Source organism: Noviherbaspirillum pedocola (genome assembly GCF_016632335.1).
Taxonomy (GTDB): domain Bacteria; phylum Pseudomonadota; class Gammaproteobacteria; order Burkholderiales; family Burkholderiaceae_D; genus Noviherbaspirillum_A; species Noviherbaspirillum_A pedocola.
Map to the genome: position 1 here is coordinate 164,034 of NZ_JAEPBG010000006.1, position 57,197 is coordinate 221,230.

Here is a 57,197-nt window from a genome sequence, read left to right on the forward strand (position 1 = left end):
AATCGGCACCTCGGCGGATACGGTCGGGCATGCGGTGGCGCTGTCTCTGAACCAGCATGCTGAACTGAATCTTTCGTTCATGGCCACGGCCATGGGTATCACGGAAGAAGAGGTACAGGCACAGCTATTCGAGGCGGATCTGGCCTATCTCGATCCGGCGAAGCAGCAGCTCGTCTGCAAGGACGAATACCTGAGCGGCAACGTTCGGGTGAAGCTGGCACAAGCGCGCATGCAGGCGGAAGCCAACGGCGCGTATGAGCGCAACGTGAAGGCGCTGGAGACCGTTCTGCCGGTGGATCTGCAACCGGACCAGATCGAAATTCAGGTCGGCGCCTCCTGGCTTGCACCATCGATCATCGAGGATTTCATCGAGTCGGTGACTGGCAAGCGTAGGTCGGTCAGCTATGCGGCAGTTTCAGCAACCTGGACCGTGGATGTCAGCCGGGTCTATGACGATGCAGCGGCAACGAAGCTGTACGGCACGGACGAACTCAATTTTTATGAACTGATGGAGCGCATGCTCAATGCGCAGGATTTGACCATCATCGATCTCGTCGTGGAGGACGGAAAAGAAAAGCGCATCGTGAACAACGTTGCGACCGCCGGCGTGCGCGAAAAGGCCGAGGCGGTAACGGAGCGCTTCAAGAAGTGGCTCTGGGAGGACGCGGACCGCGCCAACTACCTGACCAATCTGTACAACGAGCTATACAACTCGGTGGTCAACCGCAAGTACGACGGCAGCCACCTGGTGATCCCGGGCCTGTCTGCGGCAATCGAATTGCGCGACGCACAGAAAGATTCGGTATGGCGCATTCTCACCAGCGGCAACACGCTGCTGGCGCTGGCAGTCGGTGGCGGTAAGACCTTAATCCAGATCGTCGCCGCCATGGAAGCAAAGCGTCTCGGCCTCGCCGCGAAACCGGTGCTGGCCGTGCCCAACCACATGCTCGAGCAATTCAGCGCAGAGTTCATGAGGGCATATCCGGGCGCGACGCTCTTGGCCGCCTCGAAAGAGGATCTGGTCAAGGACCGCCGGCGCCTGATGCTGGCGCGAATCGCAACGGGCAACTGGGACGCCATTGTCATCACCCACAGCTCGTTCGAAAAGCTGCCGTTGGGCGAGGAACGGGTCAAGGGCTTCATTGCGCAGAACCTGCGTGAAATCGACGATGCAATTCTCGAAGTCGACGACACGCGCCTGGTGAAGCAGTTGGAAAGCCAGAAGAAGCGTATTGAAAAGCGTCTGGAGTCGCTGCTTAACCGCTCGGCAAAGGATAACCATCTTGCATTCGAGGACCTCGGTATTGACCTTCTCATGGTCGACGAAGCCCACTTGTTCAAGAATCTGTACTTCGCAACGAAGCGGGCCCGCGTCTCGGGAATTTCGCAGGCGGCCTCCATGCGCGCTTTCGACATGTACCTGAAGACCAAGATCGTGCAGGAATCGCGCGGCAACGATGGGCACGGTATCGTGATGGCGACTGCCACCCCGATCGCCAACGCTATCGGCGAGATGTACACGATGCAGCGCTATGTGCAGGAAGACACCCTGCATGCCATGAAGGTCGGCACGTTCGATGCGTGGGCCAACAATTTCGCAAGGGAGGTCACGTCGATTGAAGTCGCACCTGACGGCAGCGGCTACCGGATGCATACCCGGTTCGCCAAATACGTCAACGTGCCTGACCTGATGCGGATTTTTAAAGAGGTGGCAGAAATTCGCACCAAGCGGATGCTCGCGCTGCCGGAACCTAAACTCAACGGAGGTAAGCACACAATCGTCAGTTTGAAACCTTCGGCGCAGCTGAAGGATTACGTCGCAGGCTTGGTAGCGCGCGCGGAGAAGATCCGTAATCGTGAGGTCGAGCCGCATGAGGACAATATGCTGTGCGTCACCAATGATGGCCGGAAGGCGGCATTGGATTTGCGACTGGTGGGCTGCTTCGACACGCTCGATGTGCCAACCAAGATCGACGCCTGCGTGGATAACATTTTCCGCATCTGGGAATCTACCCACGAAACGCGTGCAACGCAGATCGCTTTCTGCGACCTGTCGACGCCGTCCGACGTAAAGTTCTCCTGCTACAACCAGTTGCGCGAAGACCTGGTGTATCGAGGCATTCCGCTCGAACAGATCGCATTCATCCATGACTACAACACCGATCTGCAGAAGGCAGCGCTGTTCCGGCAAGTCCGTTCTGGCAAGATACGCGTTCTTCTGGGCAGCACACAGAAGATGGGGGTCGGCACGAATATTCAGGATTTGCTAATTGCAGAGCACCATCTGGATGCGCCGTGGCGTCCTGCCGATGTCGAGCAGCGCGACGGCCGCATTCTGCGCCAGGGAAATAAAAACGAGTACATCTGGATCTTCCGGTATGTCACCGAAGGGTCGTTCGATGCGTACATATGGCAGACGCTGGAGACGAAAGCCTCTTTCATTGCGCAAGTGATGGAGGGGAAGACCGATCTGCGCGTCGTCGAAGATGTGGACGTGGCGGCGCTGTCGTATGCGGAAGTCAAGGCGCTTGCGTCGGGAAATCCGATCGTTATCGAAAAGGCGGGCGTGGACAACGAAGTGGCGAAGCTGTCACTGCTGCGTCGCTCGTTCAAGGACCGGGTCTACGAACTGCGTTCGGACATTCGCCGTTCCGAAGCCGATATTGAGCGCGGTCTGGATTTCATCAGCCGCGCCGAGAAGGACATTGCAACCGTCGAACAGACAACCGCAGCATTCGTCGTCAACGGCATCTCGTATTCCGATCCGAAGGTCGGGGGGCTCGCGATGTATGACACCTTCCTCAACCTGCCGCGTAAGTGCGACTCGATTGTCGGGCAGTACCGTGGCATACCTGTCGTCGTGCGCAAGGAAGACTGGGGCGATAAGCTGGAAGCGAAGGTGAATGTTTACCTGCGGGGCGCGGCATCGTTCGAACTGACTCCGTTCACTACCGGAAGCGGCGTCGAGATGAAGCTGCGTCATGCGGTGGAAAACATCCCGGAGCATATCGCCCGCAAGCACAAGATGATCGAAAACGCGCGGGCCCAGCTGGTCATTTACCGTGAAGAGCTGGATAAGCCGTGGGAGCACGAAGAAAAGCTGCAAACGCTGCTGAAACGCCAGGCCGAGATCGATGATGCACTCGGCCTGATGGAAAATGCAGTTGGCGCAGAGAGTTTGGGCGAGTCGCCCGCGGACGAATCCACTCCTGTGGAAGAAGTCGCGGAGGCTTGATCGACTTATAGGAGGGCGGCAGTATCGCCCTCCTGCTCCTTACAGGGCGCGGCTATGCCGCGTCCTTTTTCTTTTCCTGCGCGGCGAACCGCAGTATAGTTACCAGGCCGCTACGCGGCAGATCGACTCTCATCCTGTTGCGAAAGGCGACTCCTTTCCCAACACGACTTTCAAGCGCGTCTACGACGCACCTACCCAACCCGGCCGGGACTCTTCCCGACCGGGGAGCGTTCCGGCCTCTGATTTTGAGAGGTCGATCATGCAAACCCTTCACCCCCGCTTTGGCATCAACCAGCATAACAAGCCGGTCGACGCCGTCATGCGGCATCCGCAAATCACCTGCGGCTGCATCGTGTGCACCGAAGTCGAACTGCTCGGCAATGCCGTGTCGGTTCCCAAGGGAACCCGCTGCAAGGTTCTGTCCCGCACCACGTTCCTGGCTGAAGTCGAAATCGAAGGCCAGATGCAGTGCGGTCCGGTGCAAGTGCCGTTGTGTGCGGTGCATAACGAAACGCAAATGTCCTGAACCAGTGGAAGGAGAATGCCATGTTCCATTCCTTTCACTACCGCGGCGGCACTATCCACATCAGCATCCTGGACCGCTGCGAACGTATCCGCGTGCAGTATTACGCACCGGGCAGTTCACGATTTAGCCTGCGTGATGCCAAGAGCGTCCATGCCGCAAAGTGCTTCCTTACCCGGCACGCCGGGATATGCCAGCAGCACAACGGAGTTGCGGAATGAACGCGGTCGTCGACCTCGGGGCGCTCCTTACGGAAGCTGCCCGCGAGGAACAGACAATCGACCTGCACAGCTACGACCACTACTACGTGGCCGTCAGCGGCGGCAAGGATTCCTTGGCTCTCGTGCTCTACCTGCTGGACCATGGCGTGCCGACGGAAAAAATCGAGATCCACCACCACAGCATCGACGGTGAGAACGAAGGCAGCTTCATGGACTGGCCGGTGACGAACTCGTACGTCGAGGCGTTTGCCCGTCACTTTGGCCTGAAGTTCTTCAAGTCGTACCGCATGGGCGGATTCGAGCGCGAAATGCTGCGCGAGAATTCGCTGACCGCGCCGGTGGCCTTCGACAGCGAAGCCGGTACGGTGAAGGTACGCGGGGGCAAGCGCGGCGAGCTTTCAACGCGGCGCAAGTATCCGCAGGTGACGTCGGATTTGCAAAAGCGCTATTGCTCGCCTGCGCTGAAGATCGACGTTGCGAAGATCATGCTCTGCAACGAGCCGCGGTTTCGCAATAGCCGCACGCTGGTGCTGACCGGCGAGCGCGCCGAGGAGAGCGCTTCGCGTGCAACCTATCGCAAGTTCGAACGCCATCGCGCCGACAAGCGCGACAGCCCAAAGTTGCGGCGCCACGTCGACGTGCTGCGCGCGGTACATGACTGGCCCGAGGCAATGGTGTGGGACATCATGCGCCGTTACCGCATCCGGCCGCATCCGGCTTACCAGCTTGGCTGGAGCCGGTGCAGCTGCAGGACGTGCATCTTCGGCGACAAGGACCAATGGGCGACCGTTCGGGAATACTTTCCCCTCGCCTTCAACAAAGTGGCGGGATACGAACGCGAGTTCGGCGTCACGATCCACCGCAAGCTCACAGTCAACCAGCAGGCCGATCTCGGCACGCCGTACGACTGCGACCCGGAAATCGTGGCGCTGGCGAACTCAACCGTCTACACGCCTTCAATCATCTGGGAAGACTGGCAGCTGCCGGCGGGAGCATTCAGGAATGGCTGCGGGCCGACCTGACCCGCCGCCGAAGAACCTGAAACGCTTCACCACCCCTTCAAGCAAACCGCCGCCATGCCACGTTCGAGCGGCCTGGCGGCATTTACCCAACAAGGAAGACACTATGCCCAGCAAGGACGAAATCATCCGTTTCGCCGAACAGCACTACATCGAGCACGGTTACCTAAACCAGGGATTCATCACGCCGGCGTGCGTCGCACGCGAATTCCAGATCCGCATGGCCGAGGCCGTGACGCTGTTCCTCGCACTGGAGGCTGATGGCCTCCTGAAGCGACGCAACTGCAACATGGACTGGACTTTCGAGCTGCCGGTGGCGCGTCGCCGCTGCCTTATCGATGAGAACGACCTCGCGCAGCTGTGGGACACCAATGGCGGCCGATGCTTCTACCCGAGCGATCCGCAGTATGGCGAAATCACGAAGGTCATGGCCGCTACCGCGCCGACGCAACCGGCCGCCGACAAGGCGGTGGTCATCTACGGTTTCGGCGAAGCGCCACGGGCGAAAGCGCTTGGCTACACGATGAAAGAAGTCATCCACGGCACACCCGAGGACATACGCCGAAAGTTTCATGGCGAGGATGTGATCGCGGTAACAGGCGCGGCCTTACACGGTAAGCCGCATCAGCACGAATACGCCATCTTCAGGCCCGGCGCGTAACGCCGCGGCATCCAATTCAGCAATCAAGGAGAAGCACATGTCGCAGAACGGAAATTTTGTGGAGGATGACTCGGACATCGTCACGCTCGAGGCCGCAAGCGGCAACAGCGAGCGAACCGGCTGGGTCAACGTCGGCGTCCACGCGGTATGTCTGAAGCTAACCGCGTGCGGCAGCCTCTTCATCGAGGTAGAGCCTCGCGGAAACGAAGGTACGAAGGTTCTCGGCCGTCTCGTCGTCCACAAGCAGGATGCGGTCAACGCCGGCGGCAGCGACCCCGACGCCTGACACCACACTCATTCTCCCCGAAGGGCGTTTCTGTCCTTCGGGGCCGGCGTGCCCTTTTTTCCATCAAAGGTCATTCCATGCAAGACTTTTTCTTCGAGCTCACGCCGTACTCTCCCGAAGACTGCGAGGAGCCTCCAGTTATCCCTGTGACGCTGCGCCTCACACAGCGCCAATTCGAAAACAAGCAACTCCTCGACCGGCTCCTCGAACGGGAAGCCGCAACGCTGGGCATCTCTCCGCTGGCGTGGTGGCACGAACGCCCGCCCGTGGCAGATGAACTCGTCGCGAGAATACGCGCTGCGATTGGCTGTCCGAAGGAAGCAACGGTCATCTTCTACTACCCCGCGCGCATCACAAGCCGACATTTCAGCAGCGTGATCGTCGACGGAGCGACCTACTGCTACAGCAATTTTCCCGGCAGCCTGGTTATCAAGGTCGTACCGGCCCTACCAGTAACCGCCCGTCCGGTGCCGACGCCACAATCTGGCGCCGTCGCTTTACCGGCATAACCTCCCGTTTCACCGATGCTATGCATCCCTGCCCTCCTGCCGATCGCAGGGGGGCATTTTTTTTGTCCGCACGAAAACCCACATCGATGCTTTCGAGATGGAAACAATCAGCGCGAATTCTTCGGTGGTTTCGGCGTCGCGCGTGTATGTCGGCTCGCCATAATCGCCTTTGGTAAAACTTCCGAAGGGCGGGATATGAAACCGAGCATGGCCAGCGTACTCAGGTGGGTATGCAAGCCGCTGGCAGGGCAGCGCGATGAGTGAGTCCGGCACGTACAAGGCCGCGGTACTGATGCTCGCCTTGGGAGAGGAACAGGCGGCCGAAGTGCTCAAGCACCTGGGACCGAGGGAAGTTCAGAAGCTCGGCGGCACGATGTCCACCATGAAACCGCTGCAATCTACCGAACTCAATACCGTCCTGCATGAATTTAACCGGAAATCCGGCGAAACCACGTCATTCGGCATCGACAACGACGAATACATCCGCAGCGTCATGACGGCCGCTCTGGGCGACGACAAGGCGTCGACGCTGCTGAACCGCATCATCGGCCAGCGTGATGCCTCCGGCATCGAGCAGCTGAAATGGATGGACTCGCAGTCGGTGGCCGACCTGATCTACAACGAGCATCCGCAGATCATCGCAACCATCCTGGTGCACCTGGAACGCGTGCATGCATGCGAGGTGTTGAACTGCTTCGTCGAGCGCTTGCGCCACGATGTGATGCTGCGCATTGCCACGCTGGACGGCGTACAGCCGGCCGCGCTGCGCGAACTGAACGAGGTGCTTACTCGCCTCTTGTCCGGCAACGAGAGCGTCAACAAGAAGCCCATGGGCGGCATACGGACCGCGGCCGAGATTATGAACTTTTTCACCGGGGACACGGAAATGGCTGTCGTATCCCATCTGCGCGCTTACGATGAAACGATGGCGCAGGAGATCCTCGATGAGATGTTCGTGTTCGAGAACATCTTCGATATCGATGACCGCGGCATCCAGACCATCCTGAAGGAAGTGCAGTCCGAATCCCTGATCATTGCGCTGAAGGGAACGTCGGACCAGATGCGCGAGAAGATTTTCAAGAACATGTCGCAGCGCGCGGCGCAGATGATGCGCGAAGACCTCGAAGCCAAAGGCCCGGTCCGTCTATCCGAAGTCGAGGAAAAGCAGAAGGAAATCCTGCAGATCGTGCGACGCTTGGCGGACGAAAAGCAGATCCAGCTCGGCTCGAAAGGCGAAGACGCTTACGTCTGACCCGCTCTATCCCCGACGGCGCGCTTACCGAACAGTGATCCCCAGCAGACGGTGCCCGACGTTCGATATAATTGTCGTTCAGAAACATTATGCGTTTCTCCCGCGTGATTCGCTGTCCATCGACTCAACCGGTCTCAACGGCGGCGCACTACGCGTCGAGCGCACCTGCGCGATGTCGAGCACTTTCAAGGTTCCATTCGGTAGAAAAGACGGACGATTAGTCGAACCGGGCGATCTGCCGTCGGGCCTGGATCGACATTGTGTATGCCCCGGCTGCGGAGACGCGCTGGTTGTACGCCGCGGCAGTAAGCAACCGCACTTCGCCCACTACCGGTACGCGCCCACCGACAGTTGCGTCGAGACCGCCCTTCACCAAGCTGCCAAGCAGGCGCTGCTCGATGAGCGCTACATTGTTCTGCCTGGCGTTGCGGCCGAGGCCATCGTCACCTACAACCACAAGCCGCGCCGGCGCAGAAAAGTGCTCGTCGAAGCCAATACCCGCCTTGCATTCACCGAATGCCACGCCGAAGTGGGAATGGACGCGGTGCGGCCTGATGTCGTCGCCCATTTCGCTGAAGGCCATGACCTGCCGGGCAGCGCGATCGCCATTGAGATTCGCGTTACGCACAAGGCCGACTCGAAAAAGCGGGAGAAGCTACGGGCCATGGAGCTGATGGCCATCGAAGTGGATATGCGCGGCGCCCGCGGCCATACCGATCTTGCGGTCATCCGTGCGCTTGTGCTGGAAGAAGTGAAAAACAAGACATGGCTTCACTTCCCCAAGCTTGAGGAGATCCGCGCGCAGATGCAGGCCGAAATGGATGCGATCGTAGAAGCGCACCTTGAACGCGAAGCCAACGATAAGGCCCGGTATGCGGAAGCCGAGCGCATATTGCGTGAGAAGCTTGCTGCACAGGCGGGGGAAAATAAGGCCAAGCAACACGCCGAGGAAATGCGGCGGGACGATTTCCGGCGCTTGTCCGTTGAAGGCAAGGAACGACGACTGCGCAAATGGCTCGCGATTGACGGCGACTGGCCTGCACTTTTGAATTTTCCCCACAGGGCGAACAGTGCAATTCCAGTCCCCGCTTATCTTTGGCAAGCGGGATTCTTCCGGCGCTACTACCGGCTGGACAAGGCACAGATGCAGTCCATGGAGCAGGTCATGGAATGGCTCGACGCGCTTTTCGGACCCATCTCCGATCAGCGCCGGGCGGGCGAAGCTGTCACTGCATTTATTGCTCATCTGAGCGAGGCTGGCCACTATTGCAGGCGGCTCGTGGATGGTTCGGTCATATTTCTTGCTGCGACAGGACTACGGTAGCCATAGCTGCGCCGCTTCAGGTGCGCGGACGTTCGATGATCGATTCCGACACAATGCGCCACTGGTTGTCCTCAACGGTCCAGTACTGGCGCCGGCGAACGGTTTGCTTCGTCTTCCCAGACGTGAGCGTCTGAAGGAACGATATTGCGACCAGGTTGCTCTGGCCGGGATAGTCGAACGCCTCCAATTCGGACACACCGATCTGGACTTTTCCCGGCCCGCTGAGCGTGGCCTGCGTCTTCTTCAGCCAATCGTCGGCACTCTCGCCATCGGCAGACTTGAACGCCTTGGCATAGCGGCTGCGCAGGCGTTGTAGCGGCATAATCTCTGCATCCTGCCGCCACTGCTCCACCAGCATGAGCGCCCGGGTGCGTTCGGCCGCCCACTTTTCCTTGGTGATGAATTCCTCGCGGTCGCTGATGATCACCGGCGTATTGTTCACGTCGACCGTATCCACCAGCTGCGACATGTCCCGGTTCGTCATCACCACGCAACCGTCCGAAGATCGCGGCGCGCGGCTGAACGTGTCCGATGGCGTGCCATGCAACCATATCCCGTGCCCGGTGCGGCCCTGCAGCCTGTCCCAATCGTTCGGGTAGCTGATCGGCAGCGCGCCGGAGCCGTAGAAATCGGACAGGTTCTTGGGTTCGATGCGGGTGACTACGTGATAGACGCCTAGCGGCGTCTTCTTGTCGCCCTCACGCTCCTTCTTCACACCGAGCTTGCCCTGGCTGATGTAGAAATCCTTCACCAGTTCGAGCCGGCTATCGGTGTTCTTGTACAGGTACATCCGCGAACGGCTGGCGTCGACCAGCAGCGCGAATTTCTGATCGTTGGCGAGGTTCAGTATGGATCGTGGCAGCAGGTCCGGGTTCGGCCGCTCGGTCAACGCGGCGAGCCGTTTCGCCGCTTCGTCGCGCAGATCCTTGGTTCCGGCTGCCGTGGCGACGTTCGACAGGGTCGAGTTCATCCCCGCAAGGCTGTTGACTGGATCATGATGCATCAGCAGCAGGTCGCCGCGCAGCATCTGGCCGAGCGCGAAGTTGGGATAGGCGGCCACCAGCGCGTTAGCTTGTGCCTCGGCGTCGGCGAGCCTGCCGATGCGCAGTGTCTTGTAGATGTAGAGCAGGAGCACTTCCGGATCGACAGGCGATGCCGGTACCGGCTTGGGCTTTGACATGGCCATGCGCAGCATGTGCGGCCGCTTCTTCGGATGCCGGTGCTTGCGGGCCGCTTGCGCCGGCGCGGAAACGATCAGACCGCAGAGGCACCATGCCAGCACCCGCGCAAGGCGGCGTGTACGGCCATTTTCGAAATTCATCAGCTGCTCGATACCTCGGAGATGATGCGCCATGCACCGCCGACCTTTTTGAACGTCAGCGTCTTCATGCCATCGGAATGGACACTGTCGCCGTCGTAGATCTGCCTGAATTCAGCCTTGGCAGTATCGCCCTGCACCGTCACCGACGGCTTTTCAACGATCAGGCGAATCGAACGCTTGCCGACGATACGGCTGCGCCGTTCGGATAGCCATCCCGAATGGGACTTCGCCGCGCCCTTGAAGTTCGGCTCATAGGTAGCGGCGTAAGCGAGCAGATCCTTTCCTTCCCACGCATGCGACCAGTCGTCGATTACAGCCAACACCTGCTGGGATTCGGACATGGCGGGCGCTGCAGCGGGAGCCACAGCAGCCGCCTTCGCAGGCGCAGCGGAGGCCACCTGCGGGGACGCTGTAGCCGGGCTTGCTGCGGGCGCGGGTGCGGGTGCCGGCGCCGGGGCCGGCGCAGCAGGTCCGCCGGTCGCGCCGCGCGCCGCGGCGATCGCTGCCGCAACCTGCGCGTTGCTGGCGCTGCTGGCCGGCGCTCCGGGGCGCGCTGCGGCTGCGGCTGCGTTTGCCTGCGCGGCGCCGTTCGCTGCAGCGATGACGCCGTGGGGCACTCCGGTCCCGGCCGCCGCCACGCTGTTCGCCCTGGCCGGCATCGGCGCGATGCCGAGCGTGCGCAGTATCGTCAGCTTCGATTTGACGGCGCTGTCCGAATTAAGGTTGAGCGCTTTGTCGTAAGCTTGTGCCGCCATGCGCGCATGGACGTCGCCCAGGTTTTCATAGGCAGTGGCGTATGACGAATTCGTTTTGATTGCCATGTTGAGCGCAGCTCTGGCCTTTTCATACTGCCCCTCCTGTGAGTACAGCACTGCAAGGTTGTTGTATGGCTCGGGCAGATTCGGGAACTCCTCGCTGAGCTTCAGGAAGATCGCGATCGCTTCCTGGGAGCGCTTCTGCTCGGTATAGATGACACCCTGCGCAAAGCGCAGCTGCGGATCGTGCGGATCAGCCTTCAGGCCCGCCTCGAGCATAGCCATCGCTTCTGTCTGCTTACCGCTTTTCATCAGCGCGGTGACATCGGAGATATTGACCGTCGCGGCGAAAGCGCCCGACGCGAACAGCGCAAAAGCCAGCGCCGACAGCATGCCGGTACGTCTGGCGTGCCGAACAGGGGCCTGGGAAACCGCACAAGCGGGGATTCGTTCTATTCGCATGATCATCCGTCTTCAGAAAGTGAGGGCCGCGGCACAGCGGTGAGGCATCGGAAATCGGGAAGGCGTACCCGACGCAAGCACATCGGAAATAAAGGTGGGTCTGGAGGTCGAAGCCGTAGGCATCATCAAGGCGTCCGCTCAGGTCACCGCCGGGGGCTCGCTGGGCACGGGCGTCGGCGGCGGGACGGGAGCGGCTTCGTACATCTGCACGCGGTTTCTGCCGCCGCGCTTGGCCTGGTAGAGCGCGTCATCGGCACGCTTCAGCATGCGCTCAACGGTATCCTGCACTGCGATTTTTTCCGTGACACCCACGGAGATCGTGAAGCGCGGAACATCCTTCTCCGCGGTCTCCTCGATGCGTTTGCGCAGGCTCTCCGCGACGATCGTGGCGCCGCGCCCGTCGGAGTTCGGCAGCGCGATGACGAATTCCTCGCCGCCCATGCGCGCCACGATATCGCTCTCGCGCAGGTTTTCGTTCAGGATGCGGGCCAGCAGCCGCAACGCATCGTCGCCCTTGTCGTGGCCGAACGTGTCGTTGATTTTCTTGAAATGATCGATGTCGAGCATGATCACGGAGAAGGCATGGTTGTAGCGGCGCGAAGCCGACTGCACCCGGGTCGCAAAATCGAAGAAGGCGCGACGGTTCAACAGGCCCGTGAGCGGATCGCGCGTGGCATGCTCGTACAGGCGGGTGGCGTACAGGACGATGCGTCGCACCAGAGGTCGGAAGATGAACACGCCTTCGAGCGCCAGCGTCAGCAGCAGGATGACGACAACGCATTTCTGGATGGCGCGCAGGCGCTCGATGCGGGCGTTGGCCTCCATTGCGATATCCCGCGCCACGGTCTCGGCAAGATTGAGCATGTTCTTGCGCGCCTCGGTGCGCAGGTACAGCAACGCTTCCGGGTCCTTGGTGCTGGCGACCTTCTCGGCCGCGGCGATGAACTGGCGGGTTCGGCGGTCGAAGTCCTGGCTCGTGCCGTAGTAGACGTCGCGCACACTCGTAGACAGCTCGAAGAACGTGTCAGAGTTGAAGCCGCCGGTCATCAGGAACGTATGGTTCCTTCGGAAACTCTTGATGGCGTCTTCCAGGCGCTCGCGTGCTTCCGGATCACCGCCCTCGACATACTCCATGGCCGAGTAGGTAATGCGCTGGGGGTACATCGACTGCTGGCCGGCCACGTGCAGGACATTGGCGGAATTGAGCTGCTCGTTGATGACGCTGTCGAGCACCAGGTGCGCGGCCACGGAAAGAAAGGCAACCAGCGTCAGGGCAAGAAGATACGCGGAGGTCATCCGCGTGCCGAGCCGGACATCCGGCAAGTCCTCTGTCAGATCTTCTGAAAACGACCGCAGCAGTGATCCCAGTCTCAACATACATCCTCGATATTGCTACGTCATCACGCTGATGTCCTCTGCAGCAGGGCCATTGCGGCCGGACACCGGCTTGAACTTGACTTGCTGATCCCGGTTCAAGCGCATTGCGCCCCCCTGGATCTGCGAGCCCCTGAAATGCCTCTCGATGCCGTCAGCGCACCGGATGAAACCAAACCGCTTGGCTTCGTCGTAGAACTTGATCCAGCCAACTTCCATGCCGTCTTCCGCTGCAACGCCGAACGAATCTTCGTCGGCGTGGACTGCTGCGGCGTGCATCAGCGGCCGCATCATGTCTTCAGCTGCCTGGTAGCGTCCCATGGACCGGCTTACCCCGGTCAAGGCGCGCACCTTGTCCAAATCACGCGATGACGTCGGCGCGGTGACCATGCTTTGGCTTCCGGCGAAGCCCTTCAGGTTTTCCGCCATCGCCCGCACCACGCCATCCACCGGCGCCATCGCCATCACGAAGCGCTCGGAATCCTTACCGAAAGCCACGCTGACAATATCCGCGCCCCACACCCGCAGCGTCGCATCCTCGATTCGCACCACCGTCGAGCGCGACCGCGCATTGCCGGTGATCTGGTTGCCGATATCAATTTCCGACGACTGGTAGGTGCCACTGACTTCCACCCAGATCAGGCGCGACTTGAAGTACATGCGCGACCACAGAACATGCCCGATCCGGAAGGCCAGAAGCGTCGAGGTTTGCAGAGCGATCAGCGTCAGTAGCGAACGCGAGATTTCAAACCGGCTCATTGCCGCGAAATTCCGCGTCCAGTACCACGCCAGAATTGCAGCACCTGCCGCCATCGCGCATGCCCACATGCCGAGCAAAGCCAGATACCGCGATTGCTTCGTGCGCAGCGCCTCCTGGACACTACCGAGCTCGATAATATGCGTCGGTGTCGGCTATGTTTCCTCAAGAACACTTCCATTAAAAGAACCTTTTGACGCCGCGGCGTCCGGCAACACTTTGGAGTAGGAGCGGTTCGGGATACCGCGCTCCCACGTGGTCTGGAAATCGCGGTCGATGGCCGCCCACAGTTGGGCCGGTTGGCAGTGCATGCTGATCGTGGTCTGCTCGCAGGACACGGCGGTCTGCGGAGCGCTATCGATGCGTGAGAGCACGGCAGCGAAGAACAATCCCGACGCGCCAATCGATCCCAGCAGCAGGCACACCGGTGCAATCCACATCGGCGGGATCGCCAGCGCCGGTACGAATCGGGGCAGCATTGCCGGCCCCATGACTGCGAAGACAGCAAGGGCGGCCATGCGCATCATGATCAGGCGTGAGTCTTTCGGCGGCTCGTTCTCGTCGGCGCGCATGAAAGGCTTGATCAGCGTGAGGCCGGTCAGCGGCAGGTATGCCCATGAAACGATGCCCTCGTGCGGTTGGCCGGAAAACAGCACATAGGACACCGCCAGGGACAGCAACACGCTCACCATGCCAATGAGCGACTCGAAATGACGCTGAGCTGCGTACTGGATCGTCGGCGGCGCACCGATCAATGGCTTCATCAGCGCGTACAGTAGACCGGCCAGCGGACCTCTCGGCTCAACGAAGTGCAGCGCCCGCTCACGCATCTGGCGTTCAAGATGCGTAGCACTATCGGAGGTGCCCTGCTCGTTGTGCTCGAGCTGCTCGGCCAGGCCGATCGGGAAATTGCGGCCGAAGATAAACCGGAGCTGCGAGAACGCCTGGATCGACAGCTTGACCGACGCGCCCAGCATGGTTAGCGCGGCAAAGGCGGCCGATGCGGCATAGCCGTCCTGATGCGACTGCATGAAGCCGCGGGCAATGAATAGGGAGTAGATGCCGCCGGCGAAGTAAATGGTGTCGGCCAGAAGCAGGAACCGGTTCTCGATACGGAACGGGTTCGGGTATTCGTTTGCCACCTGGTCGGCGGCGTTAAAGTCATAACTCATGGCGTGTTGAGGGCGAGTAAGGAACGCCCCCATTACACCACTGCACTTTTGGCGTGCAACCGCCGTTTTCCCGTCAGTCTCTGACCTTATTTGCCAGCGATGCCGCTACCGCATCGACATCGGTCAGCAAGCCGGTATTGGCAACCCATATCAGGCGACCCGTCTTTCGCGCCCGCAGCGCAACTTCGGACAGCATGGCGTCGCGCTCAGAATGTCGGCCCGGTGTCCAGGCTCGCACCGTGGTCTGTGCACGTTCGGCCAACCGCTTATCGAGCTGCGGCCGCGGCGCCCACACGTAGACGATCCGGCTGTCAGGCGGCAGCATGTCGATATGGCGTGTGCAGGCGGGAAAGCCGTCGATGACGCAATGCTTGGTCTCGTGCGCATAACCGAGCACCTTTGCCGCGACGTCATCGGGCAAAGGCTGTCCGGCGCGTACCCGCTTGAGCATCATCATCAGAGAAAACGGCACATCGCTGGGAAATGTGCCGTTCTGCGCGAGCCTTCGCAGCACGCCGACACTGATGTGTCGAAAACCGTGGGCGCGCATCTCGCGCCCGATAGTGGATTTGCCGCTGCCGTGCCGGCCGATCAGGCAAATTATTGGCACGTCGCGCCGAGGTCGTATGTTGGAGAGTTCGTATTCGTCTCCGCCACAGTAATGTTGTCGGGCTTGAATTTCGCCTCGAGTTGCTTCAACTGCTCGCGCACGCGCAGGATATCCTGTACGACGCCAGCGAACTGAGGTGTCGTGTCTGGAAACTTGCGGGTAACGCGCTTGAGGTTGGCAAGGCTGTCCGTCATGCAGTCAGCGGATGAGGCGATGTGTTCGCGTGCTTCGGTTGCCGAAAAGGTCATTTCTTCTCTCCAGGGTGGTGAGTTACTGAACTTCCGTCGGATAAATCTGTTTTAGAGCAGGACGCAGTGGCCTGCGTCGCTTCCATCTTCCTGATGTCGTCCATTACGGCATTCGCCGTTGAGACCGCCTTGGCGATTTCCTGGCCGACCGGCCTGAAATTGCCCGAGTAAGCCATGTACGCGCAGGCGCCGAGCACCGCGACCATGCGGAAGCACGAGAACCACAGCGGTGTCGGTCGCAGCAATACGCGGCGCAGCATCATTGCTCCAAAAGGCTTAGGCTTCCCTGCCACGGCGCGGTGGCCTGCGTGTCGGGGCCGGAGTCGAGTTGCGGCATGGCTTCGACCGGCGACGATTTCGTGTCCACAACTGCCGGCGCAGCGCTGAATGGCTCCTTCGCTTGCGGCCTTGCCGGCAAGGACTTCCCCTTCATCTTCGGTGGTATCGCTAGTGGTAAAGGCGGCCGGACATTGTCGGGCGGGCGCAGCATGTCCAGCGCGAACTTCAGTTCTGGCGCCAGACCCGGCTGCACAGCGGCGGCTAAATCTGGCGCGGCCTCTGCAGGATGCACCGCCAGCGGCACGCTTGGTGCGACGGCAGATGCCGTTGCTACCGGCGAAGCCGCGGCGATCGCTGGTTTCGGCGCCTGCTGAACCGCCGACTTCTCCTTCGACGATTCCACCTGTTTGCGAAGCTGCATAAGCTCAGCATGCAATTGGCGGTTTTCGACGCGCACCTGGTTCAGTGCCGCACATCCCAGTACCGCGCAGGCAGACAACGCCCCAACAACGACGCCTCTTACCGTCTGTCTGTCAAAAATCGCCGTGTCGCCCATCGGAATGCCTCGAAGATTTCTCTGAGGCTCAATATTAAGTATCCGAGTTTTTCCATGTAACAGAATCGTGCGTTAAAAGTGCAGGGATTTGTCATCCGATTAACGCGAAGCAAGTGTATGCCGTAGGGAAATGCGTGGTTGGGTGAACGGGTGGCAGAAATCGGCTCAGAAAACGCCACGCTTTTATAGCAGTACCAGCGAGCGTCGACGGCAGCATAAGGGCTCTTTCACTCAATCGACGGAGCCACCGTGAACGCCAGTGTTTCCCAATTTACCAAGACCGATGCTGAAGCGGCATTGGCCGAAGTGCGCGAGGTACAGCAAGGCTTTGCCAGCAGCGAAGATGGTGTCGTCGCCGCCGTGGACGCGGACGTTCCTTCCGCAGAACAGGTCGAAGCCTTCCGGGCCCGCGCCCAGAAACAGCGCCAGCGCGGCAAGCGCGACCTCGAGCGGCGCCACAGCGGCGTCGCATCGGTGCTGAAAACAGTGGTCCTCAACGAGCGCGTGATCGGCAGCTCATTCCAGCGCTATTTCTCCAGTATCGAGAACGGCATCTATGTGATCGGCCGGCGCGGCGAAATCTTCGTCGGCGAAGCGGCTGCGGCGAAGATCGTCGAAAAGATCGAAGACATGCTCGAAAGCATCAGCCAGGAACTGGTGTCGGAAGAAGAAGCGATCAAGATTCAGTACGAGGTCGCCTCGACGGCCACCGGCTTCGTCAAGCCCGACTACATCGGCGCAGCCGCCGAGCATGAAGTGCAGATCCGTACCCGCTCCGGCTTGAAAGCTGTCGGCCTGTTCATGCGCTACGACGCGCTGCTGCAAAAGGTGCAGGCGATGTACTGGAACGGCCACATCGAAGACACCTACGTGCAGGACATCGAGCTGCGCTGTAAGCGCCAGTTCCAGAAACTGTTCAACTTTATCCGCAGCTCCATCAACGGCATGTACCGCAAGGGCACGGCCGTCAAGAGCGCGGCGCCGGCTGGAAGTGCTGCTGCACTGGTGTCGGAAGGAGCCCAAGCGGAGGCCGCTTGATCGACTCAGATCCACTAGCCGGCCTGAACCCGGAGCAGCGCGCTGCCGCGCTGTCCCGGCGCCACACACTGGTCATCGCCTGCCCCGGTTCAGGCAAGACCAAGACCGTCGCCGCGAAAGCGGCGCTTTTTTTACGTGAAGGCGCAAGGGTCGCTGCAGCCACCTTCACGCGCGATGCCGCAATGGAGCTGCGCGAGCGCATCGTCAAGGAAGCTGGCGCCGGTTGCCAGTCGCGCCTGTTGGTAGGCACCTTCCACTCCATAGACCTGCTCATGGCGTTTCCAACACGCCGCCAATCCGAATTCGGCAGCGCGATCCTGAAGGACATGAAGTCGCCCTTCTCAACGCCATGGAAGATTATCGATGAGGGCGACCGGCGCGGCTATGTGATACGCGCCATGAACGCAGCCAATGTTACTGGCATGCAGCTCGATGAAGCCATGCGCATTATCGAAGTCGCAAAGGCAACCAAGGCGACGGCGACGATGGAGCCCTCCCACGTCGAAATGGTGGCGATGTACCGCGAACTGCTCCAGCGCGCAGGAAAGATCGATCTGCAGGACATCATCCTGCTGACCAATGACGCGCTGGCCGACGGGTCGATGTCCCCGCTTCCGGTGGACTACCTGATGATCGATGAATTCCAGGACACCGACCGCATGGGCTTTTCGTGGGCTGCCGCGCATGCGAAAGCGGGTGTGGCGGTCACGGTCGTTGGTGACGATGACCAATCGATCTATTCATTCCGCGATGCGCTGGGCTTCGATGGTCTGCGTCAGTTCGAAACAATGTTCCAGGCCCAACGCATCCTGCTCGACACCAACTATCGCTGTCATGCAGAGATTCTTGGCTCGGCGTCCCATCTCATCCGCGTCAATACCGAGCGGATTGAAAAGTCGCTGGTCGCGGCCAAGGGACCTGGCGGCAGTGTTGGGTGGGCATCCTATGAAGACACGTTCGCAGAAGCTGGCGCCGCGGCCAAGGAAGCAAAGGAACATATCGAGCGCGGCGCAACCTTCGCCATCATTGCCCGTACCAACCGCCGCCTCGATGAAGTGCAGGCCGAACTGATCCAACAAAAGATTCCGCACCGCCGCTCGGATGGCTCGTCCATCTTCAACCTGCCTGAGGTGCAGGTCTATGGCGCAGCGCTACGCACAGTGATCCAGCCCACCGCAACCGATGTCGACGAAGTCCTGTCGTGGGCTGGCGCGGGCGAAGAAGACCTCGCGGCGATTCACCGCAAGGTAGGCGAGAACATCTACATTGGTGCGGCTGGAGATTTCGCGGACGCCGACGTCTCCGCCAAAGGGCTGGAGATCTGGCGCTCCTTCGCCAAACGTCATGCAGCGTGGCAAAAGCTCAACAAGATTGCCGGATACAGCATGCTCAATCTGAGCGTGCGCGAATGGTTGGAAGATCACCTTCGCAAGCCCTATCAGGCGCAGAACCTGTACAAGGGGCACGCGCTATATGCCACACGGGGCGAGAGCCTCGAGGAGCGCCTAAAGAGCGTCGGGCTGGCCGAGCGGTCCTCAAAGACACGGGACAAAAAGGGCGACGAAAAGAAAGCTGACGACGCCGCGCACGTCACGCCGGTAGACCTGATCACTGCACATGGCTCCAAGGGATTGGAATACGACGGCGTATTCATTATCGGCCTGGAAGAAGGCGTCTTCCCGAGCAAGGACACCGGCATCGAGGAAGAGCGCCGGCTAATGTTCGTCGGCATGACCCGTGCCAGAAAGACCCTATTCCTGGGATCGGTCAAGACCGCCAAGCCAAGCATCTTTCTTGCGGAAAGCGGCGTAGCAAATGCTCGCACACCAACAACTCATTTGATGAATACATAGGAAAAGTGCATCACGTTTTCGCTACGACCATCTCCACATCTCTAAAAATCAATGAGTTACGCGCCGCGACTTTGGACAGTTTGTCCGAGATTTCGCGCTCATATTTGCCAGTTGCGATAGGTCGGGCACGTCAATAAAACGGTGCGGTTTTGGCATTGCATTCAATCCAAAGCGTGCATAGGTGACCCCCACAATTTCTCCATTCATCAGGCTTCGCAGCATGCAATGGACAATCAACAGTACATCTACGACGAACTGGCTCACGATCTGGGACCGATCCGCCCGTTCCTCGATGATCCTGACGTCACTGAGATCATGATCAACCCAGGCGGCTTGGTTTTCGTCGAAGCCGCGGGGAGGATGCATGCCAAAGGCGCCATCATCACGCAGGATGCGGTGAAGATGGCCATTCGCGCCATCGCAGATCTGACGAAACGCGAATCCAAAAGTGGCGACAAGTCCGCCCTTGTGAACGGCTCATTCAGCGACTTCCGCGTAGCTGCCGCAGTTGAAGGCGTTTCGCCAGATGGCTATTTCATGAGCATTCGCAAGCACCAGGACAAGTCAAAGCGCCCCACCCTGGAAGATCTGATGAGGCGCGGCGCATTGACCGCGCGACAAGCCGACAAGTTGATCGAACTGATCGTCCATGAGCGCAAGAACTGCATCATCGCCGGAGCAACAGGCTCGGGCAAAACCACGCTCACTAATGCGCTGCTGAGCAAGGTCCCGTCCTATGAACGGATTGTCCTGATTGAAGATGTCCGCGAGTTGCATGTGACCGTCGATAACTTCGTGACGATGGTCACCAATCCGGATACCGGCCTGTATGCGCAAGACCTGGTGAAGCATGCCATGCGCATGCGCCCCGACCGTCTGGTGCTCGGCGAGACGCGCGGCGGCGACACGTTCGATTTGATCCGCGCCTTCTCCTCGGGTCACCCCGGATCGATATCGACCCTGCACGCCAACAGCGGACGCGATGCGCTGGAATCGCTCGGAATGCTTTACCAGCAAAGCATTCCGGCCGGGGCATCGATCAGTACCGATTCGATGGTGCGCAATATCGCCGGCGCCGTCCATGTCGTGATCTTCGCCGGGCGCAATTTGCGTGAAGTCGACGGCGAGGTGGTGATTCAGCGGCGAGTGGAAGAAATCCTCCTCGTCAAGGGCGCGAAGGACGGTCAATACCTGTACGAAAACCTCGAATAAGAGTTCGCCCGAAGTCGGTCGAGAGCCGGCCTCGGGAAAGGAATGCAGCAGCGCGGCCAGCCGCACCCGCCTGCTGCAGAAGTGGTACTACCCGCGGCAGCAAGAGCAGCTTGATTCCCCGACAGCAGTACCTCAACGTAATGGAGCACGCAATGGAGCGCATCGAGAACCCGCAGCAAAATCCCTGGTACGCGAAGTACGCGCTACTGGCTCTTGTGGTGATGACAGCCATGATGCCGGAATTGGCCTTCGCGCAGACCGGCGGCAACGGCACGAACATGTTTTGCTACCTGGCGAAGTATTTCCATGACATCGTCGGCGCCGCCGTGCTGCTCGTGATCATGATGTGGGGCATCGAGCACATCTTCGGCGTGGCCAAGCTGCACGACATGGTCATCAAGGTCGGCGTCGTGTGCGGCATCATCGTGCTGGCGGTGACCATCATCACCCAGAGCGGCCTGACGGTTACCTGCACCGGCATGTAAATGCGCCGTACTTACGTCAACCAGGCGCTGAGAGCGCCACGCCTGTCATCAGGCATGACGACCAAAGCCCGCGGGACGATATGGGGGCCGGGCGCGCTGATCGTCTTTTGGCTCGGCTCCTCTATCGGCTGGAAATATGTAATTCCCGTGATCATCCTGCTCGTGCTCACGCACATGATCGTGGCGTACCTGTTCCGCAAGGACCATCGGTATTTCGAAATCGCCGCCAAGTACGAGCAACTCGCCGATCGATACCAGCCGCACGCAAGAGAAAAGCTGCCGGCCCCCTTCGAGCGTCCCGAGGGCATGGGCCGCAATTTGCGCATATAGGAAGTCAACATGCTGCCTCTCCGATTCCGTGAACCCGAAGCCGAACACCCGACCCAGGAGGTCGCGCCGTGGCTGACCTTTTTGCGCCCGAACGTCATCCTGTGCAAAGACGGCTCCCTTCTCGCCGGGTTCGAATATGAAGGCCTCGATCCGGAATCGGTATCCGCCGAGGAAGCCGATAAGGCGACCGAGATGCTCGAAAATGCGTACAACCAGTTCGACGATCGCGTCACTGCGTGGTGGATCGTCGATAAGCGCCGCGATCCGACTTACTCCTTTACCGAGTCGGAAAATCCGGCATCCGTCGCTGTAGACCGGGAGTACAGCAAGCAATTCACCAGCGGCAAAACATTTAAGATTCGGTATCAGCTGTACATCCTCTATACCCCGCCGAAAGGATCGGACAAGTTTTTTGACCGGGTTGGCGCACTGCAGGCCTCAGGAAAGGCCATTGGGGCGGCCATCATGCACGCCTTGAAGGAATCGCTATCGACTCGTGCCGCGCTCACGCGCGACATGCAGAGCATGGACGAACACGTGATCTCGCTGACGCGCATCCTTCAGGGATTCCGGTCAGCGGCGCCGCTGCGCCTTATCCCGTTGCAGGGCGACGGATTCACCGATGCTCTCTCCGCCCTGCTCAACCGAGCCCGCTCTCCGATGCATCGTGCCAAGCCGATGCGCGCCATGATCGATTCCTGGCTTCCGACCGATGAGATCGAGACCGGCGAAGACGTGATGCGATTTAAATGCAATCGGCAGACGACCTATGTTGCAGCGCTTGGCCTGAAGACGTGGCCTGAAGAGACCACACCACGATTTTTCGAATCCCTCCTGAAAGCGCCCATCGAACTGACGATCTGCCAGATCGTGCGCTTCCTCGGTCGGGTGCGCAGCCGCGCCGAGATCAACAAGGCTATTGAATATTACCGCCTGACGCAGTACCCGATGATCGCGCACATGATTGCCAAGGCCAAGCACGAGGAAACCGCGCCGTCCGCCGGCAAGGCCGCTCTCTTGGCGCAATGCGAGGCGGCAAAGGAAGAAATCGAATCCACCAACACCAATTACGTCTACCACTCGTGCACGGTGTTTGTTTCCGCAGGCAGTCTCAAACAGCTTGAAGAAGACGTTCTTACGGCGTCTGAGCAACTCGCTCTGCTCGCCTTCACGTCAGTGCGAGAGAGTAAGAACCTCGCGCCATCGTTCTTTTCGATGCTTCCCGCTCAGTGGTCGCAGCAGACACGTTACGAGGCGCTGTCCGTAGCGAACGTGGCCGACTGCAGCCCGCTGTGGACGATGCTGCCGGGCCCGGAGCACCACCCGTTCTTTTCGAAAGACCTCTACCAACGTCCGGTTCCGGCCCTCGGCGTTTTCACAAACTGCTATGGCGGCAGGACGAATTTTGCATCGCACGTCGGGCAGGTTGGGCACATGCTTATCGTCATGCCCACCGGCGGTGGCAAGACGACGTTCGTCAACCTCGCAGCAAGCTTTTTCCAACGATACCCGAATTGCAACACATTCATTTTTGACCGTAACAAGTCATGCATGATCACGACTGAACTGCATGGCGGTACCCATATCGACATCAAGGCCAAGCGCGCGAAGTTCAACCCCTTTTTCGCGATGATGTCCGATCAGCCGGACGGTAAGCACTGGGTTCGTGAATTCATCCTGCGCCGTCTCGAAGAGGGAAATTTCGTTGCCACCGCCGAGGATCGTCGTGCGATCGATGAGGCATTGAATGACCTGGAAGCGGGCTACGCGGTAAACAAGCGACCGCTGCGCTTGAGCAGATTTGTACTCGCCCTCGGATCAGCGCGGCTGAAGCAGGAGCTGGCTGAGTGGAAGGAAGGAGCGCCCTACGGGATGTTCGACACGGAAGTCGACGACTTCTCGTTGAATTCCTGGACCACGATCGAGATGCGCGAAATTATGCAGGTCGAGCGGCTGAACCGTGCCTTCCTCGACTACGCGTTCCGCAAGATCTACGAATCCCTGGACGGACGGCCTACGCTCATTTATCTGGAGGAAGCATCGTTCCTGCTTGCGGATGGCAAGTTCGCGTCGATGATCGATGACTGGCTCAAGACCTTCCGGAAGAAGAACGCCTTTATATGGCTGACGCTGCAAAGCCCCGAGTCCATCACCGACTCGACCATGGCTGCGACTCTGCTCGACAACGTTCCGTCGATGCTTTTTGGCGTGAACCAGAAAATCGAGTCGCATCGCGGGGTATACACGAAGATGTTCGGGCTTGAAAACCACCAGGTCGACATGATCGCCAATTTGAAGCCGCAGCGCGATTACCTGCTGATTCAGGGGCGCAATTCACGCGTGCTGCAGACGCATCTGAATCCACAATGTCTGGCGTACCTTCGATCGGAGCCGAAGGTGCTCGAGCTTTATGAAAAGTTCAGGGCCAGCGGTGAGCCCGATTGGCAACAGCAGTATCTCGCCGCAGTCGCTATGCAGTGATCAAGGGAGATAAAAAATGAACATGCCGGCACGCTTCAAAAAGATGTTTTCCGCCGCTGCTCTTGCCGCGGCACTTGGCCTGAGCCTAATACCGACAACCGCGAATGCCTGGATCGTTTTCGACCCGACAAACTGGATCGAGAACGCAATCACGGCAACGAATCAGATCCTAACCGAATGGAATACCTACGAGGACCTGATCCAGAACACGCAGCAGACCATGACGATGATCCAGAGCCTGTCGACTATGCAGGGGCTCGCCAATGCGGCCGGACTGTCCGATGAGCTGGCGCTATACCAACAACTGGCGCAGACCGCGTCGGAGCTTTACGGCACCGTGCAATCAGCGCAGCAGCTCTATACCAACCTGCAGTCGCAATACGGCGCCAGCAATTTCACTTGGCAGAACTTCCTGAACAACCGCAACGGGGTGAATAGCTCGCGAGTGAGTTCGATGCTCGGGCAATTCCAGAACGTGCAGCAGGAAATCCAGCGTGTGTCGGCACGTCGGCAAACCCTGTTGCAGAAGGCGCAGGATGCGGGAACGAACCAGTCGATGATGCAGATCACGCAAGTCACTTCAGCGCAGCTGGACATGATCTCCGGCCAGCTTCAGCAGGTTACGTCCACACTCAGCGACAAGGCCGCGGACGACGCCGCACAGAAGAACGACCAGATCCAGGCTGACCAGTTCTCGCAGGATATGTACCGCCAGCGGCAGCAAGAGTTGCTGAATTCAGCAAACGCCCTGCATTAATTGTCGAAAGAGGACTGCAACATGCGCCTGTTCATCAAGCTACTTTTTACGCTGACGGTGGCATTCGCCGCCGCACAGGCGCATGCATCTGCCCTCTCGACTGCGATATCTATTTGGGACACTGCGACTTCCGGGGCGAAGCTCACGGCGGCCGTCGACTCAACAGTGCAAGATTCGGGCGCGTTCTTTTCGCAAATTGAAAAGATTGCCACAGTTGCCGCGACCAAGTTCACTAACGCAGCGACCGATTCGATGTACACCTCGGGCATGGGGCTCGCGAACGGATTGGTGGCGACCGCGCTGGAGATCGGTGGCGCACTGGCACTGTTCTACCTGATGGTGCAGTTCGTCTACATGCTCGGCGACACCGGCGGCTCGATAAAGAGCGTGCTTTTCGACGTCTGCGTTCCCTGTATCGTCGCGGCCCTGCTTATCAACGGCTTTAGCGGCTACATGGATATGTTCCGCGGATTCCTTGATGTGCTCTCCTCAGGGGGCAGCGATCCGGTCGCGGGCCTTGTCGGGTTTTACACCGGCGCACTCCGGATGATTGAAGTCACGTTTGCCCAGGGAACGAAGGCAATCATCGCTGCGATCAGCGCGGGCAGTTGGAGCACGGCGGCAATCGCGGTCGTGGACTGGATGGGGGGCTTCCTGATCGCCATTGCCGTTCTGTTTGTCATCGTCACCGGGCTGGCCGAAGTTTTCGGGCTCATCATCCTTGGGCCGTTCCTGTTTGCGATCGGCGTGGCCTTCGGCCCCATCTTCATCGCCGGCCTTGTCACCCCGTGGACGCGCAACTTCTTCACGACATGGCTGCATTTCATTATTGCGTCGGCCATGGTGACCGGCGTGACGCGCGTCGTAGTGCAGGTCACGTCTGGCCTGTTTCTTAGCCTACAGATCGATTCGTTGGCGACGGGCACGCCGGTTGCGGCCACGCTCGGACTTATCGGGTTGATCGTACTCACCTTCAACGCGATCCTCGGGCAAGTCCCAGGAATTGCGCAGGCATTAGTCCCAGGCAGCTTTGGTGCCAGATCGCCGACCCCGAGAATGGCGGCCGACCTGGCGAAAACCACCCAGCCCGTCAACAACGCAGGCGGAGCCTTGGTCAAGCAAGGCGTCAACGGACTGCGCGGTTCTGGCGGCAGCCGTGGTGCTGGCGCCGGCGGTGCCGGTGCCGGTGCAGGCGCCGGCGGTGCAGGCGCTGGCGGCGGTGGAGGCGGAACTGGCGTCAGTGCACAGCAGATCGCCTCGATGGCCAAGGGTACGAATACGCCGTAGCGAATCGGCAAATCCCTGTTATGGAACGATGATGAAATTACCTCTCAAGCTCACAGGCGTAATTGGCATGGCGCTTCTTGGCGGCTGCGCATCCTTCGGCAACGCTCCGCCGCATTCCATCGTCGGCGACGCGCTGAATTTCGCTTCCTACAGAAGCGAAAATGTCGACCGAAATCGGGTCGGCGTAGCGCAGGTGTTCGAGATGGATGGAAAGACCGTCCTGCAGATGCAAAGCGCGAGCCAAACGACGCCGCGTATCTCCGACGCCGAGGGCAATCCGGTCAGCTACACCACGACCGGCTCCTATATCGTCCTTGACCGTACGCCGAACCAGTTCACCGTGTCGCAAGGCGACCGCACCGCTACGATCGCGCGTGCGCTCGGCCTCCCGGTGCCCGGCTCGCGTGCCGGCAGCCACGTAAGTCCTTCGATGGCCCCTGCTTCCGGGCGAAGCGATCTCATCTCCAAGCCGGTGCTGTCCGGCGCGTTGAACAGCCTGCCGGGCGAGGATATGAAGGTGCTGGCCAACGACGCAGATGCACGCGAGCGGTATCTCAAGATGCTCGAGTCGCTTCAGACGCAGCTCAATGAATTGCGCATAGCGTTACAGAAGCTTGGACCGCCAGCGCAGGTCGGCACCGTGCGTGCCGCTCATGCGAAAAGGAAGATTGCACAAAAAGGCCCACGCCGCATGGTTGCGCACAAACCCCCTGTCGCGCCCGCAACGCTTGCCGACGGCGCCGACGGAAAGGGCGCATCGCCGGCCCCTGCGGGCAGCGCTTTGATGCCATAGGTGGTCCGGCCCAGTGCCAGCCTGCGTTGCAAACAACCGGCGGCGAAGCCGGTTTTTTGTACCGCAATGCGTTTTCGCGAAGAGGCTTCTGTCTTATCCCAGTGCCCGAATCCTCGCAGTTAAACCGGCGCATTCGTATCGGTTACACAAGTGCGCATTAGGACAATTTGTTTCATGAAGACCTCCAAATCCAAAGCGAAGCAGCCGCCCGATTTTGCGCCCGGCGAGTTGGCAGATGAGACCAGTCGGATCTATTTCGACCTTCTGGCCACCGAACGCACCGGGAAAAAGCGCCTGCTGTATGCGGTTGTTTTCCTTGCAGGCGTGATTGCTCTGCAGGGGGGTGCGCTCTTCCGGCTCATGCCGCTCAAAACCATCGAAACGATCCCGGTCTGGAAGGTCGAAGGCGGCAGGGTCGTCACTGACGGACAGGCCGTGGCGTCCTGGGCACCGGATCAGGAAATGATCGCGTATTTCGTCAATTCCTGGGCCGAGGCGGTGTTCGACATCAACGCCGCCACGATCGAGGACACTACCCGCCGCGCCGTTGAAATGACGATCGGCATGGCAACGGACCAGCTGCGCGATCTGCGCCAGCGCGACAACCCGATGGTACTTCTGCGCGATTCCCCTGGCCTGATTCGCACTTACGAATACAGCAGCGCGAACTTCATCTCGGACAACGTCCTGCTGCTTCGCTTTAAGGCCACGACACGGCGCCCCAACTCGACGCCGCAGACCGTGAGCTACGCGCTTACGGCGACCTTCACGCGCATCAAACCCACCGACCGGAATACTCTGATGCGCAACCCGGCTGGCCTATACATCAAGTCCTTCTCCCTGAGCGAGGAATCGCTGAAATGAAACGTGCCCTGACCCTAGCCATCGCCGCGCTGCTCGTCACTGCTGCGCATGCCGCCCCGAAGTCGGTCCGGCGCGCAGATCCCGCCGCGGAATCGATTGCCGCGCCCAGCGAAGAACGGATTCGGACCTACACCTACGATCCGAACATCATTTTCAAGGTCAACGCGACCGTCAAAAAGCACGCGCACATCAAGCTCGAGGAAGGCGAAAAGCTCAAATATGCGCCTGTGCTCGGCGATACGATCCAGTGGCGTGTTGCGTTCACCGCGAACGACCTGTTCATAAAACCATCGCGACCGGACATCACTACGACGATGACGGTGATCACGAACAAGCGAACCTACGAATTCGAGCTGAATTCGATTGAGCGTGGCGCCGTTTATCAACAGGTTTCGTTCAGCTATCCAGACAGCGAGAGGCAGCTAAAGCTTCTCAACGACGAATCGACCGCTGCTGCGAGCGCGGAAAAGAGCCGCCTGGCCAGTCAGATTATTCAGCCGTCCGTCGACGTCACGGCGCTGGACTACAACTACGACATTGTTGGTACTGCGCCCTTCAAGCCGGAGGAAGTCTCCAACGACGGCAAGTTTACCTACCTGCGAATGCCCGCCACACAAGCCATGCCAGCCGTGTTCCTGCTCGATGCGGAAAATAAGCCATCGCTCGTGGCCTTTCGTCAGAAGGGCAATTTCATCGTGGTCGAGCGCGTTGCAGACGCATTGCTGCTAAAGATCGGCAATGATGAAGTGCGGGTGACGAAGCGCGGCGTCGCCAGCAAGGTCGCTGCGCCAGTCAACAGGAGCCGGGATGTCTACTAACGAATTCGATCAAGAAGATCCTTTCGAGAAGCTGGCACGTCGACAAGAACAAGACGGTGCGCGCGCCTCGGAGCAAGAGGAGATCGCCAAGCGCCGGCGCGAAGCGGAGGACGCCGAGCGTGAGCGCGAACTCGATGACTCGCGCCGCGCCGCGGATGCGCAGCAAATGCGCGTCGAGGAGGAACCGCTCAAGACCTCCAAGACTCCGCGCGATGCCTATAAGAACCTGAAAAATCTGATCATCCCCATCTTGGCCATCGCCCTCTTTATATGGTGGATTTGGGCGCCCGCTCCCGGTTCGAAGGTCAAGGACAAGAGCAAGGACGAAGTCAACGCGCTGCAGCAAAAGACCAACGTCAGCGCTTTGATCGACCAAATGACGCGCGACGCACGGCCGAAGCCCAAGCCAGAAGCCCCCCCCGAGCATCCTGTAGCGCAACCGACACACGTCACGGCCGCTCCTCCCGCAGCCAGCGACGCCGACCGGCAGGCTGCGGCAAAGGCAATAGAGGAAGCGCGCAAGAGGGATGAAGAAATCAATGCCGCGCCGCTTGAAACTCCGGGCGGCCAAGTGCGCACAGTCGACGGAAACACCCCAGCTTCCAGCCAGGAAGTCAGCGTGTCGGCACGCCAAAGCGCGCTGCGCTCGCAATTGCAGGCCATGGCCAGCGCGCAGGCTGCGGCAGACCCCTCCGCACGCGGCCCGGAAATGCCCGCGCGCGCGCCGGGATATGCAGCCGCAGGCTACGGTAACAATGCCTATGCGGCCGGTGGCGCGATGGGCGGCGGTGGTTACGGGGCCATGCCGGCGGGCTATGGCGGTCATGGCGGTATGCCTCCCGGCGGCACTCCGCAAGGCTACGATCAGGAATTCATGGACCAGCAGCGCGCCGCGTCGGGCGAGCCGCTTCAGGTGTTGCGTCAGCAGTCACCCACCGCGACGTATGTGATCGACCAGGGCACACCCATCCAGGCAGTGCTTTTGACCGGCATCAACAGCGACCTGCCGGGCGACATCACTGCCATGGTGTCCTATGACGTGTACGACAGCCGCGGCAACGGCGCTGTGCTTATCCCCAAGGGCAGCCGGTTTGTTGGGAAATACAACTCCCAGATCATTCCCGGGCAGGAGCGCGTGCTCGTTGCAGTCAACCGCCTTATCCGGCCGGACGGTACGTGGATCTCGCTGGCAGGTGCGAACGGCACCGACCCGATGGGACAATCCGGCCTGGAAGCCGACGTCAACAACCATTTCTTCAAGATTTTCGGGACCTCGCTCATCATCGGCGCGGCGTCGTACCTGCTTCCGTCCTCGGACCGCACCATCACTTCCACCGTCGGTGGCCTTGGCGGCATCCAGAACGGCGGCACGATCGCGGGACAAGCCCTTAATGAAACGGTCAAGGCAGTCATGGCACGCAACAAGGAAATCGCGCCGACCCTCTCCCGCAAGCCGGGTACCGAGTTCTATTTCATGGCAGCGCGCGACATGGTGCTGCAACCGTATCACCGCTGATTTGCTGCATCCGCGTCCTTCGCTTTTGCGAGGGACGCATCTCCACATGACCGCAGATCCACCCATCCCCGCAATCCCCGACAACACCGCATCATCCCCGCGTCCGAAAGCCACCTAAATTGCCGCAGGTTTTCTAATCCGCGGTCCGGCCATGCCAAGGAAAATATATTTCCGTAGCGAAATTCAAGGGTGTGGTGTTCGATGACACGGATCATGGTATTGCTGGCGTGGATGATGATGGCGGCACAGGCGCATGCCTCGGTGCGCCAGAACGGTATGCCGTCGCGTGATGAAGTGCCAATTGCGTTAAGCCAGGCGTTGAGCGTTCCTTCTGAGGACGCAAACGACAGCGTGGCGATCCCGGCCGGCGAGCCCGACGCTGGCGACATCGAGGCCGACCGGCAGCGCATCGAAAGCCGCATCACCGACATCCAGGACGCGATCGCGGCGCTGCAAAGGCTCGTTTGTGCATCCGCCACGCCAGATTTTTCATCGCAAACGGCTGTGCCAAATGATTGCGTAGCCTCGCGAGCGGGACGGTGAAATGACTGCCGCCCTCATTCCTGCCGGCACCGATGTTCTCCTCTTCGGAGCGCAATGGAGCCGCGTGCTACAGGGTCAGACCGAGTTCGCCAAGACACTCGAGCTGGGACGCAAAGTGCGCGCGCGCTTCAAGGCCCGTTATGCGCGATCTGGGGTAGTTGCCGTTGGCGTCGCGCCCCGCCCTGCCAGCAACGCGAAGGACAGGCGCAGCAGCGTTCCTTGCGCGGCGATCCTGTTCGCGCGACACCTGGGACAAGAGGAGCACGGCATTTACCTTTGGCCGGGCGCTGCGGGCGGCTATCGTCTGATCGCCATCGTCGATGGCCTGCCGTATCTTGAATGCGAAGTTCAGTCGCAACAGGTCGAGGCGCGCATTGCATCGCTTCAGGCTGAAACGCAGGCCCACTTCGCTCTGCATGGCCACTGCGCCGAGTTGGGCGGTGTCACCCCGCTGGATTTGGAAAATCTCGTCGAGGGCGGGACATCGGGCGCCATGGCGACCACGTTCACCGACACCCGTTCGCTGAAGACCATCGCGACTATCGCAACCCTAGTACTGGCTGGCATTGGTCTAAACGAGGCGAACAAGGTGCGCCTGCGCCATATTGCCGAGGACGAAGCCCGCATCCTGGCGATTGATCCGATCAACGCTTACACGGAAAACCTCAACGGCATCCTGCGTACTGCAGGCTTCGATGGCAAAGCCGCGTTCGAAGACTGGTGGATGCCCGTCGCGCCGCGCGAGATCGTCGTGGCCGGATGGCGCGAGAAGTCAATGCTGTTCCGGGTTGACACTGCGGTGGATACCTGGGAGCGTCTTCCCGGAACGACCGAAGGCGCAATGCGCGAGGCGCTGGACGGGCAGACGCATGTCGTCACGGACGGCAAAATTCTCACCAGCAAGCGGCATCTCGACACCGTCCGCTCCGCATTGCGTCGCACAGCCCTTCCGGAAAACTCCGCCTACATGGGCCGCCTTCATAGCTGGCAGGAAGATCTGGCCGGCGAACACATCGAAATGACTTTTCAAATTCCGCAGCTCGTCGGGCTTCCCCCGGATTTGATGGCCTCGCAGATACCACCGCGCATCACCGTCGCGCGTGGCGTTCTCACGATGAAAGCGCCGCTCGGTTTGCTGCAGGACACCCTCTACCACCTCGACCCAAACATAGCCGTTGACGAATTGCTGGTCGAGGTGTCCGGCGCCGTAGAAGAAGCTCGCTTCTCCCTGAAGGGAACCTACTATGTCAAGAACTAGCGTGAGCATCACGATGCTGCTGCTGACTGCGACACTGTCGATACGCGCACAGGCGATGACGAATGCGGATCTGGCCCGCATGAACAACGAGATCATCGCGCTGGATGCCGAACTGGCTTTGGCGAAGAAGCGCCAGGAACTCGCCAAATACAAAACGCCGGCGCTACCGGCGGCGGCGCCCTCGCCCGCTGCGACCGACGCTGACCAGAAAGAACCCGCTTCCGACCACGCAATCGGTCTGCGCGACATACACGCAACCGACGCCGGAACGGTCGCCGAGTTCGAAATGAACGGCCAGCGCGCAACCAAGGGCGAAGGCGAGGTGCTTTTTGAGAAGTGGCGCGTCGTCAAGATCGGAGCCGACAAGGTCAAGCTCAAACCGGTCGACGGCAAAATGGCGATCGAACACATAATCGTGCTGCGCCTGAAGCATCCGGGCAAACCCACGCCGCCGGCGGCGCCGCGCGAAGGTGCCACACCCGCCAAAGCGGCGCATTGAATCCGGCGCCCGCGATGATGCGTCTCGTTGAAAAGTTGCGCCGCGCTGCGCGACGGCAGAAAGCCATGGTGCCGGTCCTTGTGAATGCGAAGGCCGCCGGCACCACCTCGACGTCGCCCATCCTCGACAGAGCGGCGGCGTTCGCGCGGGTTAAGGTCAGCCATCGTACTTCCGAGCTACCACGCCACGACTCCATCATCAGCGGCACGGAGAAGCGATCCGGCGTAATGGTGCTGCTCGCCAAGAGCGACGCGGAAAAGGTTGTCGTCATCCGCGAAGCGCAAACAGCGTCGGTCATCATGAGCTCGGATCTTCTCGGCACCGCCGCGGCGCGCAACCTATTCATCGAAATCCGCGACAAACTCGCCGGAAGCCCGATCGAGCTACAGACCGCGTACTGGGCTACACCCGACCTGGTGCTGGAGCTTTCGAAGCAGAAAAAAGAAACCGGAAAGGCCGAACTGCTGCGCTTGTCCGAGGACCAGAACAACGAGTACCGCGCGCGCTTTCAGTCATGGCTGGAATACGGGCTGGCAGAACAGGCCACGGACTTGCATGTTGAGGTACACGGCAACCTGGCCCGCCTCAGATTCCGCGTGCATGGCGAACTGGAACCGATGCGCAACGCCCAGGACGGCGAAATGGTGGCGTCGATCGCGACCAGCACCATCGCGTACGCGTTCCTGAAGATGATCGACAAGAAATCCAACAACTCCGCGCACTTCAGCACGAATCAGTACCTGTCGAGCACCGTCACCTATCAATCCGGCCCGGTGACGGTAAAAATGCGCTGCAACCAGAACCCGCTGGCCAACGGGTTCGACTTCATCGCCCGCTTTACCCTGGACGGCGCCGCCGCACCGGACTATACGTTCGCCGAGCTGGGCTATGCGCCGTCGCAGGTCCACCTGCTGGAACAGTCGCTCGTGCAGATGCATGGCTTGATCGTGATTGCCGGAATTCCGAATTCCGGCAAGACCACCACGGCGCGAACGTGCCTACGGCACCTGCCGGAACGCGCCAAGAAAAAGCTCGTCAACCTCGATGACCCAGTCGAGTACATCCAGGATGGCGTATCGCACGGCGTCATTGGCGGCCGGGTCGGCGACGATGCCGAGCGCCTGGCGAACTACACCAGCGCGATCGCCAACTGGCTACGGGGCAACCCGAACGTACTGTCGCTGGGCGAGATCCGGGACAAGGCGAGCGGCGTGGGAGCCATCACTGCGGCCGAGGTCGGGTGCCTCGCCATCGGGACGCTGCACGCCCACAGTGGCATCGGCATCCTGCAGCGGCTATCTGATCCGATGGTCGGGCTATCGCTGCATTCGCTTACCGCACCGCGCATCCTGAACCTTTTGCTGTATCAGTCGCTGGTGCCAATATTGTGCCCCTGCTGCAAACTGCCTTTGTCAGCCATGTCTGCAGCGATACAAGACCGATATGCGGCTGTAGGCAAGCGCTTCGATGTCGACGTCTCCGGCATGCATTTCCGCAATCGCGACGATGACTGCGCCGATTGCCACGGCCGCGGTACCAGCCGACAGGAAGTCGTCGCCGAGATGATCAAGCCAGATCGCAAACTCCTGTCCATGATCCGAAAAGGGGAAGATTTCGGCGCGGAAGAATACTGGCTCGGCACCTGGGACGGCCGCTTCGACACCCCGGATATGACCGGCAAGACGGCATTTCAGCATGCTTTCTACAAGGCGCTGCAGGGACTGATCGATCCGTCCATCGTCGAGCGCTTCGGCCTGTACGACACCTACGATATTCCGCCGCCAAAACGCTTTGGCGAACGCAGGAAGCGCGCGCTATGAAACGGCTCATGCACCACATGGCTTTCAGTCGGGCGCGGCGCGGCTTCAATGCCCGGCGCGAATCGTTCTATATCGATCTGGCCGAGGCCATCGACGACAACGAGAGCATCACGTTGTTCTTCGCCCAGCGACGCGACTTCTGTGTCGCCCAGGGTCTATCCGGCATGCGTCTGATTTACGACACCATGCTACTGCGCCTGAATGAGAAAGAAGGCAGGCTTAGCCACGTGCTCGAGCCGATCGTGCCTTCCGGCGACATGGTTTCCCTGGCGGCCAACGACCATGCGCAGGACGACCGTAACCGCGCTGACGATCTGCGCTCACTGGCAACAAGCATCACTCGCGGCAGGATGATGTTTGCCATTCTGCGCAAGGCGCTGGCCGGACCTGCGATGGCCGCGCCGGTCATCATCGCCTTTCCGATTCTGATCGCGCTTTTTTTCATTCCGCAGTACGAAGCCATCGCACCGCCGTCGGAATGGGGACGGTGGGGGCGAAGCCTCTATGCCTTTTCGATGCTGCTTCGTACCCATGGCGTCCTCCTCGCCGCAATGGCTCCGGCCGGCGCCTACGCGTTCTTCAAGTCGTTCTCTCTGTGGCGCGGCTCGCTGCGCAAAAGGTTCGACCGTCATCTGCCCTACAGCCTTTATCGCGATTTTGTCGGCACGAGCTTTCTGACGGCGCTCGCGCGGCTGACCAAGGCCAGGGTTGGTATCAGCGAGGCGCTTGCGATTCTCGAAGAAAAGGCAACGCCTTGGCTGGCATGGCATATCGGCCAAATCCGCGACAACCTGCAGGCAAGGCCCGACGACTATGCCGCAGCGTTCGACACCGGGCTGTTCGCGCCCGACATCCATCTGCGTCTGGTTACCTACGCGGAGCGCTCGCGCGGCGACTTTTCCGAAGGCCTCACCCGGCTTGGCACTGACGGCCTGGTGTACGTGCATGCCAGCGTGGAACGCAGCGGCTCCCGGCTGACCGTGGCCGCGCTGCTAGTCGCTGTCGCGGTACTGGCGTATTTCTATGGAGGCAACACGATGATCTCGCGGAACGTAAGCCAGATCGTACAAGAGCGCACCGACGCTCTGAGCTACTGACCATGCCCAACTTGACCGACAACCCCTGCACTCACGACAAGGAGCACGCCATGATTCACCCATTGACCCGGACCCGTCGCCGCCAGGCGGGATATACCCTGCTTGAACTCGGATTTGTAATGGTCATCGTTGGCGGAATGGCCTATTACGCGATCTCGGGATTTCTAAGCGATCGCGATAGTGGAATGGTCAAAAACGAGATCGAAAACACTTTCAAGTTCATCAGTGAAACGATGTCGCAGTACAGCACCCAACCCGACTTCAGCAACGTCTCCACCGATGTGCTGCGGCAGTTCGGCGTCTTTCCGCCGTCGATGGTCAGCGGCAACCAGGTCCATAACCTGAACCACGGCACCATCACCGCCGCCCCGACGACGGTCACCGCGCAGAACGACGGCGTGACGTTTACCGAAACGAATTACACCCAGGCCATGTGTCAAAAGGTGTTGCCGCGGATCGACGCCGGGGTGCGCCTGATGACCGTCAACGGCATTGTCGTCAAGGGGCTCGATAGCCAGCTGAAAATGGATTTGCTCGGCGCGAACTGCCGTTCGGACAACAACACGGTCCTTTTCGTAATCAGCAAGTAGGCGTGACGTGCCGTTGCAATCGACCCTCCGCTTTCACCGGCCCGCGCTGCAATCCGGTTGGCTGCTGCTCGAGTTCAGCCTGGCGCTCGTGCTTGCCACGGGATATGCCGTGGTCCGTGCGCAATCCGACTTCGACGCAGCAGTCGACCTCCAAGTGCGGGCGCGAGCGCAGGGGCTCGAGACAGTGCACGCCGCAGCAGTCGCCTACGCCGAGCGCTACTTTGATCAAATCGTTGGGATGCCGGCACCAGGTACACTGCAGATAACGGGTAGCGCCATCCACGTCGCCAAACGGGCGAGCCCGGCCGGCGACATGCTATATCAGGTTGCGGACGGCAATCACCCCGACGTATCCGACTTAGTCGCGCTGCGCCTGCTGCCTGCAAATTTTTCCGGCGCGGCCATCGGTGGCGGCCGGTACCGGATCGCGCTTGAAGTCACACCACCCGGATGCAGGCAAGACTGCAGCATCGAAGGTGCCGTATACGTCGACCAGCCGTTTCGCGTCAATGGCAAGATCCAGCATCCGCGCACCGGGCGTGCGGTGCAATTGCTCGGCGCCGACGGCGCAGCGTCCCGGCCGGAAAATCCGGCAGTGCTCTCGGGTTACGGGGGAAGGTTCACGCTGCCGAATCCGGCTGGAGACGTCGCCGGCATTCTCGCCGAGCGCTTCGGCTATTACCGCTCCAGCCAGCCTCTGCCCGCGGGCGCATCCGCTACGGCAGAGTAATGGACTGCCGCTAAGGCCGAGGGTCCAGCCAGGGCTGATATTTTTCGTAGATCTGCCTGACCTCGGCCGCATAGCGGTCCCTCTTCTCCGGGGTCTCGCTATGGTAGGCACCTACCGCTGTCCACGTATTTCCGTACTTCTTCACCATGACCGCGTAATGCCATGCGCCGATGAAAATGTTGGCGCACTGGTTTTGGAGGGCCTCGGGCGGAATGCCGTACTTCGCCAATTCCTCGAAGTGCGCCGAGTTGATCTGCATGCAGCCGACGTCAATGCTGCCGTTGCTGTTGCGCCGGACCGTGCCGTCGCAGCGCACGTTCTCGCGGATCGAGATCGCGCGCAGGATACCCGGGTGGACATGTTGGTAGAGACCGGCCGCATCGAAGCAGTCGTAAGAGAATGCGCAGAAATGGGTTGCCGCGAGGACGGCGCCGGCGAACAGGCGTTTCATGGAATGATCGGAAAAAGAAAACGGCGCCACGGGGGCGCCGCTTAGATCCAATGTACCGCTGCGCCTTATGGCGAGCGGGTCAAGTAGCGATCAATCGCGATGGGCTTTCCGCCGATGCTGCGCGAGCATCGTTGCAATCCCGGCGCGCAGGCCCGAGCGGATGATCGTGTCACAGGCCTCGTGCGTGTCTTCCATCGTTTCCCTCCAGAACAGGTGCATTTCCTGATGGCGGCGGTGGAACGTGTACATTGCGGCTTCCTGCGTGGCATGACGGTTCGCGATGCGATGGACAGCGGCATGCAGATTCCACCAGGCCGCGCGCCAGCTGAACCGACCCGCGAGCTGGGCTTTGACGGAGCGTGCATCGCTGCCGCTTACGTCCACGCCGAAGACCGCATTGGCGCGAATGCCGGGTGCGATTTCCGCATTTTGCATCGGCAGCGGGCGGCCGATCTTGCGCAGGCATTTCTGGCGGTCGGCACGGGCGAAGTCAGTGCCGATCAGGGTCGCGTTGTTCACTTCGAATTGCGTTTTCATGCTGCTGTCCTTTCGTTCCAGCCCCAGCACATTCGTCCGCGTTCGTCGCAGCTGCAGAAAGCGATGGGTACCGGTTAATGATGTGCGCCTGGATTTTCTGTGCGAGCAAAGTTCGAGCGCTCCGGATACCTGCCTGGCCGCGGTACATATCAAGCTGCCAAGCAAGTGAGGCCAATTTAGCGGACAACATTTCGAGCGCAACCCGCTCTTCGGACAACAAACGCCACTTTGCATCAAAATTTTGCATCAGACGCGCTGCTTCAAGCAGGTCTTCAAGCGGTTCAACCAGGACCGGCAAAGCGATTTCTTCGACAACGTTGCAAAGCTTTTCCCGCGCCCTACCCTTCGCGCGGTGTAACCGGGATGAACACGTTGCTGTCAGATCGCGCTCAGCAAGAAAACGCCAATCGGTATTCTCGGCATGCATCACCCGCGCAATCGCATAAAGGCTTGGATGCTGGCTCGCTGTCTGACCAGGCGCCCAGCCGCAATTGTCTGGGGTACCCAGCAAGTTGCGGATCATACGCGGCGTCCATCCGCGCAAGCGTAGGCCGCTGACGTCGATAAACAGTTCCCCGAGATCGTGACCAGCGACGGCGCTAATCACCGTGGGGTTCCCCCCGCCTGATGTGCAGTGGTATCGAGCCTATACGTGTCCTGGGAGCAGTCGATGCCTGAATCTGCGTTACCAATGGCACTTGTGTCGAGCGGCCTATTTGCGCTCTCGGCCTTGCGCTGCAGAGATACGAGCGCATGAACCGCTGCGGCGATATCGGCCTCATTGGTATGAGAGGAAAACCACTGCGACAACACCGCGCGTACGAAAGCCTTTTCATCTGCCTGCGGCACCAGGCCCATAGCTGCTATAAGCTGAGGACAGGTGTCGTCACGAATAAGAAGGTGAAGATATCGGCGGGAAGCCGTTCTACTATCGTCCAATTTGCCTCCGGAAGAATATACGCACGCTATTCACAAACTTCCGTTGAGAAGATCATCTGGATCGAAAAGAATGGCATCTTTTTCTACGGAGGAAATAACTTCATTTCGCGTAGTTGCCCGTGTGTTTTCCAAAGCAACAGGTCTTACAAATGAAGACACTGCAGGCTCTGACGACGGAGGATTTGGTGAGTGCTGTGTTGCCTGCGCAGGAGTTGTAATTGGCGAGGTTGATTGCACAGAGAATGGCTGTGGTCGGGAAGTTGGCGAGATACGTTCAAAATAGGTATCGACCATATTATTCTCAACATCCAGATGTTCCCTTGCGATGCGCAGCGTCCCAAACAACAGCATTTTTTCAATCGCCTGCTCGAGGTCGCCACGCCCTTCGTGAACTTCGAACCAGTGCAGTAGCACGTTGCGAATAAATGCGTTCACCTCGCCGTTGGGGACGCGATCCAAAAAGGCGATCAAGCCAGGGCAATATTTTTCCTGGATCTGCAGATGTAACCGGCGTCCGAGATCATGATTTTGCTTCGGCATTATTCGTACCCATTTCATTGCCGGAGTGTTGTCGCATTCTCTTCAGCATCACGCTTTTCGCGTAGCGAAGGTAACCTTCCGCAACGGACATTCGCGGATTTTCAAGTATCACGACATGATTCCAGATATCGCGTAGAGGGTGGTACGTGGCATACGCGCCGCCGCCAGCGAGCAAGATTCCATCTATCGACTTGGCATCATTTCCAATAACCATAGTCGCTTTGGAAACGATCTTATTGATCACAGGAGCTATTGCAGTCAGCACATCATTGGTAATGTCTTCGTACTGACCAAATACCTTTATTTGGCGGGTGCGCAAAGCCTCATTACATTCAACGAGGCTCAAACGATGTTTTCTCGCGCGCAACGCGATTTGAAGATTTCTCACTGCTTCCGAAATGCCGGGGCCAATATCATCCCGGCCCACTTGATGAACGCCTTCTTTCACGATCATAAAGCCGGTATCGAATTCGCCAACTTCGACTACCGCATAACTTGTACGCCGTCCGTTTTCATCGCGATGCCGGTCAATTACCGGAGTGCCGATCTCAGATAGTACGTGGCTTAGATACACGCCGAGCGGTTGCGATAGCGAACGCGTTTCGAGGCCGCAGATATCGGCAGTACGCTTCTCGAGGCTGGTTCTTTCTGCGGCAAACAAATCGGAAGGTGTGCCGACAACTAGATAAGCACTGTCGAGCCCGGGTACGCCCATCGCGCCGAACCTTTTGATGGCTGAGCGCAGCAATATTTCGTAATCGTCGTTGTGAACCCAGTCCGAAGTCAGCCCTGAAGCGTGCTCGGCGCCGCCGTACAAGCGGGCAGCTTCGCCGGTATAGAATCGTCCGCTCTTTATCGTGACGGTCTCCGGCTCCAGTTGGTGAGCGGACTCCTCATCTAAAGCAGCGATAGCAGGCGCTACCAGACTGGGAAAAACCAAAGGGAATTTCTCACCCTCAGCGTAAGCGAAAGCTTTGACTGCGCTTCGGCCGACGTCAATCCCGACTATGGTGGTATCTCGCATATATAGTTCCTAATAGAAATAGCAACGTCGCTGTTCACGTAACAGCTCCGGAAACCTTGTACTATTTACTTATGGCAACGAAACCCGGGCTTATTTTGATGTGTGTCCCGGTGTGCGTTCTGATGTGCATCGCGGTGTGTCTTCCGACGCACATCGATGAAAACGACTATAGGAGGGTGATATTGCGATCTCTCTTCGAATCGCCCCCTAAATCCATGAGGATTCGTCTTCATCCGGCGCTTGCAAATTGCGATTGGCGGGATTACGATTTCTTCGTCGCTACGCGGCAGCTTCACCTCAATTGCGCTTCCCAAAACTCTGGGGGCTTCACGGATGAGACATATCCGTGTTGTCCTAAACACGATTTTCCAACGCCGGATTTCCGGCACCTCTGAAGCTGCGTTATGCGCGGCATCTTTCGCCAGCCTCGATTGCGGATCTCTCGCATCGTTCCTCTACGTCTTCGAGCGGCGCTTCTCTTCATCTTCCGCCGCAGTTTGATAAGTGCTCGCTTCGCCGCACTTCCCTTCTCGAAGACATCTCCTTCCCCAGCCCATGAAGGGCAAAAATCGAAGACGCGTGTACAGCGTCTAAACGGTTCAAGCTGTTTTTGACGAACGCTGCTTCACAACCACTCAAATTTTTTTCCGTGATGTTTATCCACGGTTAAATACAGAGAGGCATGCCGGGCCAGTAGCCATGCGGGTTAGCGCGGATTTTTAGATACATCCGCGCTACAGAACGCATCGGCTAACGCCACGGACAAGGCCGCGATCCCTGCGGATAGGCGCTTCAGGACAGCGTATGCACACGGCTTCGCAACATGCGGAACCCACGTCGCAGCGCGCTTTCCAGTGCCCAACGAATTCGGCCCAAGAGGCTGCTGCAATGATGACGACTAACCCCGGGAGCACCGGGCATGCATTGGGTACCCGCGGATCGGACCGCGAACGGCTCGCATGAGATCGTCCCTCGCTCACGTGGCGACATGGATCCATAAACCGGTGCCGCGCGTCACCGAACCTTGCCCATGCGGCAAGGAACGCGCCGAGTCGGGGACCAGTCGTTACTGCCCCGTGCCTGCAGAAGTCGAGCGGGCGACTCCGGGACCGAAAGGCCGGGGCGCGGAGCGAAAGGTGAGCAAGAGGCACGCAAACGCGAATCGTAGGGGTGTAAGAACCGGGGACCTCTCCCCTTGGCTCTATTGCAGTGCAGGTAGTTTGCAGTCGAGATCGGATAGACGTGGCACCGGCCCAGAGCTTCTTGTTTCTATGGAAGCTCTGGGGCGGTGCTATGCCGGAGTGCACACATGGAGAGCGAACGATGAATACGAACTGGATGAAGAAGCTCGACGCAATATGTCAAAAACACGCAGACAAGAAGGTGCACGGCGGCGGCGCAAAAGAACGTACGCGAAAAGGCCGGCGAGAGATTTTGTTCAAGATATTCGGACGGTTGCACGAACTGGGCTACCGCATACATAACGTGGAAAAGCTTGAAGAACGGCACATCAAAGCATTTGCGGTAGATGCCTGGTACAAGCGCAAATACAAACCTAAGACGCTGAATGGCGAATTAAGCACACTGCGGGTTTTCGGCGGATGGATAGGGCAACCGAATCTGGTAAAAGACGCGGCGCATTATTTGCCCGAAGTCGACCCAGAAGAATTCGTAGTCAGCGGTGTCGCAAAGAAAAGCAAAAGCTGGACAGAATGTGGAATCGACGTATTACAAAAAATCAAAGAAGCGGACGCAGAAGATTGGCGTTTTGGAATGGCGTTGCGTTTGATGCTGGCGTTCGGTCTGCGCCGGAAAGAAGCGTTGGCCTGTTACCCACACAAATCAACGGAGAATAAAGTGGGTTGGCAGGTCTACCCTGACGAAGCGAAAAACAGCCGCCCGCGTGTGATATTGATTGAGCATGAGTCGCAACGCAAGGTGATCGAATATGTGAAGAGCAAGGTAAAGAAGAACGAGAGAATGCGGTGGATGACGGATCACGGCGGTCATGAAATCACACTCGATCAGGCGATGAAACATTTCAATTATCTGATGCGCAAAATAGGAGTAACAAAGGCGCTGACTGGAACGAGCGGCCACGGATTACGGGCGCAGTTTGTAGAAAATTACGCAGTAATCAGCGGCTTTGTACCGCCTACTTTAGGTGGAGACGGGAGCGAGTTATCGAAAGACGATCTAAAAGCGAAACGTGCTGCCGCATCGGAAACGCTTGGTCATTCGCGCATCATTGTCACCAACTCCTATTACGGCGCCTTCAATCGTAATCCGCCGCAGGCCGACAAGGATCGAATCAAAAAAGCTGTAGCTGAGGCTACCGAGCTGATGAAGGAGGAAGGGACAGAAGAAGGAATTGAAGAGGATTATCGCGAAGACTGCAAGCGAATCATTGGCGTGCTGGCCGATTACGATATTGCAATCACAATTCGCGAGGTGCAGTTTTTGTGGAAAAGATATAGCGCGCGACATAACGAAATTTGGGTGAAGCCTACGGAAGCCCCTGAGATTGAGAACGGCATATTCGTAGCAGCCACGATGCACCGACGGAAAGGCGGTGACGCAGAAGATGCAGCACTAGCGTAGTGAATCAATCCGTTCAATTACGTTGCACAACCGGAGACAATGATGAACCGTCTTTATGTCGATCAACCGATATCTACCTGTTCCGGCGTCGGAGCGATAATGTCTGCATCGTCCGAGGGTTTTGAATGTTGGCCGCACGCTCAATTATCCGAGCATCTCCTGGCATGGGCCAAAGCTTCAATCGAGCAACTATTAGATGGGCTTTACAATAGTTCTACCGGAAAAATGAAGTCGGCGGCAAAGCGGGCAATCGAAAAAGCCGAGTCTCTACATCCACTAATTAGAACGCGGTGGGGCTGTGTGACCGGCCAGACGTGCAAGAGTTATGACAGCGCTAAAGTCCGCTGTCACCTCGTACAAATCCATGTACATAAAGCGGAGGCACTGGAACTGCCGGAGATCATAGACCAGTTCGGAACGGGAGAGTATTTCAATCCGTTCGCCGATGCGGTAACTGACTTTCTGCAAGGATTTGTAGATAACTATAACGCCCAGGAAAGCAGGTATCCAGTGAAACTGACTCTTGGCGAGAATTACGCGGTTGCGGAGTTAAGCACGAGATATCGCGTCGCTGGTGGAATTAAAGAGGAGAGCTTGGCATTCGTGAGTCTGATGACGTTCCTTAGTGGTCTCTTCAGTAATGGAACGATGGACCGAATCATCGAGGACGCATGTAACGACAAGGTGTTGGTGAACGCGCTGTTAGAAAAGCGGCACACCTTCAGGACGCATAGGAAGTTGCGCAGGATGCCGGGCGGCGGTCTTGATAATTGGAAAGGGAGACGGTATGGCGACCTTCCTGAGTTGTCGGATGTGGCGGCGGCTGAATTTATCTATACGTCGGGGCTCGAACTGAAGAATTGGCCATATGCCACGATGCCGTCAGCAATTACGAAACCGTATCTCCAGTTTTGGCGCCAGGAGTCGATGAATCCGAAGTTTTGCGATTCGCAGGAAGAAGCGGATGAGGAGCTGAAGCGTGCATTGCAGGTAACGGCCGAGCCCGACGCGATGATTCGTACACAATGGGGCATGCTTCTCATTGTGAGGAAGGAAGAAACGGTCGACGACATGCGGTACGGTGAATACAAAGTATTCGTGCATGCGTCTGCAGCTTGGGGTCGAGATGATGATTTCCACCTGGTCGGCGGTAAGCTCGAAGACCTGCTGATGGAAAGTACGGGAATGCTGACGGATCGGTGCCCGGACTACCCGATTGACGTAGAAATGGTTGTCGGCATCGGTTCGGCGCTGGTGGAGTTCACATGCGAATTTGATCCAGTGGACGGGGAAGAAAGTGAACGGAATTGCAGAGAGGCGTTGTGCTATTACGTGTTCCTCATACTGGCGCTCGGTATTCTTGGGAAGGCGGTGGAACGATCCCTACGTCGAAAAGAGATTGATCACTTCGAGGCATGATGCGAGGAAGGACGAAGCCGGGTTTGGTGCCCGGCTTTTTAATTTCCGGCTCGAAGTTCGCCCCCGAACAAATGACGCAAAGAAACGTCCTCTTCTCGCACGTGTCAGACCAAAAGACGCTGGCTAGAATCCACATTAGCTAAAATTTTCAATCCTCATGTCCGTTACCCTCTTCCTTGACCTCCCGACTTACTCCGAGCGCGACGTCGTCAACTTGCTAAGTCAGCACGGCGTCGATTTTCGGTATTGGCCCACTGGCTTGTTGCCGCCGGCAGTAAGCGAGCATTTGCAGCAGTCGGCGCAAGGTACATTCGATGCCGGTCACCAGGACCGCGCTCTCGACAACGACGATTTGCAGGACCTGGAAACGTATCTTGCAGCATGCAATGCGGAACGCGCTATCGTTCGTACCCCATGGGGTTACCTGACTGGCGACCAATCGCCGCGGTGGCGTGATGGCTGCCTGGTGATGCTGAGTCAGGTTTCGATTGCCGGCTTCGGCCTTGGCCAGCCGGTGGTGGCGCCACGGATACGAACGATGATCGCGGAGTTACTGCGACGTGAGGCGAAGGCGTATCCAGCCGTCACGGTCACTTTGGGACAAGAGGTCGAGCTGTGCCGGCTGGAGTGTCAATGCGACAGCACCGAGCTTGGTCTTGTCGAAGAAGAGAGGCAAACACAGCTCGCGCAGTTTCTGATTTCGCTACTCGAGCACAACGCATTGCTGCGAATACTGCAGGCCGCGGTATTTCTTGCCGATAACCGTGGCGAGGGAGACATCGCGCTGCAAGTCATGATGCCGGGATCTTCCCGTCTGCAATGAGCTACCGCGCGGCGAGCGCGACTACCAACCGAAGTTGAAACCACAGGGAATGGAAATGAGCGGCGATCACGAAGATCTGGATGCACTTTTCGAAGAAGTCTCGGCACAGTTCGCATCGTCCCCGGGCGGCAGCGCAGGAGGTGATGCCATGCATCTGGAAGCGGGCGCGGCCGGCGAAAAGCTGCCGATGTTCGACTCCTTGGGTCACATTGTGCGCCAGCTGCATGATTCACTGCGCGAGCTTGGTTACGACCGCAGTCTCAATGACATTTCGAGCGAAGTCACGGATGCGGCCGGCCGGCTGGAGTACATCGCCACGCTGACCGAGCAGGCCGCCAACAAGGTCCTGAACTCGATCGATGATGCAATGCCGGTGCAGGATGACTTGGCGCGTAAGGCCGGCGAAATTGAAGGACGGTGGAACGCGCTCTTCGAAGGAAAGATGAGCGTCGAGGACTTCAAGCTGCTGGCCAGGGATTCGCGCCAATACGCCGCCGATAGCGGCACGGCTGCAGAAGCGGAGAAAGCGCGGCTAATGACGATCATGATGGCGCAGGATTTCCAAGACATCACTGGGCAGATCATCAAAAAGGTCATTGGCATTACGCAGAAGCTCGAGCGCGAGCTGGCGCAGCTGCTGATCGACAATGCGCCGCTTGCGGCACGCGAGAAGGTCGTCGACCTGATGGCCGGCCCTGCGGTACCGGCCTCGGCGATGGCGCAGACCGACGTCGACAACCTTCTTGCCGACCTGGGATTCTGACCGATGGACGACATGCTGAAGGATTTCGTCATCGAGGCGCTTGAGCTTTCCAACGATGTGGAAGACCGATTGCTGCAGCTGGAGCGCCGGCCGGACGATCCGGAAGCGATCAATGCGGTGTTCCGATCGTTCCATACGATCAAGGGCGGAGCTGGTTTCCTGAACCTGAGCGGCATGGTGTCAGCGTGCCACCTGACGGAAAACCTGTTCGATGCGATACGCACCGGCACGGTCAAGGTCACGCCGCTGGCGATCGACGCTGCGCTGCAGGCTTCGGGGTTCGTGGCCGACCTGCTCCACCAACTGAACGCCGGCGTGGCGCCAGAAGAGTTGCCGGAAATGCCGGTGGCGCTGGAGCAGGCACTGACCGCGGCAGTCAACGGCTCGGCAGTCGCGGTGCCGTCGGCAGTCGCTGCGACACCGGCAGTGTCGCTGGCGGAAGTTGTGGAAGCCGTTACGGACAGCGGCTGGGAAATCTTCGACCAGGCATATGTTTCGGATCCCGCCGATCCCGTGGACTGGCTTGCCTACTTCCGTGCGGTTTCGGGCAGCGCGGACATGGTGCAAGCGCCCGCGCCGGCGCCGGCGAAGTCCGTCGATGTCGCACCGCCACCCTCCTCGCCGGCCAAGACCGTCACGGCAGACCCGGCTGCCCCTGCTGCTCCCGCGGCGCCGGTAGCGGCGCCAGCGCCAGCTACCGGATGGGATGGCGTTGACCGGCGCAAAGAGACCGCCGAGGAAAGCATTCGTGTCGATGCACACAAGCTCGACGCCTTGCTTGAGGTCGCCGGCGAATCGGTGCAGGCCGCTAACCAGGCCAGCGTACTGCTCGAAAAGCTGCAGCAGTTCAAGTTTGAAGGTGCGGCGGCCACGCTGATGTCGACCTTGTCCGAAACGCTCGGGCGGGCGTCGCGCTATGCGGGTGAGCTGCAACGTGCCACGCTTGCCACACGGATGCAGCCCGTAGGCCGGCTGTTTCAGAAGTTTCCGCGGCTGGTGCGCGAGCTCGCGCGTGAACTGGGCAAGGAAGTCGACCTGGTGATCGAGGGCGCGGAAACGGAGGTGGATCGGGTGGTGGTCGATAGTCTGTACGAGCCGCTGGTGCACATGCTGCGCAATTCACTGGACCACGGCATCGAGCACCAGGCCGAACGCGTCGCCGCCGGCAAGCCGACGCGGGCGACGATCATGCTGAAGGCATGGCAGGAAGCGAACAGCGTGATGATCGTGGTGTCCGACGATGGCCGCGGCCTGGATCCGGAACGCATCCGTGCCAAGGCGTTGGGCAATGGACTGATCGAGGCGAATGCACAGATCTCCGACCAGGAGGCATTTCACCTGATTTTCCGCCCGGGGTTCTCGACGAAGGAAGTGGCGTCAAGCGTGTCGGGCCGCGGCGTCGGCATGGACGTGGTCAAGACGGCTGTAGAGAAGCACCGCGGCACGATCGGCATCAATTCCACGATGGGCTGCGGCACACGGTTTTCGATTCGCCTGCCGATTGAAATGTCGATCGTTCCGATGATGCTGGTGCGCGCATCGGGCGCGGCGCTGGGTCTGCCGCTAGCGCTGGTGGACCGGGTGGTAGAACTGCCGGCGGATTTCGAAGGGGTGGGCGGTGCGCCGATCCTGCGCAATCAGGGTCAGAATCTGCCGGTGCGATCCCTTGCTGAGAACCTCGGCTACGAGGCGGGGCAGGCGCGCGTAGGCGTGGTGATTGCCGCACCGACGCCGTATGTGCTGACGCTAGATGCAGTCGACGGTACCGCCGACCTGGTGATCAAGCCGCTGACTTCCGTTGCGGCTTGCGGCATCAGCGGCACCACCCGATCGGCCGAGGGGGAACTGGTACTGGTTGTGGGCTTGGCCTTTTTGCTCAATGGAGCGATTGCTTAGGAAAATGCGCAGGTTCTCGACTTGCATGCTGAAGCGTGGGGGGTAAGGTTAGAAGCCTTGCCCCCCTTAGTTTTTCAATGAGGAGATTGAGCATGTCAGAACGCTACATTGACCAACCGGTGCTTTCATCCAGCGAAGTGCATGCGTTTTTTCAGCAGCATGGGATGGACATTGAGCGGTGGCCGCAAGTCGTGCCGCCCGCCGAGGTAGTCGAGGAGTACAAAAAAGAAGTGGCATTAAATGAGGCATTCTTCAAGGATATTGTCGACGCTGACATGCTCAGCCAGTTATCCAAAGACTCGTTGGCAGAGGCTGAACTGCCCTGTCCCCTCATTCGTACAAAGTGGGGATGCCTGATGGTGGCGGACTCTCCGGCAGGAAGCGATGTTCGTGGTCATCTGTCAGTTCAGATTTATGTTGCGCCCGCATGGCGTCATGCCGACGTCAAGCAGGGGCGAATGGTGCTCGGAACCTTGCTGGATGATCCGATAAAGCAGTTCAACAGCATGTTGCGATCCGCGGGAGCTAAGAAGGGGAACCGGGTGAGCCTGTCGGAAGGCATCAACGGTGCCCTCGTTTCGGTGGACGCATATTTTCAGCCGTCGAAAAACGACGAAGCCGCAAAAGCCGCCGCCGCGGCCATCTCGCACTTCTTCATCTGGATAAGTATGCATGAATTGCTGGACGAAGCTGTGAAGTACGTAGGGCTGGCCTTGCCTGCGGCGTCGCCAACCGGACTGCTAGCCGGAATGCTTCGCCAGCTCCAATGAACGCGATCGCAGTGGCGAGGAAGACCGGCAGAGGGCGGTCTTCCTCGGTCACACCCGGCTGAGCGCAATGCGGATGCCCTCGCTGACGTTGCCCTTCCCGAGCTTCTTGGCGCGAGCGATGCTGCGCGCATCCAGATACACCTGATGGCGCGCGCCACCGTCGAGCTCGCGCGGCCGTCCCCTCTTACCCTCCTCTTCCGGCCAGGGGATTTCTTCCACCTTATTGCGCCAGTTGTCCGGCGACCTGCTTGCCGCATCGAACCGGTGTACGGCAAGCGTATCGCGGTCATGCGTCAGGTGCACGCTCACTGGTTTCCCCTTTAGCTCGTCGCGGCCGAGGAACGCACGGAAGGAGGATTCAGCAATCGAGCGCGAACCTGTTTCGGTACGCTCGAAGGTGCTGCCGTCCGGTGTCTGCAGGTAGATGCGATAGCTCACTGGGCGCCTCCCTATTTTTTTTCGTCCGAGTCCGGTTGCTGTCGCCTCAGGTAGGCGGGAATGTCGTATTCAGCGCTGGTGCCGGGTGGTGTACGTGGCACAGACTTGGCGCCCCGCCCTGCTGGCCAGGGAATACCAATCAGGCGTACGGACTGCTCCGGGACCGGCTTCGCCACGCCGGGTGCATCGATACTCGGCTGACGCCTGAGTCGCATCTGTTCGGCCTCGATGTCAATATCCGCGATCGCGATACAGAAGTCGACCGACGTATAGAACTGGAGATCGGCATCTGTGCGGCACAGATAAACTTTCCGGTTGCAGTGGTCGCAGTGCCGGACGTTGTCGCTGAAGGCCGGCTTGAGCTGGCTCCATAGTTTCGGGCAGGCGTAGACGAAGTTCGCGGCCTTGCAATTCCTGATCAGAAAATCTGGAGCGTCCATATCGGTCTCGTTGTGATCGGCCAAGTGGCTCGATAATTATATACACACAAAAATAAGGCGGCGCGCACAAGCCGCAACCCCAGCACCATAAGCTGTTACCTCAGCACCATAGCGTGCGATCTTCGGCACCAGAACAATGCGCCATGCAGGTTGCGATTAACGGAAACAAAAGAACAACTGTGTGGCAAAAAGACATCGAACGACTTGCCAACCGTTGCAGAGCGTATAGAGTTGTCGCCATACAACCACACGAGCAGACCATCATGATGCAGTCCAGCGACATTACGGCGCTTATCGCGAACAGCGGCGTCGCGTTTGCGCAGTGGCCGCATGAAGTGCTGCCTGCACGTGTTGCCGACGTGTTGCAGGCGCGGTTTCGCTCCTGCGGCATTGCTGCCGTTGTCCCTACGGCCTGGGGCTACCTGGTTGCGATCGAATTGCAGGGCGGACGCAAGCAGATAGCGTTGATGGCGCATTGCGATGCCGATCCGCTCTGGCCCGGCACACCGTCCTGTTACCTGGATGACGTGATCGAAGTCACCGCGCTTTCCTATCCAACGGTGTCGGCATGCAGCGGGGAAGGTGCGTGTCTGGCGCTGCTGGAATCTGATTGTGATACCGAGCTAACCGACTGCCTGCTGCAGCTGTTCGAATATGGGCTGCTCGAGCGCACCATTGCCCTCTCGTGCTACTCCCGGCCTTCCACGTCGACGCTGGCCTGCCCGGCCTGATACCTTTCAGCGCGGCCGAGGGGCGCTCAGCTTCCGCAATCTCGCGCGACCGTTCATCCAACGCCGTTTCGCCAGTGCGAGCGCGAACGCTGTACCGATACCCATCACGCAACAGGCTGCGCTGCCGATATCCCAGCCGAGCAGCAGTGACGCAAACTGCACCACCATGGCAATCATGACGAACAGCGATCCAATGCGCTGATGGCCGTTGACGGCGCGTGCGAGAAAGACCCCGCCAACGAATACGGAAAACGCCAGAGCAATCGGAACGATGGTCGGATCCATGAACGCCGCAGATAAGTTGGTGGGATTAAGGCGATTCGCTCAAGACGAAAGGTGCGATGACCGCAGCCATGCCTAAGCGCAGAGGAAGCGAACGAGGGATCTTCAACGCACACACTCAGCGAATCGGTATCGGGTTTGTGACCCACTGATTCTACGAACGAGCGCTGCCAGCCGGAACTGCGAATGCTTTGAAAAAGGTCAAGCAATCGAAAGGCGTTGCCGGCGTAGGGAGTAGTTTTTCATGCTCGACTAAGGATGCATTGAGGGGCAAAGCTCGATTTCACGAGCGTTACTCAGCGGGCGGTAAGCAAGGCGACAGAACTGTGCGCCCAATTCGGATGCTCTTTAGCTTGCATGGCCACCGTTGTCGTCTCACTTCGCGCTTTCTGAGTAATTGACCGCCTACATACATACGAATGCAACAACCTCTTACGTTGGTTACCGAACAATGACCCAGCTATCTGTCACGGTAAAGTGAAATGGTGATGTCCAAACGGAGGATGCAAATGAAAAAGCAAATCGCGGTCGTAGCAGGTGTACTGTCGATGGGGATAATCTCGCTTGGTACGGCGCCGGCGAATGCCGGCGAGACTCAGTACGGCAATGCTCACAGCTTCGACAATATGCCGCACCGTATGCACGTTGACGACCGTGACTACCACCGGCGCGATGACGAAGCGGAGCATGAAGCCCGGCGTCAGCGAGCCATGGAGTGGCGTGCCCGCCAACGCGAATCGGAGGCCCACGCAGCGCAGCGCGCTGAAGCACGCGAGGGGCACGATCGTGTTCGCTACGAGAATCGCGCCGGCGAAGGCTACCGCCATCGCGACGACCGGGAAGAAGGACGACGTTACTAAGCAAGGAGTAAGTAAGGCGACAGAACCATGTGCCCAAGTCGGATGTTTTTTGGCTGGCGCGGGCACCGTTGTCGCTTTGATCCGCGTTTTTTGAGTGACGCTCGCGGTGCAGATTCGAATGCGTCATAGATCGCGCGGTAGGCACCCTAAAGCTTCATCTATGTTCCCGTGCGATTTGTGAATAAGCTTTCGAAGGGGATTCGGACGATTTGGCGAGATACCGGGCAAAAAAATCTAGGCGACACATTCGAAGCAGTCTGTCGTGCGGCCGCTACGGCTGGATCCCATTACTGCGGTGGAATGCCTTGCGTGCGCAATCGCATTGTCTGCGATGCTTTTTGCATAGGCCTTCGCTGCCCTCTTCGCTTCGCGGTCTGCCAGGTTGTTGAGCCGGTCCTCGGCGTGGCCGCGCACCCAGCGGATCGTGACGTTGGCCTTCTGCTTGAGCAGCTGCAGGAAGGTCTGCCAGAGCTGCGTGATGGCGCCGGTGCGCTTGATGCTGCCACGAGCGGCGACATCGGCGATCATGCAGCAGTCGGAGTAGATCGTTACCGGCAGCGACGCCGGCGCACGGCGCATCGCGGTGATCACTGCCTGTAGCTCGAGCGCTACGCTGCTGATGGCGCAGGCGCCGGTGGCAAAGACCTGCGCAACTTCGACTCCTCCGCGTCGGTTGACCGGGATGACCGCATAACCGCCGGTGCCGGTGTGATGGTTGAACGCCGCGTCGACGTAGAAGGTGGTGATGGGGTTGGTTTTCATGTTGGCAGTCCGATATGCAGTTGAAAACGAGCATATCGGCGACCTTTGGCGGCGCAACCCGGTCCAGCGACGTCAGGCGCTCATGCGGCTGTCAAAAATTCCCGACGTCTCGTGGCCATCATGATCTTTTGGACGGAAGTGCTCGGGCCCGAGCCGCTGCTTTGCACGGCGGTCTCCCATCAGCGTGCGCATCTCCTTGATCGACAGCCCGGTGACTTCGTTGAACCGGATCAGCAGTGCGGCGCTGATTGGCCGAAGCCTGCGCCGTATCTTGCTGAAGTGTTGCGGCCGCAGGTCCATCAGCCGCGCAAGTGCCGAATCGTTTTTCAGGTCCAGGTGCCGCAGCACCGCATCGAGCAGACGGTCCGGGTCGTATCCTGCTCCACTTCGTAATGCAGCCATCTCAAAATCCCCTATTCCTATTCTTGTGGTCGGATCCCTAACGGCATGTTGTTCGCTCTCTACATCAACTTCGGCACCGCTCTCAACGGCAAAGGCAGCAGAATGCGCTTCCAGAGCATTTCGGCCATCCGCGCAGCGTTGACCGGAGTCGACACCAGGTAACCCTGGATCTCAGTGCAGTGCAGTCGCTTGAGGATCTGCACCTGCTCCATGGATTCAACCCCTTCGGCCACGACCCGCATGCGCAAGGACTCGGCCATCGTTACCATGGCTTGGAAGAACACCTCGGACTTCTGTCCGCACAGGAGTTGCTCGGTGAACGAGCGGTCGATCTTGAGCACGTCGAGATTGAGCCTTTGCAGCTGGGACAGCGATGAATAACCGGTACCGAAATCGTCCACCAGCAGCTTGATGCCCAGGTCGTGGATGGCGGCGAGTTCGTGCGCCACGTGGTCCTGGTCGCCCATCATGCAAGACTCGGTCAGCTCGAGTTCAAGAAGCTCGGCCGGGATTTCGAACCTGGCCATGTTGGTCTCGACGCATTCGCGGACCACGCCTTGTGCGAATTGCGCAGCAGAGACGTTGACCGACACCGGTACCACCGGTACGCCGGCCCGGCGCCACTCATCCATCTGCTGGCAGGCCTTCATGATGACGATCTCGCCGAGCTTCAGGATCAGCCCGGTCGCTTCGGCAACGGCAATGAATTCCGATGGCTGGATGAGGCCCAGTTCCGGATGATTCAGCCGCACCAGCGCTTCCATGCTTACCACCTCTCCCGAATCGGTATCGACCCGCGGCTGGAAGTAGATGACGAACTGGTCCTTCTCGATCGCGGCGCGCAGAAGCTTTTCGCACTCGACGCGGCGCAGCATGCTGTCCATGAGCCGCCGCTCGAAGAACTGGTGCTGCGCGCGGCCGTTCGCCTTGGCCTCGTACAGCGCCACGACCGCGAGCTCCATCAACTTCTCGATGTTGTCGCCGTCGGCGGGGGAACGGCTGATGCCGATGGAAATGCTGACGCGGTGCTGTGAGTCGTCCTTCAGGCGGAACGGCATTTCCATTTGCTGCAGCAGGCGCCGCGCGACGATATCGACGTCCTCGCGCTCGACGCTGTACAACACGATGGCGAATTCATCGCCGCCAACGCGCACGATCTCGTCACCGGGGCGCAGCAGGGATTTCAGACGCGTGGCGACGGCGCGCAACAGCTCATTGCCCGCCGCGTGCCCGATGGTGCTGTTCATCGCCTTGAAACCATCGATGTCCAGGTACAGCAGTGCCATCTGATCGCCGTGCACCAGCATTTTCTGATACTTGGCCGGGAACCGTTCCAGCAGCCAGTCGCGATTCGGCAGTGCGGTGAGCTTGTCGGACTGGCTGGTATGCCAGAGCTGATTCTGCAGGCGTTTGTTTTCCGTGATGTCGCGCACCGTGACCGCGATACACCGTCCCTGGCGCACAGCCCGGACATGGACCCAGTCGAGCAGCAGCGGGCTTCCTGCCGGCACCTGGTAGGAATCGTCGACGAACTCCTTTTCCATCACATCGCGCAGCAACTGCAGGACCTTGCCGGAAACGCTGGGCGGATAGATCTGCGTCACCCGGGCGCCCCGCACGTCGCTGGCCGAACGGCCGAGGAACGTGGCGCCGGGCTGGTTGCAGTCGGTGTAGATGAAATCGACCACGTTCTTGTCGTCGTCATAGATGGGCTCCAGCGTGAAGAAGCCCTCCCATGCAAGCTCGTTGGCGGTGCGAAAACTATTGCGGGTTTGCTCGGTGTGATGCGCGAGCTCCATGCGGCGCAGGATGACGATGGTGCCGCCAATACCGCTGGCCAGCATGAACAGCACGGCGATGGCCAGCAGGCGATGCTCGCGGCGGATGTTCGCATTGGCCTCTTCGAAAATGGCGTCGTCATTCATCGCCACCATCGTGCGCAGCCCAAACACCGGGATCGAGTCCCAGGCTACGATGCGCGAGCTATGGTCGGAGAAAGCGCCGCCGGCTACGCGCGCGGCGCCCTGCAGGCCAGTGAATTCGGGAGCAATGCCGTTTTCGGTGTCGTGTCCGGTACGCGAAGTTGCGGCAATGACCTTGTTGGTCGAGTCGACCACGGCGAGATAGTCGATGCGCGACATCCGGGTCGGGTCGTAAAACGAAGTCAGGTACTCGGGCATAAGCGCGAGTTCGACGATGCCGTCAAACCGGTTCTCACGGTCATACAACGGGCGGGAGAACCGCACCACTGGCAGCTTCAGCAACAGGCCTTGGCCCGCGACGATCTGCATTTCATTGCGTCGCAGGGCGCGCATGCCTTTGTAGAAATCGCTCGCACTGACATTGACGGAACTCGAATTCCGGCTCGACAGGGTTCTCATGTTGCCGTCACGGTCGACTATGATCAGCCGGATCTTGTCGACGGCTGGCAGCACGCCCGATCCAATGAGAGGCAGGACGGTGGCACGCGCCTTGTCGTACACATTACCCGGGCCCTGATCTGCCTCGATCATGTACTTCAGCATGGACAGCGTCTGGCTGAAGTTTTCGACCGTGCTGCGGATCTGCTGGGAATAGGCGCGGTTGGCGACGTCGGCTTCTTCGATGGCGCGGGCTTCGACTTCGCGCCTCTCCGCCCGATGACCGCTTTCCACGGTCCTAACGGCTGCGACGGCCGCGGCCGTGCAGAAGATCGGCCACGCGAACGCCCTGAGATACTGGCCTTTCAGGAAGCCGTACCGCTCTAACATGCGCTTCTTTATCGCGTTAAGCGAAGCACGTGTCATGCGCGGCATTGCCGGCCGCTGCAACCAAGGTCTCTTCCTGGGCGGGCCTTTTTGCGGGTCAACATAGGCCGGCGGTTTCTGTTGCTCTAACTGCATGATTATTAGAGGAACTAATCCTTTTTTGTGAGCCAAAATGGAGCATACAACCACTTTTTCGCGGTTTACAAAAGCCAACTTGATCGTATCGACGAAAGCGCGCAAGGATTAAGGATTTGCGCAAGGTCCAAGCATTCTTGGAAGAATTTTTATTTGAGGAAAGGCCGCTCGCCGGGACAAATGAACTGAGCGGGAGAATATTTCGCCACTGCTGCAGGCGGATGAAACGAATGTATCCGGGCAACGCGACAGATTTTTACACAAAAATTTCGCGGACCAAGAAAAAAAGACGAAAAAAAACGACCTGTTTCACAGGTCGCTTCCAATGGGAAATATCCGCCTACTTCCGCATTTTCTCCAAAATCTTGTTCAGCTTCTCGTCGAGCGTTGCCGCAGTGAATGGTTTGACGATATAACCGCTGGCGCCGGCCTGCGCCGCCGCGATGATATTCTCCTTTTTCGCTTCCGCCGTCACCATTAGCACCGGCAGCGCCTGCAGCGCTGGGTCCTTGCGGATTTCGATCAGCATCTCGATTCCCGTCATGACCGGCATATTCCAATCTGAGACGACGAAATCGAATCCGCCAGCGCGCAGCTTCGCCAAGCCCTGGGCGCCGTCCTCGGCCTCGTCGACATTGCTGTAGCCGAGCTCTTTGAGCAGATTGCGCACGATGCGGCGCATGGTCGAAAAATCGTCCACCACCAGAAATTTTAATGAGGCGTCAGCCACAGGCTCTCCCGATTGATCGATGTCCGGCCACGGTTTAACGATGCCCATCCCATCGACTTCAATGCTGCCGTCATTGCGAAGTCGAGTTGGTTGGAACTGCGTCAATAATGCCACAAGGAAATGATGCTGTGCATGTAATCCGTTCGTAATCGCCGCTTGCCGGACGCGCGACTGCGGATGCATGTCTTGAAGCAGCATCATCAGGTCGCGGTTTTCATTGATTCGCTGCACCAGGCCGCCGGAATGCGTCTCGAGCACGCACCTCAACGCCCATCGCATTCCGCGCGCGGGATGCCGGCGCAGTTGCAGCACATGCGTACACGCGGCGACGGCTACGCCCAGAAAGGCTGCGCGCAGCATGGCTCCGTGTCCCTCCGTCACGGCAGCAAGCGTGAGCAACACAAGCATCAGAAAACTGTATGCAAGCAGACGGCATGGTTGCTGGGCAAAGAATGGCATTGGTGGCCTATTCGCCGGCAACGGCCATAGCTGGCGCGTCGGAGGCTGCTGCTTCCGACGCCGGCTGCTGGACCTCGGTCGACGTCTTACCTTGCGGCGTGGCTTCGGTGGCCGCCCGGGGCAAGCTTCTTCCCTCCTCTTTGCCGGTGTGACGCTGCTGGATAGCGAGGATTCGGCGGCCTTCCCGCTCAATCAGCTCTTCGCGATGCACCAGGCTTTGCGTGATGGCGAGTTCGAGGTCTTCAAGTGAACAGCCGGCCAGAAGCGCTTGCGCCTTGGCTACCGTGGCGATGTGACTGTCACCCCGCGAGATCGCGGCGCCGGTTGCACAGTGCGTGACGACCCACTGCGGATCATCGAGGTGCAGGGCCTTGTGGACCATGAAGAAGTGCCCGGGAAACTTCGTCGGCACATCCTCGGCCGGAATCTTCCATACATTGCCGGAAGTGTCCCGGAGGGTGAAGCACTTGATCATTCTGGTTCCTTCCGGCGCGAGCGCAGCGCGGATGCAGCGCCATGCCAGAAAGAATGCCAGCCATGCCGTCTTGCCGTGTCGCAAATGCGCATCCGAATCGCGACCGAATTACTTCCGCCGGTGCGAGGCATGGGAGAAAAGATCTCATGTGCCGTATTGCCGCGCGAATGTGCAGCAGAGCGCGAGAAAGCGAAGGCGTCGACATCAATTCCTTGCGTAGAACATGTGTCGAGGCAATTTACATAGTTAACGTTTGGAATTGTTTCTTCAGTGTTAGTCACTTGTAATGAATCATCTTTTTCCGCATGGCATAGCCTTTGCATTACGTTTGCATCGCGTAACATTTTGCACTTTCGCAATGTGCTGCTGATACCGCTGGCGAAGCTGGCAACTGTGCATGCAAGGCAACCAAAATTCTGGAGGAAGTATGAACAAGCT

The 57,197-nt window shown here is 59.2% G+C and carries 59 protein-coding genes (2 of these 59 cut by a window edge); 37 read left to right on the forward strand and 22 right to left on the reverse strand.

The window, feature by feature from the left end; all coding sequences use genetic code 11:
- The 9 genes from JJB74_RS15635 to JJB74_RS15675 all read left to right on the forward strand — a co-directional run.
- Positions 1-3,235: the 3' portion of a DEAD/DEAH box helicase gene (locus JJB74_RS15635; protein WP_200593085.1), read on the forward strand. Its footprint begins 1,688 nt before the window's first position; the window shows 3,235 of its 4,923 coding nt (coding positions 1,689-4,923); the start codon falls outside the window, past its left edge; it ends in the stop codon at positions 3,233-3,235.
- 259 nt (positions 3,236-3,494) lie between these two features.
- On the forward strand, positions 3,495-3,761 hold the full coding sequence (locus tag JJB74_RS15640; protein ID WP_200593088.1) for a hypothetical protein: 267 nt from the start codon (positions 3,495-3,497) through the stop codon (positions 3,759-3,761).
- Positions 3,762-3,781: 20 nt separating this feature from the next.
- The gene (locus JJB74_RS15645) at positions 3,782-3,979 is read left to right on the forward strand and encodes a hypothetical protein (RefSeq protein WP_200593091.1); all 198 of its coding nucleotides are present in this window, start codon (positions 3,782-3,784) and stop codon (positions 3,977-3,979) included.
- Entirely contained in the window at positions 3,976-5,001 is a 1,026-nt protein-coding gene (locus JJB74_RS15650) for a phosphoadenosine phosphosulfate reductase domain-containing protein (RefSeq protein ID WP_200593093.1), read from the forward strand. The genes JJB74_RS15645 and JJB74_RS15650 overlap by 4 nt, the downstream gene beginning before the upstream one ends.
- A 103-nt stretch (positions 5,002-5,104) precedes the next feature.
- A complete protein-coding gene (locus tag JJB74_RS15655) occupies positions 5,105-5,659 on the forward strand; it encodes a hypothetical protein (protein WP_200593096.1) in 555 nt (184 codons plus the stop codon).
- 37 nt (positions 5,660-5,696) lie between these two features.
- Positions 5,697-5,945, forward strand: coding sequence for a hypothetical protein (locus JJB74_RS15660; RefSeq protein WP_200593099.1), 249 nt, complete (start codon positions 5,697-5,699; stop codon positions 5,943-5,945).
- Positions 5,946-6,022: 77 nt separating this feature from the next.
- Positions 6,023-6,454: a hypothetical protein gene (locus tag JJB74_RS15665; protein WP_200593102.1), complete on the forward strand. Its 432-nt coding sequence runs from the start codon at positions 6,023-6,025 to the stop codon at positions 6,452-6,454.
- Between the two features lie 256 nt (positions 6,455-6,710).
- A complete protein-coding gene (fliG, locus tag JJB74_RS15670) occupies positions 6,711-7,706 on the forward strand; it encodes a flagellar motor switch protein FliG (RefSeq protein ID WP_200593105.1) in 996 nt (331 codons plus the stop codon).
- Between the two features lie 34 nt (positions 7,707-7,740).
- A complete protein-coding gene (locus JJB74_RS15675; RefSeq protein ID WP_200593107.1) occupies positions 7,741-9,030 on the forward strand; it encodes a competence protein CoiA family protein in 1,290 nt (429 codons plus the stop codon).
- A 16-nt stretch (positions 9,031-9,046) separates the two neighbouring features.
- Here the strand turns inward: JJB74_RS15675 and JJB74_RS15680 are convergent, their stop codons facing one another.
- From JJB74_RS15680 to JJB74_RS15720, 9 genes are all read right to left on the reverse strand, one after another.
- Complete coding sequence (locus JJB74_RS15680; RefSeq protein ID WP_200593109.1) at positions 9,047-10,351, reverse strand: L,D-transpeptidase family protein; 1,305 nt, start codon at positions 10,349-10,351, stop codon at positions 9,047-9,049.
- Positions 10,351-11,499: a nuclear transport factor 2 family protein gene (locus JJB74_RS15685; protein WP_234484209.1), complete on the reverse strand. Its 1,149-nt coding sequence runs from the start codon at positions 11,497-11,499 to the stop codon at positions 10,351-10,353. Before JJB74_RS15685 ends, JJB74_RS15680 begins: the two co-directional genes overlap by 1 nt.
- A gap of 207 nt (positions 11,500-11,706) precedes the next feature.
- The gene (locus tag JJB74_RS15690; RefSeq protein WP_200593115.1) at positions 11,707-12,864 is read right to left on the reverse strand and encodes a diguanylate cyclase; all 1,158 of its coding nucleotides are present in this window, start codon (positions 12,862-12,864) and stop codon (positions 11,707-11,709) included.
- A 96-nt stretch (positions 12,865-12,960) separates the two neighbouring features.
- On the reverse strand, positions 12,961-13,701 hold the full coding sequence (locus JJB74_RS15695) for a cold shock domain-containing protein (RefSeq protein ID WP_200593118.1): 741 nt from the start codon (positions 13,699-13,701) through the stop codon (positions 12,961-12,963).
- Positions 13,702-13,854: 153 nt separating this feature from the next.
- Positions 13,855-14,904, reverse strand: a complete 1,050-nt coding sequence (locus tag JJB74_RS15700) for a hypothetical protein (RefSeq protein ID WP_200593121.1) — start codon at positions 14,902-14,904, stop codon at positions 13,855-13,857.
- 40 nt (positions 14,905-14,944) lie between these two features.
- Complete coding sequence (locus JJB74_RS15705; RefSeq protein ID WP_200593124.1) at positions 14,945-15,481, reverse strand: AAA family ATPase; 537 nt, start codon at positions 15,479-15,481, stop codon at positions 14,945-14,947.
- The gene (locus JJB74_RS15710) at positions 15,472-15,729 is read right to left on the reverse strand and encodes a hypothetical protein (protein ID WP_200593127.1); all 258 of its coding nucleotides are present in this window, start codon (positions 15,727-15,729) and stop codon (positions 15,472-15,474) included. The genes JJB74_RS15705 and JJB74_RS15710 overlap by 10 nt, the downstream gene beginning before the upstream one ends.
- The gene (locus tag JJB74_RS15715; protein WP_200593130.1) at positions 15,726-15,992 is read right to left on the reverse strand and encodes a hypothetical protein; all 267 of its coding nucleotides are present in this window, start codon (positions 15,990-15,992) and stop codon (positions 15,726-15,728) included. Before JJB74_RS15715 ends, JJB74_RS15710 begins: the two co-directional genes overlap by 4 nt.
- A complete protein-coding gene (locus JJB74_RS15720) occupies positions 15,989-16,564 on the reverse strand; it encodes a hypothetical protein (protein ID WP_200593133.1) in 576 nt (191 codons plus the stop codon). Before JJB74_RS15720 ends, JJB74_RS15715 begins: the two co-directional genes overlap by 4 nt.
- 249 nt (positions 16,565-16,813) lie before the next feature.
- Here JJB74_RS15720 and JJB74_RS15725 point away from each other — a divergent pair, with 249 nt between their 5' ends.
- From JJB74_RS15725 to JJB74_RS15810, 19 genes are all read left to right on the forward strand, one after another.
- A complete protein-coding gene (locus JJB74_RS15725; RefSeq protein ID WP_200593135.1) occupies positions 16,814-17,602 on the forward strand; it encodes a hypothetical protein in 789 nt (262 codons plus the stop codon).
- A complete protein-coding gene (locus JJB74_RS15730; protein WP_200593138.1) occupies positions 17,599-19,455 on the forward strand; it encodes an ATP-dependent helicase in 1,857 nt (618 codons plus the stop codon). The genes JJB74_RS15725 and JJB74_RS15730 overlap by 4 nt, the downstream gene beginning before the upstream one ends.
- A 141-nt stretch (positions 19,456-19,596) precedes the next feature.
- Positions 19,597-20,667, forward strand: a complete 1,071-nt coding sequence (locus JJB74_RS15735; protein WP_200593141.1) for a CpaF family protein — start codon at positions 19,597-19,599, stop codon at positions 20,665-20,667.
- A gap of 152 nt (positions 20,668-20,819) precedes the next feature.
- Positions 20,820-21,152, forward strand: coding sequence for a TrbC/VirB2 family protein (locus JJB74_RS15740; RefSeq protein ID WP_200593144.1), 333 nt, complete (start codon positions 20,820-20,822; stop codon positions 21,150-21,152).
- Entirely contained in the window at positions 21,153-21,482 is a 330-nt protein-coding gene (locus tag JJB74_RS15745; RefSeq protein ID WP_200593147.1) for a hypothetical protein, read from the forward strand. It abuts the gene before it with no gap.
- A gap of 9 nt (positions 21,483-21,491) precedes the next feature.
- A complete protein-coding gene (locus JJB74_RS15750; protein WP_200593149.1) occupies positions 21,492-23,963 on the forward strand; it encodes a VirB4 family type IV secretion system protein in 2,472 nt (823 codons plus the stop codon).
- Positions 23,964-23,979: 16 nt separating this feature from the next.
- Positions 23,980-24,720 (forward strand): hypothetical protein, encoded by a 741-nt coding sequence (locus JJB74_RS15755; protein ID WP_200593152.1) that lies wholly within the window; start codon positions 23,980-23,982, stop codon positions 24,718-24,720.
- A gap of 21 nt (positions 24,721-24,741) precedes the next feature.
- The gene (locus JJB74_RS15760; RefSeq protein WP_200593155.1) at positions 24,742-26,007 is read left to right on the forward strand and encodes a type IV secretion system protein; all 1,266 of its coding nucleotides are present in this window, start codon (positions 24,742-24,744) and stop codon (positions 26,005-26,007) included.
- Between the two features lie 28 nt (positions 26,008-26,035).
- The gene (locus JJB74_RS15765) at positions 26,036-26,800 is read left to right on the forward strand and encodes a hypothetical protein (protein ID WP_234484210.1); all 765 of its coding nucleotides are present in this window, start codon (positions 26,036-26,038) and stop codon (positions 26,798-26,800) included.
- 174 nt (positions 26,801-26,974) lie between these two features.
- Entirely contained in the window at positions 26,975-27,664 is a 690-nt protein-coding gene (locus JJB74_RS15770; protein ID WP_200593161.1) for a type IV secretion system protein, read from the forward strand.
- A complete protein-coding gene (locus JJB74_RS15775) occupies positions 27,661-28,482 on the forward strand; it encodes a TrbG/VirB9 family P-type conjugative transfer protein (RefSeq protein ID WP_200593164.1) in 822 nt (273 codons plus the stop codon). The genes JJB74_RS15770 and JJB74_RS15775 overlap by 4 nt, the downstream gene beginning before the upstream one ends.
- Positions 28,472-29,998 carry a TrbI/VirB10 family protein gene (locus JJB74_RS15780; protein ID WP_200593167.1) on the forward strand — a complete coding sequence of 509 codons (1,527 nt, stop codon included), beginning with the start codon at positions 28,472-28,474 and terminating at the stop codon, positions 29,996-29,998. Before JJB74_RS15775 ends, JJB74_RS15780 begins: the two co-directional genes overlap by 11 nt.
- 201 nt (positions 29,999-30,199) lie before the next feature.
- Complete coding sequence (locus JJB74_RS15785; protein ID WP_200593170.1) at positions 30,200-30,541, forward strand: hypothetical protein; 342 nt, start codon at positions 30,200-30,202, stop codon at positions 30,539-30,541.
- A gap of 1 nt (position 30,542) precedes the next feature.
- Positions 30,543-31,799, forward strand: coding sequence for a hypothetical protein (locus JJB74_RS15790; RefSeq protein WP_200593172.1), 1,257 nt, complete (start codon positions 30,543-30,545; stop codon positions 31,797-31,799).
- Between the two features lie 13 nt (positions 31,800-31,812).
- Positions 31,813-32,298: a type IV pilus biogenesis protein PilP gene (gene pilP, locus JJB74_RS33280; RefSeq protein ID WP_234484211.1), complete on the forward strand. Its 486-nt coding sequence runs from the start codon at positions 31,813-31,815 to the stop codon at positions 32,296-32,298.
- A gap of 299 nt (positions 32,299-32,597) precedes the next feature.
- On the forward strand, positions 32,598-34,118 hold the full coding sequence (locus JJB74_RS15795) for an ATPase, T2SS/T4P/T4SS family (RefSeq protein WP_234484235.1): 1,521 nt from the start codon (positions 32,598-32,600) through the stop codon (positions 34,116-34,118).
- A complete protein-coding gene (locus JJB74_RS15800; protein ID WP_200593178.1) occupies positions 34,115-35,215 on the forward strand; it encodes a hypothetical protein in 1,101 nt (366 codons plus the stop codon). Before JJB74_RS15795 ends, JJB74_RS15800 begins: the two co-directional genes overlap by 4 nt.
- A 2-nt stretch (positions 35,216-35,217) precedes the next feature.
- Positions 35,218-35,805 (forward strand): type 4 pilus major pilin, encoded by a 588-nt coding sequence (locus JJB74_RS15805; protein WP_200593181.1) that lies wholly within the window; start codon positions 35,218-35,220, stop codon positions 35,803-35,805.
- 13 nt (positions 35,806-35,818) lie between these two features.
- Positions 35,819-36,535 carry a hypothetical protein gene (locus tag JJB74_RS15810; RefSeq protein ID WP_200593183.1) on the forward strand — a complete coding sequence of 239 codons (717 nt, stop codon included), beginning with the start codon at positions 35,819-35,821 and terminating at the stop codon, positions 36,533-36,535.
- Positions 36,536-36,545: 10 nt separating this feature from the next.
- On the opposite strand, the gene JJB74_RS15815 is transcribed toward JJB74_RS15810, so the two are convergent.
- The 5 genes from JJB74_RS15815 to JJB74_RS15835 form a co-directional block, all read right to left on the reverse strand.
- On the reverse strand, positions 36,546-36,986 hold the full coding sequence (locus JJB74_RS15815) for a lytic transglycosylase domain-containing protein (RefSeq protein ID WP_200593185.1): 441 nt from the start codon (positions 36,984-36,986) through the stop codon (positions 36,546-36,548).
- A gap of 90 nt (positions 36,987-37,076) precedes the next feature.
- Entirely contained in the window at positions 37,077-37,505 is a 429-nt protein-coding gene (locus JJB74_RS15820; RefSeq protein WP_200593187.1) for a hypothetical protein, read from the reverse strand.
- Entirely contained in the window at positions 37,477-38,130 is a 654-nt protein-coding gene (locus JJB74_RS15825; protein ID WP_200593189.1) for a hypothetical protein, read from the reverse strand. Before JJB74_RS15825 ends, JJB74_RS15820 begins: the two co-directional genes overlap by 29 nt.
- Positions 38,131-38,492: 362 nt before the next feature.
- Positions 38,493-39,002: a hypothetical protein gene (locus JJB74_RS15830; RefSeq protein ID WP_200593191.1), complete on the reverse strand. Its 510-nt coding sequence runs from the start codon at positions 39,000-39,002 to the stop codon at positions 38,493-38,495.
- The gene (locus tag JJB74_RS15835; protein WP_200593193.1) at positions 38,983-40,026 is read right to left on the reverse strand and encodes a ParM/StbA family protein; all 1,044 of its coding nucleotides are present in this window, start codon (positions 40,024-40,026) and stop codon (positions 38,983-38,985) included. Before JJB74_RS15835 ends, JJB74_RS15830 begins: the two co-directional genes overlap by 20 nt.
- 1,323 nt (positions 40,027-41,349) lie before the next feature.
- Here JJB74_RS15835 and JJB74_RS15840 point away from each other — a divergent pair.
- The 6 genes from JJB74_RS15840 to JJB74_RS15865 all read left to right on the forward strand — a co-directional run bounded on the left by JJB74_RS15840 (position 41,350) and on the right by JJB74_RS15865 (position 48,298).
- Entirely contained in the window at positions 41,350-42,627 is a 1,278-nt protein-coding gene (locus JJB74_RS15840; RefSeq protein ID WP_200593195.1) for a phage integrase N-terminal domain-containing protein, read from the forward strand.
- A 39-nt stretch (positions 42,628-42,666) separates the two neighbouring features.
- Positions 42,667-44,046: a hypothetical protein gene (locus JJB74_RS15845; RefSeq protein WP_234484212.1), complete on the forward strand. Its 1,380-nt coding sequence runs from the start codon at positions 42,667-42,669 to the stop codon at positions 44,044-44,046.
- 157 nt (positions 44,047-44,203) lie between these two features.
- A complete protein-coding gene (locus tag JJB74_RS15850; protein WP_200593199.1) occupies positions 44,204-44,869 on the forward strand; it encodes a hypothetical protein in 666 nt (221 codons plus the stop codon).
- A gap of 55 nt (positions 44,870-44,924) precedes the next feature.
- A complete protein-coding gene (locus JJB74_RS15855) occupies positions 44,925-45,632 on the forward strand; it encodes a protein phosphatase CheZ (protein WP_200593201.1) in 708 nt (235 codons plus the stop codon).
- 3 nt (positions 45,633-45,635) lie between these two features.
- Positions 45,636-47,528 (forward strand): chemotaxis protein CheA, encoded by a 1,893-nt coding sequence (locus JJB74_RS15860; protein WP_200593203.1) that lies wholly within the window; start codon positions 45,636-45,638, stop codon positions 47,526-47,528.
- A 92-nt stretch (positions 47,529-47,620) separates the two neighbouring features.
- On the forward strand, positions 47,621-48,298 hold the full coding sequence (locus tag JJB74_RS15865; protein ID WP_200593205.1) for a hypothetical protein: 678 nt from the start codon (positions 47,621-47,623) through the stop codon (positions 48,296-48,298).
- Between the two features lie 48 nt (positions 48,299-48,346).
- On the opposite strand, the gene JJB74_RS15870 is transcribed toward JJB74_RS15865, so the two are convergent.
- Together JJB74_RS15870 and JJB74_RS15875 are read right to left on the reverse strand one after the other, a co-directional pair.
- Positions 48,347-48,736, reverse strand: coding sequence for a hypothetical protein (locus JJB74_RS15870; protein ID WP_200593208.1), 390 nt, complete (start codon positions 48,734-48,736; stop codon positions 48,347-48,349).
- Between the two features lie 11 nt (positions 48,737-48,747).
- Positions 48,748-49,176, reverse strand: coding sequence for a hypothetical protein (locus JJB74_RS15875; RefSeq protein WP_200593210.1), 429 nt, complete (start codon positions 49,174-49,176; stop codon positions 48,748-48,750).
- A 263-nt stretch (positions 49,177-49,439) separates the two neighbouring features.
- On the opposite strand from JJB74_RS15875, the gene JJB74_RS15880 reads away from it, so the two are divergent.
- Positions 49,440-49,907: a hypothetical protein gene (locus JJB74_RS15880; protein ID WP_200593212.1), complete on the forward strand. Its 468-nt coding sequence runs from the start codon at positions 49,440-49,442 to the stop codon at positions 49,905-49,907.
- A gap of 6 nt (positions 49,908-49,913) precedes the next feature.
- On the opposite strand, the gene JJB74_RS15885 is transcribed toward JJB74_RS15880, so the two are convergent.
- On the reverse strand, positions 49,914-50,192 hold the full coding sequence (locus tag JJB74_RS15885; protein ID WP_200593214.1) for a hypothetical protein: 279 nt from the start codon (positions 50,190-50,192) through the stop codon (positions 49,914-49,916).
- Positions 50,193-50,698: 506 nt separating this feature from the next.
- Between JJB74_RS15885 and JJB74_RS15890 the strand changes: the two genes are divergently transcribed.
- Positions 50,699-51,049, forward strand: coding sequence for a hypothetical protein (locus JJB74_RS15890; RefSeq protein ID WP_200593216.1), 351 nt, complete (start codon positions 50,699-50,701; stop codon positions 51,047-51,049).
- 234 nt (positions 51,050-51,283) lie between these two features.
- Here the strand turns inward: JJB74_RS15890 and JJB74_RS15895 are convergent, their stop codons facing one another.
- The 5 genes from JJB74_RS15895 to JJB74_RS15915 all read right to left on the reverse strand — a co-directional run bounded on the left by JJB74_RS15895 (position 51,284) and on the right by JJB74_RS15915 (position 56,843).
- On the reverse strand, positions 51,284-51,811 hold the full coding sequence (locus JJB74_RS15895; protein WP_200593218.1) for an RNase H family protein: 528 nt from the start codon (positions 51,809-51,811) through the stop codon (positions 51,284-51,286).
- A 72-nt stretch (positions 51,812-51,883) separates the two neighbouring features.
- On the reverse strand, positions 51,884-52,213 hold the full coding sequence (locus tag JJB74_RS15900) for a hypothetical protein (protein ID WP_200593220.1): 330 nt from the start codon (positions 52,211-52,213) through the stop codon (positions 51,884-51,886).
- Between the two features lie 59 nt (positions 52,214-52,272).
- Positions 52,273-55,200, reverse strand: coding sequence for a bifunctional diguanylate cyclase/phosphodiesterase (locus tag JJB74_RS15905; protein WP_200593222.1), 2,928 nt, complete (start codon positions 55,198-55,200; stop codon positions 52,273-52,275).
- Positions 55,201-55,435: 235 nt separating this feature from the next.
- Positions 55,436-55,873 (reverse strand): chemotaxis response regulator CheY, encoded by a 438-nt coding sequence (cheY, locus tag JJB74_RS15910; protein ID WP_200593475.1) that lies wholly within the window; start codon positions 55,871-55,873, stop codon positions 55,436-55,438.
- Positions 55,874-56,291: 418 nt separating this feature from the next.
- On the reverse strand, positions 56,292-56,843 hold the full coding sequence (locus JJB74_RS15915) for a hypothetical protein (RefSeq protein ID WP_234484213.1): 552 nt from the start codon (positions 56,841-56,843) through the stop codon (positions 56,292-56,294).
- Between the two features lie 343 nt (positions 56,844-57,186).
- Here JJB74_RS15915 and pepA point away from each other — a divergent pair, with 343 nt between their 5' ends.
- On the forward strand, positions 57,187-57,197 hold the 5' portion of the coding sequence (gene pepA / locus JJB74_RS15925) for a flocculation-associated PEP-CTERM protein PepA (protein WP_200593228.1). The gene runs 823 nt beyond the window's last position; the window shows 11 of its 834 coding nt (coding positions 1-11); its start codon is at positions 57,187-57,189; its stop codon lies off the right edge, out of view.

Excerpts from the sequence above, each read along its gene's own strand:
- JJB74_RS15655 (WP_200593096.1), top strand. The coding sequence starts at position 5,105 with ATGCCCAGCAAGGACGAAATCATCCGTTTCGCCGAACAGCACTACATC.
- JJB74_RS15875 (WP_200593210.1), bottom strand. The coding sequence starts at position 49,176 with ATGGACGCTCCAGATTTTCTGATCAGGAATTGCAAGGCCGCGAACTTC.
- JJB74_RS15650 (WP_200593093.1), top strand. The coding sequence starts at position 3,976 with ATGAACGCGGTCGTCGACCTCGGGGCGCTCCTTACGGAAGCTGCCCGC.
- JJB74_RS15845 (WP_234484212.1), top strand. The coding sequence starts at position 42,667 with ATGATGAACCGTCTTTATGTCGATCAACCGATATCTACCTGTTCCGGC.
- JJB74_RS15660 (WP_200593099.1), top strand. The coding sequence starts at position 5,697 with ATGTCGCAGAACGGAAATTTTGTGGAGGATGACTCGGACATCGTCACG.
- JJB74_RS15800 (WP_200593178.1), top strand. The coding sequence starts at position 34,115 with ATGAAACGGCTCATGCACCACATGGCTTTCAGTCGGGCGCGGCGCGGC.
- JJB74_RS15680 (WP_200593109.1), bottom strand. The coding sequence starts at position 10,351 with ATGAATTTCGAAAATGGCCGTACACGCCGCCTTGCGCGGGTGCTGGCA.
- JJB74_RS15850 (WP_200593199.1), top strand. The coding sequence starts at position 44,204 with ATGTCCGTTACCCTCTTCCTTGACCTCCCGACTTACTCCGAGCGCGAC.
- JJB74_RS15880 (WP_200593212.1), top strand. The coding sequence starts at position 49,440 with ATGATGCAGTCCAGCGACATTACGGCGCTTATCGCGAACAGCGGCGTC.
- JJB74_RS15720 (WP_200593133.1), bottom strand. The coding sequence starts at position 16,564 with ATGGGCGACACGGCGATTTTTGACAGACAGACGGTAAGAGGCGTCGTT.
- JJB74_RS15765 (WP_234484210.1), top strand. The coding sequence starts at position 26,036 with ATGATGAAATTACCTCTCAAGCTCACAGGCGTAATTGGCATGGCGCTT.
- JJB74_RS15890 (WP_200593216.1), top strand. The coding sequence starts at position 50,699 with ATGAAAAAGCAAATCGCGGTCGTAGCAGGTGTACTGTCGATGGGGATA.
- JJB74_RS15645 (WP_200593091.1), top strand. The coding sequence starts at position 3,782 with ATGTTCCATTCCTTTCACTACCGCGGCGGCACTATCCACATCAGCATC.
- fliG (WP_200593105.1), top strand. The coding sequence starts at position 6,711 with ATGAGTGAGTCCGGCACGTACAAGGCCGCGGTACTGATGCTCGCCTTG.
- JJB74_RS15815 (WP_200593185.1), bottom strand. The coding sequence starts at position 36,986 with ATGAAACGCCTGTTCGCCGGCGCCGTCCTCGCGGCAACCCATTTCTGC.
- JJB74_RS15665 (WP_200593102.1), top strand. The coding sequence starts at position 6,023 with ATGCAAGACTTTTTCTTCGAGCTCACGCCGTACTCTCCCGAAGACTGC.
- JJB74_RS15750 (WP_200593149.1), top strand. The coding sequence starts at position 21,492 with ATGCTGCCTCTCCGATTCCGTGAACCCGAAGCCGAACACCCGACCCAG.
- JJB74_RS15795 (WP_234484235.1), top strand. The coding sequence starts at position 32,598 with ATGAGCTCGGATCTTCTCGGCACCGCCGCGGCGCGCAACCTATTCATC.
- cheY (WP_200593475.1), bottom strand. The coding sequence starts at position 55,873 with ATGGGCATCGTTAAACCGTGGCCGGACATCGATCAATCGGGAGAGCCT.
- JJB74_RS15860 (WP_200593203.1), top strand. The coding sequence starts at position 45,636 with ATGGACGACATGCTGAAGGATTTCGTCATCGAGGCGCTTGAGCTTTCC.
- JJB74_RS15760 (WP_200593155.1), top strand. The coding sequence starts at position 24,742 with ATGCGCCTGTTCATCAAGCTACTTTTTACGCTGACGGTGGCATTCGCC.
- JJB74_RS15790 (WP_200593172.1), top strand. The coding sequence starts at position 30,543 with ATGACTGCCGCCCTCATTCCTGCCGGCACCGATGTTCTCCTCTTCGGA.
- JJB74_RS15745 (WP_200593147.1), top strand. The coding sequence starts at position 21,153 with ATGCGCCGTACTTACGTCAACCAGGCGCTGAGAGCGCCACGCCTGTCA.
- JJB74_RS15885 (WP_200593214.1), bottom strand. The coding sequence starts at position 50,192 with ATGGATCCGACCATCGTTCCGATTGCTCTGGCGTTTTCCGTATTCGTT.
- JJB74_RS15770 (WP_200593161.1), top strand. The coding sequence starts at position 26,975 with ATGAAGACCTCCAAATCCAAAGCGAAGCAGCCGCCCGATTTTGCGCCC.
- JJB74_RS15690 (WP_200593115.1), bottom strand. The coding sequence starts at position 12,864 with ATGACCTCCGCGTATCTTCTTGCCCTGACGCTGGTTGCCTTTCTTTCC.
- JJB74_RS15710 (WP_200593127.1), bottom strand. The coding sequence starts at position 15,729 with ATGACCTTTTCGGCAACCGAAGCACGCGAACACATCGCCTCATCCGCT.
- JJB74_RS15715 (WP_200593130.1), bottom strand. The coding sequence starts at position 15,992 with ATGATGCTGCGCCGCGTATTGCTGCGACCGACACCGCTGTGGTTCTCG.
- JJB74_RS15740 (WP_200593144.1), top strand. The coding sequence starts at position 20,820 with ATGGAGCGCATCGAGAACCCGCAGCAAAATCCCTGGTACGCGAAGTAC.
- JJB74_RS15900 (WP_200593220.1), bottom strand. The coding sequence starts at position 52,213 with ATGGCTGCATTACGAAGTGGAGCAGGATACGACCCGGACCGTCTGCTC.
- JJB74_RS15785 (WP_200593170.1), top strand. The coding sequence starts at position 30,200 with ATGACACGGATCATGGTATTGCTGGCGTGGATGATGATGGCGGCACAG.
- pilP (WP_234484211.1), top strand. The coding sequence starts at position 31,813 with ATGCTGCTGCTGACTGCGACACTGTCGATACGCGCACAGGCGATGACG.
- JJB74_RS15775 (WP_200593164.1), top strand. The coding sequence starts at position 27,661 with ATGAAACGTGCCCTGACCCTAGCCATCGCCGCGCTGCTCGTCACTGCT.
- JJB74_RS15865 (WP_200593205.1), top strand. The coding sequence starts at position 47,621 with ATGTCAGAACGCTACATTGACCAACCGGTGCTTTCATCCAGCGAAGTG.
- JJB74_RS15855 (WP_200593201.1), top strand. The coding sequence starts at position 44,925 with ATGAGCGGCGATCACGAAGATCTGGATGCACTTTTCGAAGAAGTCTCG.
- JJB74_RS15755 (WP_200593152.1), top strand. The coding sequence starts at position 23,980 with ATGAACATGCCGGCACGCTTCAAAAAGATGTTTTCCGCCGCTGCTCTT.
- JJB74_RS15780 (WP_200593167.1), top strand. The coding sequence starts at position 28,472 with ATGTCTACTAACGAATTCGATCAAGAAGATCCTTTCGAGAAGCTGGCA.
- JJB74_RS15805 (WP_200593181.1), top strand. The coding sequence starts at position 35,218 with ATGCCCAACTTGACCGACAACCCCTGCACTCACGACAAGGAGCACGCC.
- JJB74_RS15685 (WP_234484209.1), bottom strand. The coding sequence starts at position 11,499 with ATGCTGTCGGCGCTGGCTTTTGCGCTGTTCGCGTCGGGCGCTTTCGCC.
- JJB74_RS15640 (WP_200593088.1), top strand. The coding sequence starts at position 3,495 with ATGCAAACCCTTCACCCCCGCTTTGGCATCAACCAGCATAACAAGCCG.
- JJB74_RS15840 (WP_200593195.1), top strand. The coding sequence starts at position 41,350 with ATGAATACGAACTGGATGAAGAAGCTCGACGCAATATGTCAAAAACAC.
- JJB74_RS15695 (WP_200593118.1), bottom strand. The coding sequence starts at position 13,701 with ATGAGCCGGTTTGAAATCTCGCGTTCGCTACTGACGCTGATCGCTCTG.
- JJB74_RS15700 (WP_200593121.1), bottom strand. The coding sequence starts at position 14,904 with ATGGGGGCGTTCCTTACTCGCCCTCAACACGCCATGAGTTATGACTTT.
- JJB74_RS15895 (WP_200593218.1), bottom strand. The coding sequence starts at position 51,811 with ATGAAAACCAACCCCATCACCACCTTCTACGTCGACGCGGCGTTCAAC.
- JJB74_RS15830 (WP_200593191.1), bottom strand. The coding sequence starts at position 39,002 with ATGCCGAAGCAAAATCATGATCTCGGACGCCGGTTACATCTGCAGATC.
- JJB74_RS15835 (WP_200593193.1), bottom strand. The coding sequence starts at position 40,026 with ATGCGAGATACCACCATAGTCGGGATTGACGTCGGCCGAAGCGCAGTC.